This is a genomic window from Micromonospora pallida, assembly GCF_900090325.1.
Classification (GTDB): Bacteria; Actinomycetota; Actinomycetes; order Mycobacteriales; family Micromonosporaceae; genus Micromonospora; species Micromonospora pallida.
Genome location: NZ_FMHW01000002.1, coordinates 3224751 through 3281578, shown reverse-complemented (window position 1 = coordinate 3281578; position 56828 = coordinate 3224751). Strand labels below are relative to the sequence as shown.

Sequence of the window (56828 nt, the reverse complement as noted above, 5' to 3'; positions counted from 1 at the left end):
TGTAGGTGGGCGCGCTGCCAGATGTCCGTCCAGAACCCCACGTCGACGAGTCGCACGTCGTCCTCGGTGAGGTTGACCTGACCGAACCGGGTCAGGCCGGCCAGTCGCAGGGTTGATGTCAACTCTTGTGCTCCGATCGTCATGGGGTCAGCCGATCCGCGTCGGCGCCTGGACGGCGTTCAGCGCCTTCCGGCGCCGACGGATGGCGTGCAGCAGCGGCTCGGTGTAGCCGTTCGGTTGTTCGGCGCCGTCGAGGATCAGGTGCCGGGCAGCCTGATAGGCAAGGCCCGGACCGGTGGGGGTGACCAGGGTTTCGTAGCGCGGGTCCGCGGAGTTCTGCCCGTCGACGACGGACGCCAGCCGGCCCAGGCTCTCGTCGACGTCCGCAGGCGTGATCACGCCGTGCGCGAGCCAGTTCGCGAGTAGCTGACTCGAGATGCGCAGGGTGGCGCGGTCCTCCATCAGGGCGGTGCCGTGGATGTCGGGAACCTTCGAGCACCCGATTCCCTGGTCGATCCACCGGACCACGTAGCCCAGGATCGACTGGACGTTGTTGTCGAGTTCGCCGGCGACGACGTCGCGCGACAGCGGCGCGACGGCCAGCGGGATGGTGAGCACGTCGTCGACCGGCTGGGGCTCACGTCGCGTGAGTTCGTCGCCGACGGCGAACGCGTCCACTGCGTGGTAGTGGAGCGCGTGCAGGGTGGCGGCGGTGGGCGAGGGCACCCATGCCGTCGTGGCTCCGGCACGCACATGGGCGATCTTCTGTTCGAGCATGTCGCGCATGAGGTCGGGCATGGCCCACATGCCCTTGCCGATCTGACCGTGGCGCAGCATCCCCGCGCTGAGCCCCGCGTCGACGTTCGCGCGCTCGTACGCCTGGAGGAAGGGTTGCTCGCGCATCGACCCCTTGGGCACCATCACACCCGCGTGCAGCGAGGTGTGGATCTCGTCGCCGGTCCGGTCGAGAAAGCCCGTGTTGATGAACACGAGGCGCTCGCGCGCAGCCTCGACGCAGGCCCGGAGGTTCACTGTCGTGCGCCGTTCCTCATCCATGAGGCCCAACTTGAGGGTGTTCGGCGGGAGGTCGAGGATCTGCTCCACGCGGCTGAACAGCTCGACCGCGAACGCCACCTCGGCCGGGCCGTGCATCTTGGGTTTCACGATGTAGATCGATCCGGCGCGGGAGTTGGCACCCGCCCGCGCGCCGCGCAGGTCGGCGAGTGCGCCCAGCGCGGTCATCACCGCGTCCAGCATTCCTTCGAAGACATCGGTCCCGTCGCGATCACGTACGGCGTCCGTCGTCATGAGGTGACCCACGTTGCGCACCAGGAGGAGCGACCGTCCCGGCAGGACGAGCGGGGAACCGTCGGGTGCGACGTAGCTGCGGTCGGCGTCCATCGTCCGCAGGAAGGTCTCGCCGTTCTTCGTGACCTCCTCGCTCAGGGTGCCCCGCATCAGTTCGAGCCAGTTGCGGTAACCGAGCACCTTGTCGGCGGCGTCGACGGCCGCCACCGAGTCCTCGAGGTCCATGATCGTCGTGACCGCGGATTCCAGGACGATGTCCGCGATGCCCGCTGCGTCCGTCCGGCCGACGACGTGGCCGCGGTCGATGACGATCTCGACGTGCAGACCGTGATGCACGAGCAGGATGCTGTCGGGAGCATCGGGGGAGCCGGTGTGACCGACGAACGCGGCCGGGTCGACGAGGGACGTCTCGCCGCCCGGGACGAGTCGCACCGACAGCGCGCCGTCGGCGACGTGATACGCCGTCGCGGCCTGGTGCGACCCGTCGGCGAGCGGGGCGATGTCGTCCAGTAGCCGGCGGCCGCGTCGCACCACCTCCGCACCCCGCGCCGGGTTGTACTCCGTGCCGCGACGGGTCTCGCCATCGTCCGGGATCACGTCCGTGCCGTAGAGCGCGTCGTAAAGCGACCCCCAGCGCGCGTTGGCCGCGTTGACGGCGAACCTGGCATTGAGGAGCGGAACGACCAGCTGGGGCCCGGCCGTCCTCGCGATCTCGTCATCCACCCGCTCGGTGGCGATCGAGACCGAGCCGGGCTCGGGGAGGAGATAGCCGATCTCCTCCAGGAAGCGCCGGTAGTGCGCGGGGTCGGGCTGACCGGGGTTGGCGCGGTGGTACGCGTCGATCTGCGTCTGGAGCTGGTCGCGTACCGCGAGCAGTTCACGGTTGGCGGGGGTGAGGTCGTGGACGAGGTCGGCCACGCCCTGCCAGAAGCGGTCGGCGTCGAGGCCGGTGTCCGCGAGTGCCTCGTCCTCGACGAAGGACGCGAGCGCGGCGGAGACGTCGAGGGCGGCGCGGTTCACCCGCTCGCCGCTCATCGCGCCGGCTCCGCGTCGGCGCCGATCTCCGCCAGCACGGTCGCCGCGATCCGGGCGTCCTCGTCGGGTCGCCCTCCGGCGACTCCGAGACCGCCTACGTGGACGCCGTCGAAGACCACCGGCACACCGCCCTTGATGCTGGTGAGCAGGCCCCCGCTGCCGTGTTCGAGCGCGACCGCCAGGTCCGGCGCCATCGCCGCCGTGGGTCTGCGGGTGGACGCTGCGGTCATCGCCTTGCGCCTACTGGTCTCGACGCTGTGCGGCGTGGCACCGTCGGCCCGCCCGAACGCCACCAGCGCCATCGACGGGTCGACGACGGTCACGACCGCGCGCACGCCCACCCGTTCCGCCGCGTCGATCGCGGCGGACACGGTCCGTGCCGCCGTTTCATACGTGATGGTGGCCACCAGGGTGTGCGTGCTCATGAGGTCTCCTTCGGGTGCCGAGACGGTGCCGGGGTTGCGAGTGCCGTCGGGCTGCGCTGGCCATGACGCGCGCGACCAGTCGCCCAGCCCGCCGGGCAGCTCGTCCGCTACACGGAAATACTCTTCCATAATTCGGAAGGAAGTGGAAGGGTGGCCATGGCTCATCTGCCAGGCAACGTATATTGTCTGGCAATCGCGCCGTGGTCGCGGTGGATCGCGCCGTCCGACCCCCTCGACGAAGAACGGATGTCCATGCTCAACAGACCGGAGGCCCGGCCGGCCGGCGGAAGCCGAACCCTCGCCGTCAACTGCTCGATCCTCATGAAGGAACTGCCGATCCCGGAGCGGCTGCGACTCGTCCGCGAGGCGGGATTCCCGGCGGTGGAGTTCTGGTGGCCGTTCCCCACCGCGGACCCGGCGGCGACGGAGGTGGACGCGTTCGCGAGCGAGATCGAACGCGCCGGTCTGGCGCTCGTCGGGTTGAACCTCTTCGCCGGCGACATGGCCGGGGGCGACCGCGGCATCCTGTCCTGGCCGGGACGCGAGGACGAGCTGCTCGCGAGTGCCCAGGTGGCGCGCGCGATCGCCGAACGCCTGGGCACCCGGCGGTTCAACGTGCTGTACGGCAACCGACAGGACGGCACGAGGCCGGACCGGCAGGACGCGATCGCCGAACGGACGCTGCGACGGATCGCGCCGATCTTCGACGCCGTCGGCGGAGTGCTCATGATCGAGCCGGTCAGCGGCGCACCCGCGTACCCGATCAAGACCGCGGAGGATGCGGCCCGCGTCGTCGCCCGGGTCGCGGCCGACGGCGGGCCACGCAATCTCGGCATCCTGCTCGACCTCTACCACCTGGCGACCAACGGCGACGACGTGGCTGCCGCGATCGCCACCTTCGGCGCGGACGCCGCCCACGTACAGATCGCCGACGCGCCGGGACGCGGGGCGCCGGGCACGGGCGACCTTCCGCTCGCCGAGTGGGTGCGGCTACTCCGGCAGCTCGGCTACGACGGCTGGGTCGCCCTGGAGTACGCGGACCCCTCGGCCGACCCCTTCGCCCACGTCGACGTCCACTCATGGAAGGAGCTGGCGTGACCAGCATCGGATTCATCGGGCTGGGGGTGATGGGGGCGCCGATGGCGGCGAACCTCGTCACCGCCGGCTTCGACGTCATCGGCTACAACCGCTCATCCGGGAAGGTGCGGCAGTTGGTGGAGCGGGGCGGGCGCGCAGCGGCGACCGTCGCCGAAGCGGTACGCGGTGTGGACATCGTGGTGACCATGCTGCCCGACAGTCCCGACGTCGAGGCGGTCGTGCTCGGCGACGGCGGTGTTCTGGCGAACGCCGCGCCGGGCACCCTGCTCATCGACGCGAGCACGATCCGCCCGGAGGTCAGTCGCACCATCGCCGACGCGGCTCGGGCACGCGGACTGCGTGCGCTGGACGCGCCGGTCAGCGGCGGGGAAGCCGGCGCCATCGAGGGCACCCTCTCGGTCATGGTCGGCGGGGACGCGGCGGACTTCGCGGCCGCGCAACCGGTGCTCAACGCCGTCGGCTCGACCGTCGTGCACGTGGGACCCGCCGGTGCCGGACAGACGGTCAAGGCGGCGAACCAGCTCATCGTGGCCGGGAACATCGAACTGCTGGCCGAGGCGCTCGTCTTCCTCTCCGCCCACGGCGTCGACCTGGAGTCCGCCGTCGAGGTGCTCGGCGGGGGACTTGCCGGAAGCACCGTCATCCAGCGCAAGGCGCCCGGCATGCTGAACCGGCGCTTCGCTCCGGGTTTCCGCGTCGACCTGCACCACAAGGACCTGGGCATCGTGCTGGACGCCGCCCGCGCCGCCGGCGTCGCCGTCCCACTCGCCTCGCACGTGGCCGACCTGGTCACGTCGTTGCGGGCGCAGGGCGGGGGTCCGCTCGACCACTCCGCGCTGCTGTTGCAGGTCGAACGGCTCTCCGGCCGTACGAACGAACTCGACGAGGAAGGCGAGGGCGCGTGACGGCCATCGACGACGGCGGACTGCGCGAGCTGGTGGGGCGACTGACTCTGGAAGAGAAGGTGGCGCTGCTCACCGGGCGGGACTTCTGGAGTACGGTGCCCGTCACCTCGATCGGCCTGCGGTCGATCGTCTTCTCGGACGGCCCCTCCGGAGTGCGGGGACCCGTGTGGGACGAGCGGTCCCCCTCCGTCAGCCTCCCCTCCGCGAGTGCCCTCTCCGCGTCGTGGGACCGCATGGTCGCCGCCGAGTACGGCCATGCGTCGGCGTCAGAAGCACGCCGCAAGGGCGTCGACGTCGTCCTGGGGCCGACGATCAACCTGCATCGCTCGCCACTGGCCGGGCGTCACTTCGAGGCGTTCAGCGAGGACCCGCTGTTGACCGCGGAACTGGCCGCCGCATACGTCGACGGGGTGCAGCGCTTCGGTGTGGCCGCCACACCGAAGCACTACATCGCGAACGACTTCGAGACCGAGCGGTTCACCGCCAGCGCCGAGGTCGACGAGCGGACGCTGCGCGAGGTCTATCTGCGTGCCTTCGAGACGGCGGTCGTGCAGGCACACGCGTGGGCCGTCATGAGCTCGTACAACTCCGTCAACGGCGTGACCGCGTCCGAGCACGAGCTGCTCGAGACCCCGCTGAACAGCGAGTGGGGCTTCGACGGAGTCGTCGTGAGCGACTGGACGGGGGTGCGTTCGATCGCGGCGGCCCGCGCGTCGCAGGATCTCGCGATGCCCGGACCCGAAGGCCCCTGGGGTGACCCGCTCGTGGAAGCGGTACGCGCCGGCGAGGTCGACGAGTCGGCGATCGACCGGAAGGTGGTACGGATCCTCCGCCTCGCCGCGCGGGTCGGGGCACTCGGCGACGCGCAGGCGCTGCCGGTGGCGCCGGTCGACAGCATCCGTTTCGCCCGGGATTCGGAGATCGCCGGAACGGTCCTCGTCGCCAACGACGGGATCCTCCCGCTCGACCCGGCGCCGGCACGAATCGCCGTCATCGGCTACAACGCCAGGGTGGCCCGGTTCCAGGGCGGCGGGAGCGCGACCGTCCTGCCGGAATGCGTCGTCAGTCCGCTGGCCGGAGTGCGCGCCGCCTTCCCCGGGTCCCGGGTGGACTACGCCCTCGGCGCGGTCGTGCAGGACGGCCTGACCGACATCCCGCTGGAGGAGACGCGCAATCCGCGTACCGGCGAGCAGGGTGTGCGCCTGCGACTCCTCGGAGCCGACGGCGAGGTCCTCGTCGACGAGGACCGCTTCGCGTCGTCGTGGGTGTGGTTCGGCGGGGACGCGCCGATCAGCCGTGGGCGAACGCTCGAGGTCGTCACGGAGTGGACGCCCGCCGACTCCGGCGAGGTCGAGATCGGCTTCACCGGCGTCGGACGCGGACGACTCGTACGAGACGGGCAGACCCTGCTGGACCAGGTGGCCCAGGCCGACGGTGAGGACCTCGGCGCTTCGCTGCTGTCGCCGTCCACCTGCACCGTCCGCACATCAGTGGAGGCAGGGCGAACCTACGCGCTCGAGTTCCGGCTCGACTACGAGCCGGCCGACGGCGCGCTCGGGGGCGTGCTCAGCGCCGGCTTCGGCCTCGGCCCCGATCTGTCCGATCCGGACGAACTCCTGGCCGAGGCGGAGATCCTGGCCGCCGAGTCCGACGTGGTCGTGCTCGTCGTCGGAACCAACAGCAGGGTCGAGTCGGAGGGGCGCGACCGCGCCGATCTCGACCTGCCGGGTCGCCAGGACGAACTGGCCCGGCGGGTGCTCGCGGCGAACCCGCGCACGGTGGTGGTCGTCAACTCGGGCTCGCCCGTGCTGTTGCCCTGGGCGGACGCCGCCGCCGCGGTGCTGCTCACCTGGTTCGGCGGGCAGGAGTACGGGCACGCGCTCGGCGACATCCTGAGCGGGGCCGCCGAGCCCGGTGGTCGCCTCCCCACCACCTGGCCACGCGAGTTCGAGGATCTGCCGGTCCGGAACGTCACCCCGCACGAGGGACGCCTGCGCTACGACGAGGGGATCCACGTCGGTTATCGCGCCTGGCTGCGCTCCGGTCGTACCCCGCGCTTCTGGTTCGGCGAGGGACGCGGATACACGACGTTCGAGACGACGACGCCGACGGTGCGGCCGGAGGCCGACGAGCACCTCCTTACGACGACGGTGACGAACACCGGCGCGCGGCGGGGCAAGCACGTCGTCCAGGTCTACGCCTCCCGTCCCGACTCCGCGATCGACCGTCCGGTCCGGTGGTTGGCCGGCTTCGCGCCGGTCTGGCTCGACCCCGGCGAGCGCGCCGAGGTCCACATCCGTATTCCGAAGCGCACATTCGCCCACTGGGACCGGGGATGGGTGTACGAGCCCGGTGAGTTCGCGCTGGCGATCGGCGCCTCCGCCGGAGACGTGGGCGAGTCGGTGCGGCTCGTGGTCGGGCAGGACCCGTCGTGACCGACCGGCTCATCGTCGTCGGGCAGATCACGTTGCCGGCACCGGCGGCGGACCGGATCCGTACGGCGGCACCCGGGTTCCGCCTCGTCGTCGCCCCGGAACCCGACGAGACGCTCATCGCCACGGCCGAGGTGTACGCGGGGCACCTCGAACCGGACGACATCGCCCGCGCGGGCAGGCTGCGCTGGAACCATCTCTGGACCGCGGGCGCCGACGCCGACCTGTCGGAGGAGATGCGCGCAGCCGATGCCGTGGTGCTGACGTCGTCGGCGGGCAACGGAGCGATTCCGCTGGCCGAGCACGCCCTTCTGCTGATGCTCATGCTGGACCGGGACGTACCGCGGTGGCTGGCCGCGCAGCGGGCGCGGACGTGGGATCGATACCCACATCGCGAACTCGCGGGACAGACCGTGGGCATTGTCGGGATGGGAGCAGCCGGCCGTGACCTCGCCGAGAAGTGCCACGCGTTCCACATGCGGGTGGTCGGGCTGCGTGGCAGGCCCACGATTCCCGCGGCCGGGGTGGAGAGGATGTACGGTCCGGAGCAGATCACGCAGTTCGCCGCCGAGTGCGATTACCTCGTCGTCGCCGCGCCGCTGACGCCCACGACGCGCGGGATGATCGACCAACGGGTGTTCGCGGCGATGCGTCCGACAGCGACGATCATCAACATCTCACGAGGCGAGATCGTCGACGACGAGGCCATGCTCGCGGCAGTCCGGGAACACCGCATCGCCGGCGCGGGTCTGGACGCGCACCGCGTCGAGCCCCTTCCCGCCGACTCGCCGTGGTGGACCGAGCCGGGCGTCATCGTCACCCCGCACAACGGTGCCACCACGCCGCAGACCGTGGCGCGCGCCGTCGACGTCTTCGTGGACAACGTCGAGCGCTACGCCCAGCGCCGTCCACTCGTGAACGTGGTCGACAAGCAGTCAGGGTACGCGTTCGGATGACAGCCTCGGACGTTCGAGAAACATCGAAACCCACGCGTGTGGTGTTCGCCCCCGACAGTTTCAAGGGGACCATCCGCGCGGCAGCGGCCGCGCAGGCCATGGCCGACGGGTGGGCGGCAGTCCGTCCACACGACGAGCTGGTCTGCCTGCCGATGGCCGACGGAGGCGAAGGCACCCTCGATGCTTTCGCCTCGGCCGTTCCCGGCGCGCGCCGCATGCCCGTCACCGTGACCGGCCCGACCGGCACGCCCGTCGACACCTGCTGGCTACTCCTGCCTGCCGACCACGGACCGGCGGCGACCGCGGTCGTGGAACTGGCCAACACGTCGGGGATCGAGCTCGTCGCGGACGCCACGGCACTACGCCCCCTCGACGCGAGCACGATCGGCTTCGGGCAGGCCATCCGCGACGCACTCGAGTACGGAGCGACCCGGCTCGTGCTCGCCGTGGGCAGCAGCGCCTCCAGCGACGGCGGCGCGGGCCTGCTGCACGCTCTCGGCGCCCGGGTGGTCGACGCCGACGGCTCTCCGGTCGGCCCTGGCGCCCGGGGCCTGGAGAACGTGGCGCACGTCGATCTCGGCGGCCTCGTCCCGCTTCCCCGAGACGGCGCGCTCGTACTCACCGACGTCGTCTCACCGCTGCTCGGCCCCGATGGGGCGGCCGCAGTGTTCGCGCCGCAGAAGGGGGCGAACGCCGACGAGGTCATGCGCATCGAGTGGGCGTTGGCGCGATGGTCGCGCGCCGTCGGCTTCGATCCCCGCACGCCCGGTGCGGGCGCTGCCGGGGGAGCAGGGTTCGGTCTGATGGCGTGGGGGGCACAGGCGGCTCCCGGCGCCGTCACGATCGCCGACCTTGTCGCCCTTCGTGCGTCGATCGAGGGCGCCGCCCTCGTGGTGACCGGCGAGGGCAGCTGGGACGGGCAGTCGCCGCACGGAAAGGCGCCGTCGGTCGTCATCGCGCAGGCACGCGAGGCGGGTGTACCGGTCGCGCTCGTCGCCGGCCGGATACTGGCCCGCCCGGTGGGCGTGGTCGCCGCGATCTCGCTCGCGAAGACCGCCGGTAGCCCCGACCGCGCGATGGCCGACGCCGCCCGGTGGCTGCGTGAGGCTGGCGCGCGGCTGGCCCGGGAGTCAGTCGAAGGCGTGACGTAACCGTCTCCCCTTCCGGGTACTATTTTCCGTATCATGGACAAATACCCGGAGGGTGTGGTGGACGTCACGCACAGTGGTGGCGTGCAGTCCGTTGCCCGCGCGTTCGGACTGCTCGAGGCCCTCGGCGAGCGAGGCGGTCAGGCGTCACTGACCGAGCTCGCCGACAGTCTTGGCCTCGCGCTCCCGACCATTCACCGCCTTCTGCGCACGCTCGTCTCGCTCGGATACGTCCGTCAGCTTCCGTCCCGCCGCTATGCGCTTGGTCCGGGACTCATCCCGCTCGGCGACCAGGCGACCCGGCTCCTGGCCGCATGGGCCCGTCCCGCGCTCGAGGAGCTGGAGCACGCCGCCCAGGAAACCGCGAACCTCGCGATCCTCGACGGAGACAAGGTCGTCTACGTCGCGCAAGTGCCGTCTCGTCACCAGATGCGGATGTTCACCGAGGTCGGGCGCCGCGTACACCCGCATTCGACCGGTGTGGGCAAGGCGCTCCTGGCGCAGATTCCGGACGCCGACGTCCTGGCCATGGTGCGGCGCGTGGGCATGCCTCATTTCACCAACAGCACGCACACCACGGAATCAGACCTCCTCGCCGACCTTGCAACGATCCGGGAACGCGGTTACTCGATCGACGAGGGGGAGCAGGAAGTGGGGGTCCGCTGCTTCGCGGTTGCCGTCCCCAGGGCACTGACGCCGATGGCGGTGTCGGTATCGGGCCCGAACACGCGTGTCACGCACGCGGCGGCGGAGTGGATGGTCCCCGCCCTGCTCCACGCAGCCGAGCAGCTCGCGAGCTCGCTCGTTACGCAGTCCGACTAGCCCGATGCATGCCGTGTCCGGCAGTGACTCTGAAACTCGATGGCCATGTCTGCCCGGCCGGTGCGATGATCGACATCTGGGTCGCTAGCTCAACTGGCAGAGCATTCGACTGAGTAGCGCGTTCGCTTTCCGCCTGTGCGGTCATGGAGGCGCTTCCTTCTCCTTGCCTAATCGGAAGGTTCGGGGTTCGAGTCCCCGGCGACCCACTGTGCTGCGGCTGCAGGCTGGCAACTGCCGGAGTCGACCGGAACGGGGGACCACGTGCTCGAGAAGCTGATTATCCAGAAGACGCTGCGCGTGCCGGCCAGCCATGGCGCGGCTGGCGATGGCACGGTGGTGGCCCGGCAACTGGATGCGGCGTTGCTCGATGTCGGGTTCTCGGCGTCGCGGGCTCTGCTGGAGCACATCGGCGCCCTGGCCCCCGCGCCGGCGATGGATCTCGCCGCTACAGTCGTGTCGGCGGTGCGTGAGCTGGTAGGCGATCATGTCCAGCACAACGCCTATTTCATCGGCTTCCCGGACGGCGTGCCGGACACCATCGAGTTCTGGACGGATCGGCTTCGGGCGGCCGTGCTCACCGGCGGGGGCACGGCCACCGACGCGCAGCTGCGGGACGCCGTCGCCTCGGGTGGGGTGAACCTGCTCGACCTGCCGGCTTACGGGGTCTACCAGCACACCTATGCCGAGCTGTTGGCCGTGCACGACGCGCTGATCGCCGCAGCCGGGGACCGGGTGACGTTGCTGCGTCTCGGCGACGCGGCCGACGTGGAGGCGGCGCGGCTGTATCTGGCTCTGGCCGGTAGCTCGACGCCGCATGGTGAGGCGGACCTTGCGCTCCTCAGTGAACTCGCGGTCGCCTGTGTGGACGCTGCGCAGCCGGCCGAGGTTCCGGTGCGGGAAAACCGTGCCGTGCTCAACGGGGTTCGGCTTGTCCTGGGCCGGCCGTTGGTCGGCGTGGACACGACGACCGACGTGCTGCGCCTTGCCTGCCATGTCTCCGGCGGGGACGCCTCGCTTGAGACACCCACGCGATTCCGTGCCTTCCGGCGCCCGGAGCGGCGGATGCTGCTGGCCGCGTTGAACGAGGTCGTCGGGGCAAGCCCGGACAAGCTCGGTGACGTCGTGCGCTACGCGGAGCGGTGGAAGCGACTCGGGGAGCGGCTGCACCCGCACGAGTACGGCCAGTGGCCGCACGCGCAGAAGGTGTTCACGGTCGCGCGCGGCGAGCGACGGGTACCCAACCTCGCCGGCCGCGCGGAGACGGCGATCCGCGCCGGAGCCATCGGCCCGGCCGCTTCGGTGTTGTCGGCCGCGCCGGGCCTGCTCCTGCGATCCGCGGACCGGCTGCTGCGGATGGCATCGCCGTCGGAACGGACCGCTGTGGTCGAAGCGGTGACCGATGCGCTCGGCTCGGCGTCGGGCCGGGTGCTCCTCTCGCTGCGGGAGCATGTCGACAACCGACTGACTCCGGCGTCCGCCCGGATGTACGTGAACCGCTCGCGGCGCGCGTGGGTCGGGCCGGACCAGCGGCCACCGCTGCCCGCCGGGTTGGTGGCCGAGCTGTCGTCGCTGCTCGACGCCGAGATCAGCGCCCGCCTGCCGGCGCCGGAACGGCCGCTGGTGGTGGACCCGGAGGTGCTCGACGTCGCACTGCCGTTGTCCGGCAAGGCGGCCGAGGGCGGATTCGCGGTGCTGCCGAGGGGGTCGCGGGCGGCGGTCTCCGGTGAGCTGCTGCGCTTCTTCACCTACTGGCGTCAGACCAGTCGTCGTACCGACTACGACCTGTCGGTGCTGCTGCTCGACGACGAGTTCCACAGTGCTGGCCAGGTGTCCTGGACGAACTATCACCACGACGGTGTGGTGCACTCCGGCGACGTCACCGACGCGACGAACGGTGCGACCGAGTTCATCGACGTGCCCCTGACAGTTGGTGGGCAGTATGTGGTTCCGCAGGTCTACATCTATGCGGGCGAGTCGTTCGACGAGGTCGCCGAGTCGATGTTTGGGTACCAGACCCGCACACGGGACCAGCGCGGTGCGCCGTTCGACGCGCGGACCGTGCGGGCGCGTTCGCACCTGCGTGGCCAGGGCCAGGTCGCGCTGCCGATGGTGTTCGCCAGGGGCGAGCGTGGCTGGCAGGCCGTGTGGCTGCACCTGTACCTGCGGGGCAGGCCGTCCTTCAACAAGGTCGAGGACAACACGTTCACCACGGCCGACCGGGTACGAGCGCTGATGGAGCGGCGGTACCTCACCGTCTCCTACCTCGTTGACCGGTGGCGCGCACGGGCCGAGGTGATGACGTGGAACGGCCGGTTGCCGGACGAGCCGGTCACGTTCATTGGCATCGAGGCGCCCGAGGACCTGCCGGAGGGATCGGAGACGTATACACTGGATCGGCTCAGCGAACTGATCCCTGAGTAAGCGGCGACAGCCGAGGCCATGCAGGCGCTTCCTACTATTCCGTTCGATTCGGGAACTCCGCGCAAGCGGAGACCTGGCATTCAGCGCCCGCGCTCTCCTCGGCACTCGCCCGCGAACCACAGGAATCTCTCGGCCACATCCCGATTTGCCCGTCGAAGCAGCGCCACGCTGCTTCGACGACACACGGCTCGTGCAGATGTCTGAGCCGGTCGGGGCGAGGTGCTACGCCCGGTCTCGGGTGAAGGTCACCAGCTCGCGCCTCAGGTCGACCGTGTCGACCTTCCATCCGGCGTTCAGCCAGGCGTGCTTGGAGCTGTCGAGAGCCGGTAACCGGAGAGTTCTACCTGCGGCAACCGTCGGTCAGGTCTGCGGCGACCCCCGTCGCGGAACCTGGCTGCCGTGACGCATACCTTGAACGCCCTGGTGACGGTGGGTGCCGTCCTCGCCCTCGACGAACACTTCGAACTCGCCCGAGTGCCCGACGGGCGGCCGGCTCCCCACCACAACGCCGTCTAATCGGCGCTCAAATTCACGATCACGCCCTGGTCCGCGCACGCCGACTGCAACCCCGACAGGTGCGTCTTCATCGGCTCCGCGAACGCGACAGCGGCCATCTCGTTGCCGTCCCCCAAGTTTTGGATCTGCCACGCCAGGTCGACGATGGCGGTGCCGTGCTCCTCCAGCTTCTCGTAGTGGGATTCCTCGAAGATTGCCCGCGCTTCCCGGTACTCAGCCTCGGTCATCTTGTCGTCGCCGTTGGTCTTTTCGCGGCCGTCCATCTGCTTGCCGTCGCGCATGGCTTTGCAGGCGGCGACGCCGGTGTCTTCGCGGATGAACCCTTCCCAGGCGGCGTAGCCGATGGTGCCGGTGAAAAGGACGGCCAAGGCGGTGATGCCGGCGATGATGAGGGGTTTCCGGATGGTCGCCTGCGGCGCGGTGACGGTGAACTCCGTGGGCTGCGGCGGGGTGCCCCAGGACTGGTGGTTCGGGTCGTGGTTGGGCTGGGGCGGCAGGTGGGTCAAAGGGGTCTCCCTGGCTGGGCTGGTGACCGGTCGATGATGGTGTGGTCTGGGCCGGTTGGGCGTGGCGTGTCGGGTTGGCGACTGCAGTTGTGTCCGGTCGGCTGGTAGCTGCCGGTACCGGTGATCCCGTAGATCGCCCCTCGGTCGTGGGCCGGTGGGTCAGTCGGCCTCCGGCAGGCGTTCGGATGTCGGAGACGTCGGGGGCTTGGACGGGTTTGATCGCCTATCGCTGACTCACGACGCGTCGCCGGCCGCCAGTCCCGCATCGAACGCGGCCAGGAAGTCCAGCAACTGACGCCGCGCGGGGTCGTCGTGCGTGTAGTGGTTCAGGAATGTCGACGTGACGCGGTGTGAGCGGTCCTCGACCACCTCGATCAGCTCGGCGAGTTGAAGCCGAGCCTCGGCCACCGCGACCGACCCCACCTGACGGCACCACGTTTCGATAAGGGCGGGATCGGTGGAGACGGCGTCGATCCCGCAGCACGGGCGGACACACTCGACCTCGCAAAAGATGATGCCCTTGCTCAGCGGCGGTGGTATCTCGACCGACACGTCCACCATTGCCGCTCCTTCCGCTGAGCCCGCCCCGACGGGGCCGGTAGCCGATGCTAGTGCTGTGTCCACTAACGTTCACCGGGTTTCCGGTGGGTTGTTGTGGATCCTCGCTGGTTGGGCGAGCGACTTCCCACCACCGCAGCCGTCGCGGACCGTGGCGATGCCAGTGCGTCGGACGTCCCTCGTATGGTGGTGGGGTGGCTGAGCGATCTCTGACGTTGATGGCGGTGCACGCGCACCCGGACGACGAGGCGACCAGTACTGGCGGGGTCCTCGCCCGGTACGCGGCGGAGGGGATCACGACGGTGCTCGTGACCTGCACGGACGGGCGGTGCGGCGACGGGCCCGGGGGAGTGAAGCCGGGCGACCCGGGGCACGACCCGCAGGCCGTGGTAGCGATGCGCCAGGCCGAGTTGGCGGCCAGTTGCGAGGCGTTGAAGGTCACGCACCTGGAGACGCTCGGCTATGCCGACTCCGGAATGATGGGTTGGGCGGCCAACGACGCGCCCGACGCGTTCTGGAACACGCCGGTGGCGGAGGCGGCCGACCGGCTGAGCGAGTTGATCCGGCGTTATCGACCCGATGTTGTCGTCACCTATGACGAGAACGGCTTCTACGGCCATCCGGACCATATTCAGGCGCACCGCATCACGATGGCTGCGGTCGAGCGGACGGACATACCCGCGAAGGTGTACTGGACCACCGTGCCGCGTAGTGCGTTTCAGGAGTTCGGTCGCGTGATGAAGGAGATTGGCGTCGAGTTTCCCGAGCCGGACGGGGCGTCGGATGAGATGCCGCAGCTCGGCCTGCCCGACGACGAGATCACTACCTGGGTGGATACGAGGGGCTACGGCGCGCAGAAGTTCGAATCGCTGGCCGCGCATGCCAGTCAGGCCGAGAACATCTTCTTCCTGCAGATTGGCCAGGAACGGTTCACCGAGCTGATGGGCGTGGAAACCTTCGTCCGGGTCCGCGACACCACCGATGCGCCGACGCCCGAGGACGACCTGTTCGCCGGACTGCGCTGACCGAGCATGCCCGGCCCGTCTTGCGGATCCCGGCCAGTCCAGCGCACTGCGACAGCAGTGCCAAGCATCGGAAGCATCGGCCCCGGGGCGACGTCGCCCCGGGGCCGATCGGGTGTGTGTCAGGTCAGAGCGCCGGGTCCATGTAGAGCAGGACGGGGGGCGGCCAGGGACACGGGCACGGCCAGGGGGGCAACGGGCAGGTGCACCAGCTCACCAGGTAGTTGCGCACCTGTATCGGAGTCCAGGCCGGGTTGGCCTGCAGGACGCGGGCGGCGGCGCCGGCCACGTGCGGAGAGGCCATCGAGGTGCCGCTGATGGTGTTGGTCGCGGTGTCGCTGGTGCTCCACGCTGAGGTGATGCTGGTGCCCGGAGCGTAGATGTCGACGCAGTTGCCCCAGTTGGAGTAGGGGGCTCGGATGTCGTTGCTGTCGGTGGCGCCGACGGTGATCGCGTTGGGGGTCGAGGCCGGCGAGAAGCCGCAGGCGTCGGCGTTGGAGTTGCCGGCTGCCACCGCGTAGGTCACGCCGTCGGCGATCGAGTTGGTCACCGCGGCGTTCAACGAGGTGTTCAGGCCACCGCCGAGGCTCATGTTGGCCACGGCCGGGCCGGAGACGTGGTTGTTGGTCACCCAGTTGACGCCGTTGATGATGCCGGCGAAGGTGCCGCTGCCGGCGCAGTTGAGGACCCGGACGGCGACCAGCCGGACGCTCTTGGCCACACCGTAGCGGGCGCCACCGACGGTGCCGGCGACGTGGGTGCCATGGCCGTTGCAGTCGTCGGCGGGCAGGGCGCCGTCGACCGCGTCGAAGCCGTGGACGGCCCGTCCGCCGAAGTCGGTGTGGGTGGTCCGGATGCCGGTGTCGATGATGTACGCGACGACGCCGGAGCCGGTGGTGGTGTAGCTGTAGGAGTTGTTCAGCGGGAGGGGGTGCTGGTCGATCCGGTCCAGGCCCCAGGACGGGGTCGGGGTCTGGGTGACCGAGGCCTGCACGGTGCCGTCCTGCTCGACGTAGGCAACCGCCGGGTCGGCCGCAAGCCGCTTGGCGGTCTTCTCGGTGGCGTGTACGGAGAAGCCGTTGAGGGCGTCGCCCCAGACGTCGCGGACGGTGGCGCGGTAGCGTTCGGCCAGGGTTTTGGCCTTGCTGGCGACGGCGGCCTTGGCCTGGCCTGCGGCACCGCCCACCGCGCTGTCCTTGAGGACGACGATGTAGCTGTTGGGGACGGCGGTGGTGCCGCCGGCGTTGAGGATCTTGCCGGTGGTCGGGGCGGCGGCGGCCGGCGTGCCGATCATGGTGGTGACCATCGCCGAGGCGGCGAGGACCCCCAGAGCGGCCAGTCGGCCCCGGCGTGTACGGGGGAGCGACATCTCCCGATTCCTCCTTACTGCGGCCGTCCTCAGCCGGAGAGGTGCCACGGTTGGGGGCGGTCCTGAATGGTTATCTGAAATGCTATCCAATAATTTCAGTATACGAATATAACAACGCATCCATAATATTGATGTTTATTAAGATGTGTGTGATCTTTCATGCCGTCGTGTGTCGTGATCAGCGGTGGGCTGGGCGTTTGATCTTGTGCGGTGAGTTGATGTCGGCGCGGCACGCTACACGATGCGGTAGGGCGCTTTTGTGGATCGAGTGGCCGTTCTTCTATGCAGCCACCAAGTCGCCATGGTCGATTCCACAGGAGACGGGTGGATGGTTGCCCAACTGTGCTGGCCTCCAGCATTGGTGTTGGGCACGGACGTGCTGTTGCTGCCCATCGGAAAGCGTTTCGATCCTGAAGCCGTAACGATCGCCGGTCCGAACTCCCGCGCATCTGGGCGGGATTGCGCGGAATGATGCTGTCTCGTACGGCACGAGGGGTTTTGGTAATCAATGGCAAGCCCCGAAGGGAATGCTCGACAAGAGGCTGTTGTGGGCTCAAAACCCTTTTATTCTGATGGCCTGTGAGGTCAGACGCCGGCGAGGGTGAGTATCCGATCCATTTCGGCCACGGGCAGGGCCGTCGCGACGGCTGCCGCGTGTGCCACCCATTCGCCCGGGTCCGCGAGCAAGGGCCATGGCCAACGCTGTTCCGGTCGCTGATTTCCTGGTGTTGCCCCCACGCCTCGATCGCACCGCCGAGATGCTTGCCGAGTCGGCCCGGCGGCGAGGCATGGCAGTGGAGCATCTGTCCAGCCCGGTCGTACCGGCCCGGCTGCAGCATTCCGCGGGTGGGCACCTCTACGGCGGACCGACTTTCGCTGCTGCCGTCGCCCCGGACCTCGACCTGGTGCCGCTCGAACCGGCTGACGACTGGCTGCCGCAACTGCCGTACGAGTACACCCACCGCGACATCGCCCTCACCACTCTCGGCGAGGCGCGCTGGTCCCGTACGCCGATGTTCGTCAAGCCGCCCAGGGACAAGACCCTGCCGGCCGGCGTCTACGTCGACGGCTCCCGCCTGCCCGGTGACGAGCGCTACCCCGCCGACACTCCGGTGCTGGTCAGTGAGATCGTGACGTTCCTGGTGGAGTACCGGTTGTTCGTCCTCGACGGCATGGTGCATGCCGCCAGCCGCTACGCCGTCAACGGCCGGCTCGACCCGGCTCCCCTCGATGCCTGCGCACATCGCGCCGCCGTGCTCGACTTCGCCGCCGGCCTTCTCGACGCCTGCGCCGACAGCCTGCCCAGCGCGGTCGTCGTCGACGTCGGCCTCGCCAGCAACGCCGACCGCGGCGACGAACACTGGGCCGTCGTGGAGGCGAACATGGCCTGGTTCAGCACAAGCTACGCCGCCAACCCAGACCAGGTCCTCGACGTGGTGCTCCGCGCAGCCGGACCACGCCACCGCCTGACCCTTCGCGACCAGGCGTTCACAAGACCTCCCACCCCTTTCCCCGGGACTGGAAGATCGGGATCGTCGCCGATGTCATGACCGCAGTGATGAACCCTGCCGCGCTGTCGGCCGACCCCGCTGCGTTGTCGCTAGCCATTCCGCCGCTGCTGGTCGCGCTCTTCCACATTGATGGTGCGACCATCGCAGTCCTCCGGATTGCCCCGGTCGTGGATCACTGGGAAGGCCCCCGCGGCCCACGTGATCCACTCGTCGATGTCCTCGGGTGAGTGACCGATTGCCTTGATCAGAGCCTCAACGGCTCGGAGCTTGTCCGCGTCCAGGTGCTCTCGTAGTTCGCCGATCGTCACCTCTTGGTACGACATCGATAACTGCCACCAGAACTTCATCAGGTGGCGGCACTCTTCCTGCAACCGGTCATCGGCGAGTCGATCGTGAATCACGCGCTGCACCCGCCTTCGTTGGGCATCGTCTCGGAAGCCAAGCCGGAGGTTGCGGAGATCCATACGGCGCACTGTAGCTACAAGCAGCAGGTTCCTCTTGGCAAGGCGCCGGTCGCCTCCTACGGCGACCCGCCGGCCGCAGTCGACTGGCGGTTCGACGTCGAGAGGCTGTTGTCGCTGGTGGTGGCGGCCCAGGAGGCGAGAAGCGTGAGCGCCTGCGCGGTCGGCGAGTCGGGTTCGGCGGCGTAGATGGTCATCGTGAGGTCCGGCTCGGCGCGCAGTTCCATGCTTTCGTACGCGAGGGCGAGGCCGCCCACGATGTGGTGGTGGAAGTGTTTGACGCCGGTGCCGTGGATGCGTACATTGTGCGCGGCCCAGCGGCGGCGGAACTCGTCGCTGCGGGTGGACAGCTCGCCGACCAGGTCGTGCAGACCTTTGTCGTGGGGGTCGATGCCTGCCGCGGTGCGCAGGTTGGCCACGGTCATGTCGGCGAACAGACCCCAGTCCGGGTAGAAGCGGCGGGCGGCGCTGTCGAGGAACGTGAACCGGGCGAAGTTCGGTACGCCGGTGGGGTCGGCGTAGACGTCGCTGTGCATGGCGCGGCCGAGCAGGTTGGCGGCGAGCAGGTCGGAGCGGTTGTTGACCACGATCGCGGGGGTGGCGATGGCGTCCAGCGACCACTGCAGGCTCGGTCGCACGGCACGCTGCTTCGCGCGCCGGCTGGGCCGCAGCAGCGCACTGCTGCCGTTGGCTTCCTGCGCGAGGCGCATCAGGTGGGCGCGTTCGGCGTCGTCGAGTCGCAGGGCGCGGGCGATCGCCTCGAGCACGCCGGCGGAGACTCCGGCCAGCGAGCCGCGCTCGAGCTTGGCGTAGTACTCGACGCTCATCCCGGCCAGCGCGGCGACCTCGCTGCGGCGCAGCCCGGGTACGCGCCGCTGACCGGTGGCCGGCAGCCCGGCCTGCTCCGGGGTTATCCTGGCGCGGCGCGAGGTGAGAAACTCGTGCACTTCGACTCGGTTGTTCACCTGCTCAACGCTACGACGCGTCGCGCTGAACTGGGATGTACCGCGGGTACACCCATCGCCGGTGACCTCCACGCGCCGCGTCAGAGCACCATGCCCGCTTCCGGGTGTACTGGCAGTACACGTCTCCACAGGGTCTGGCTGTGCCGCCGCGCCTGTGGTGACCTGGGATGGCAAGGTCACCATCAGGTCATCGGAGGACATCATTCTCACCGTCAACGCCATCGCCGCGACCTCGGCCACCGAACCGCTCGTGCGTAGCACGATCGAGCGGCGTGACGTCGGGCCGCGCGATGTTCTGATCGAGATCCGCTACGCCGGTATCTGCCACTCGGACATTCACACCGTTCGGGGGGAGTGGGGCGCCGTGCCGTACCCGCTGACGGTCGGGCACGAGATCGTCGGCCGGGTCGCGGAGGTGGGCGCAGCGGTCACCAGGCACGCCGTCGGCGACCGGGTCGGTGTGGGGTGCATGGTCAACTCGTGCCGCGAGTGCGAGAACTGCCGCGCCGGGCAGGAGCAGTACTGCCTGAACGGCAACACCCAGACGTACGCGGGCGTCGACCGCGACGGCACCGTCACCCAGGGTGGCTACTCGACGCACATCGTGGTCGACGAGGACTTCGTGCTGCGCGTGCCGGAAAGCATCCCGTACGAGGCGGCCGCGCCGCTGCTCTGCGCGGGCGTCACCACGTACTCGCCGCTGGCGCACTGGAACGCCGGTCCCGGCAGGAAGGTCGCGGTGGTCGGCATGGGCGGCCTGGGACACCTGGCCGTCAAGATCGCCGTGGCGATGGGCGCCGAGGTCACGGTCCTGTCGCAGACCCTCGGCAAGAAGGACGACGGGCTGCGCTTCGGCGCCGAGCACTACTACGCCACCAAGGATCTGGCGACGTTCGAGGTGCTCAGGAACCGTTTCGACCTGATCGTCAACACGGTCAGCGTGCCGATCGACATGGCCGCGTACCTGGGCCTGCTGCGCCTGGACGGCACGCTGGTGAGCGTGGGCGCGCCGCCGGAGCCGCTGCCGGTGCCCGTGTTCGCGCTGTTCGGCAACCGCAGGTCGTTCGCCGGTTCGGGGATCGGCAGCATCGCCGAGACGCAGGAGATGCTGGACTTCTGCGCCGAACGGGGCATTGCGCCCGAGGTCGAGGTCATCGGCGCGGACGGGGTCAACGAGGCGTACGAGCGGGTGCTCGGCTCCGACGTGCGGTACCGGTTCGTCATCGACGTCGACACCCTGCGCTGATTCGGCTCCGGAAGGAACCGGCAGGGCCGCGAAGGCCCTGTCAGCCCATGGGGCCGACCGTTGCGTAGGTCGGCTCCATGGGCTGACTATCCCTGTGGAAGATCACGTTCTCGCACGCAGGGAACGTGTCGACATCACCGGCTGGCGACCAGCGGGGCGGCCCCGTCAGCGAAGGAAGATGGTCCCTCCCCATCCTGGGCCATGCGCTGCCGTCGTCGGGAACATCAATCCGCTCACGAAACGACCGGAATTGATGTTCGTGAAGAGCCGACCCTCGCCGTTGATCGAGATCAGGTCGGCGCGGCCGTCCCCGCTCAGATCGGTCGGGTAGGGCAGCATGTTCGCGTGCCAACCCTGGCCCACGGAGGTTCGGGGGCCAAAGCCGACCAGCCCGTTCGTCACGCCCTGGTTACGGAAGGCGGCAAGGGTCCCGTCCGCCAGCACGCCGAGCACATCCGCTGGTCCGTCACCATCGAGATCGACGACGTGCATGGCCAGGTGACCGCTCCAGCCCGCACCGACCCGTTGACCGGCGGCGAACGTACCCTCGCTGAAACTGCCGGTGTTCAGGAAGTGCCACAGCGATCCATCGGACTTGACGGACATCAGGTCGGCTTTTCCGTCACCCGTGAGATCACCGAAGAAGGGAAGCTCGGCGGTGCTCCACCCCTGGCCGACCTGGACGGCCGGACCCCAGGTGACCGCACCGTTGCTCATGCCGGTGTTGCGGAATGCCCTGAGCGTGCCGCCCGGGAACACGCCCAGCAGGTCGGCGCGCCCGTCGTCGTCCAGGTCGGCCAGGTACGCCGCCAGCGTCCCCTGCCAGCCGCTACCGACCTGAACGCCGGTGGCGAACATCCCACCCGTGAAGGACCCGGTGTTCCTGAACTGCACCAGGGCCCCGGTGCTGGTCACGCTGAGCAGATCCGCGCGCCGGTCACCGTCGAGGTCACCGATGACGGGCAGCTGCGAGGTCGACCACCCCTGCCCGACCGTCTGGGTAGCGCCCAGTTCCGGCCAGTTCAGCGTGGTGCGCAGGTTCTCGTACGCGTTCAGCGTGCCGTTTCCCGTCACGGCCAGGACATCGGCGCGTCCGTCTCCGCTCAGATCCACCCGGTCGACGCCCAGTCGCAGCGCGAAGGTCACCAGAGGGTGGAGCACGCCGTGCGCCACCGACTCGGGGTGCGAGGCGATGGTGGGAAGCAGGTGACGAATCTCCTGGCGAAGGGTGTTCGCCACGGTGGTCTGTCCGGCGCGCTCGGCGGTCAGGAGGTCCACGGCGCGGGTCGCCGCGTCCACGAGGCGTACCGTCTGCTGCAACCATGGTTGCGCCTGGGTGGTCAGGCTGGTCTGCGTGGCCTGCAGGTCGGTGCTGGCCGTCCGGAGGGCAGAGAGCCTCTGTTTCAGTGCGGCGGCGGCGCTGTCCACCCCGGTTCCGGTGCGGAGGGCGTTGCGGAAGCTGCTGATGGCGTCCGCCAGCGCCACCGAGTCGGTGCGGTCGATGACGGACGAACGGTTGATCTCCGCGAAGGTTCGGAGCTGGCTGGCCTTCGACCCACCGAGGACGTCGATGGCGCGGGACCAGGAGTCCTCTGGCTGGTACTGTCCCGGATTCCAGGCGAAGTCGGCGGCGGTGAGCAGGGGCAACTGAGAGGGGCCCTGCTGGGTCATCTCGTTGAACAGGATCCCTGGCGCAGCCGAGAGCGCTGCCTCGCGCCCGACCAGCGGGCCCATCTGGAGTCGGTCCCAGACCTGGTCGTTGACCGGGAAGTTGTCCCAGATCGCGAGGCGGTGCCGGGGGAACGCCACCTGCGCGTCGTCGAGATTCTTCTTGGTGATACGCGGCGACAGCACCTCGGGTCCGGTCCAGTACACGCCAACCGCGGTGCTGAGCCGGGTGTCGAACTCGGTGCGGTAACTGCTGACGGCCGTCCCGGCGTACTCGCTGCTGACCGTGTACAGCTGGCCCATGCCGGCGTGGGCGTTGATGAACTGCGCCTGGACGAAGTTCGTGACGTCGGCCTGTGCCCGTGCCCACGCCGTGACCCCGGTTCCGTATGTCTGGCTGTCGTTGACGCAGGAGAACGGCCGCGTCGGGAAGACGTCGTCCCAGGCGATGACGAAGTGCCGGACTCCGATCTGGTACATCTGGTTGAGCCGGGAGAGCAGGGTGCCGCGCTCCGTGGCGGAGGAGTGGCAGATACCGCTGGCCTGGTCCAGCGGCATCTCGGGGGAGATCCGGTAGACGAACGCGACGTGCAGGCTGTTGGCCTTGGAGACGACTTCTCGCAGGTCGCCAAGCTCCGTGGCCGAGTAGGAGGTCCGCCAGTTGTCGCTGCCGCTGCCGCCCGTGCGCGGGTCAGCCGCAGGCCCGTAGAAGAAGCGGTTCATCTTGTTGCGGGCGAGAACCTCCACCTGTTCCAGCCGGTCGGCTTTCGTCCACCGGGCCACCCCTGGTGGCGGGGGGTTGGCCGAGTCCATCCCACCGCGGAACGAGAAGGCCGGCCAGTCCCTGATCGTGACCCGCGCGATCGCCGCACCGGAGGAATCCGAGGTCAGGAGCTGCCGCAGGGTCTGTGCGGCGTAGAAGGTGCCCACCTTCTGGCCGCCGGAGAGCACGACCCGCTGCCGGCCGCCGGAGTCCGTCCCGGTAGCCAGCAGATAGCCCTGATCCGGCAGGCCGCTCGGGGTGGCGACACCGATCGCGTTCAGGGCCGCCGCGCTCGCGGGAGTCTCCTGCGCTCCCCCGACGTAGACGGTTGTCCCGGCGCCCGGATCGGTGCTGGTGAGGGTGACGCGTGTGTCGCGCGAGGTGAAGGCGGCGACCACGGCGTCGACGGCCGGCTGGTCCGCGGCCGTGCCACGGACGATCGTCACCGCGGCCGGCAGGTCGAGCGGAGTCCCGGTGACGGACAACTCCTGTGGCCGCGGATTGAGGGGCGGGGTGGCGGGAGCGCCACTGGCCGTGGACGGTGAGCCCAACAGCCCGACCGTGCCGACAAGCGAGGCGAGCGCGCAGCCGGCCAGTGTGCGTGGGAAGCGCCAGCGTCGCCGAAGGTAGCCGTTTCGCATGGACGTACTCCTGAGGACTTGAGGGTCATGACGGGAGCCGTGGCACGCGGTGGGCTCGCGACGGCTTACGGGAATACTGGGCTAGACCGGCTATCCCCGTCAATGGCTCCTACTGAGCCGGCAGTCATGCGGTTGGGGATCGATGGACTTGCCAGCCGCTCGAGGTGCGGGTTGCGGCGGGGCTCCGCGGAGTCCACGGTCTGGAAGGCGCCCCCGCCTTCCGTAGGCGAACTTCAATATCGACTACCATCGTGGCGATGACCCTCTCCGCCGGCCATGCTCATGTCGGCGCCACCTCACCAGAAGGGATCACCATGGCGAGTAGAAGACGATGGCCGACCCGTAGCGCGGCCGTTCTGGTCAGTGCGATCACGCTGGTGACCGGCCTGCTGCCGGCACCCCCCGCCGTCGCGGCGAACGCGGTCTTCCAGGCGGCGACGCTGAACATCCTCAACTCACTCACCCGAGCCGATTTCGTCTCCGACCTGGAACTGATCACCTCGAAGGCGGACCTGGTCGGCCTCAACGAGGTGGGGGAGCGGAAGGCCTACCTGCAGGACTGGGCCGCGGCGAACGGCTGGTGGCTTTACGCACCCGAGCCGACGAGCGCCGCGCAGGAAGCCCTGCTGGCCAAGAAGAGCATGTTCGACGTGGTCGACAAGGGATCCGTCTTTGTGTGCGACACCAACGGGCCGGGGGAGGTGCCGCCCGCCCGCTACAACAATTGGGTCCAGTACCGACACAAGGCGAGCGGTCGGAACGTCATCCACATCAACGCGCACCTCAACGCCAGCATCGAGAGCAACGGCCGGCCGGAGGATCTGCCGCGTACCCGGTGCGCCGAGGAGCAGATTCAGCACATCAAGAACCTGGCCGTCGACAAGAACGACGAGGGCCAGGTCATCGTCAGCGGCGACCTCAACATCGACTTCAGCGCCGACCGGGCGTACGGGTACGAGAAGTTCCCGTGGAAGGTCTTCGAGGCCAACTCCCTGCCGAACCTGCGCTCCGTCTTCAACCTCTACGGGGAGAAGGGCACCGGGACGCACACGTCGGGACGGCACATCGACTACATCTACTTCTGGAAGCGCGTGCCGGAGCACCAGGTCATGTGGATGACCGACTACAGCATCGTCGGCGGCACGAAGTCCGACCACAACGGCGTCGTGGCGACGTTCGCCATCCAGATGTAGGTCCTAAGCCGGACTCGGAAGTTGGCGGCGTCGTCAGAGGAACACGCCGACCCTGGGCGTGGCGCCGTCCCAGCGCAGGATCGCGGCGTAGAGCGCCCGGCGGGCACCGGCTGGGAGCGAGCCGTCGGCCTGCTGCCGGCACGAGTTGGTGCCGCCAGCTCACGGCTGGCGTTGCCGATCCAACGGGTGCCGTCGTCGTTGACCCGGAGCATCCGGATCGTCGACGGGGTCTGCTGGGTCTTGTACAGGACGAACCGGCGGCCTTCGGCGTCCTGGAACGGCGCCGGATCGATGACGCCTGCGGCGGCGACCGGCCGGCCGGGCACCGCGTCGTCGGCACCGCGTGAGTCGGCGGGGCAGATCAGCGGCGCGTCGCCGAGCGGCTCGTACCGCCCGCGCACGTCGTCGGCGTCGGCGACGCCGATGCACCGCTGCCCGTTCTTGCCCTTCGCCGGCAGCGAGTAGTACAGCACCCAGCCCGCCGGGGTGCGGACCGCGTCGGGTGCCGCGGGAGGCGGCGAGAGGATCGGGCGGCAGCCGCGGACGTTGGTGGCGGGGCAACGACCGTGGTCAGTAGAGCAGGTAGGGCCGGCGCTGCCGGTCGAAAGCGGCCAGCTCGTCGGCCCAGGCGCCCACCACGTCGTCCACGTCGGCGCCCGCGTCGATCATGGTGCGCAGCCGGGGCGACCCGGTGAGCTTGTCGATCCAGTACGGCCGAACCGTGTCCCACGTGTCCTGCCGCCAGGCGAACGCCGGATATTTCCGCGCCTCCACCAGCATGGCCACGCCCGTGCGGATCGGATCGTAGGCGTGGCGGTCCACGATCTTCACCTCGACGCCGGCGCAGAGCTTGTTGAGCAGCGCCGGCTTCTGCCCGGCTGCGGTGGGCGAGAAGTACGCCTCCCGGAACCGCACTCCGGGCAGGTCACGGGCGTTGAGACGGTCACCCCAGTGGTAGTCGAAGTCGGTGGCGAGCCCGCCGATCAGCTCGAACGGACGGCAGGTGCCGCGACCTTCGGTGATCGACGCGACGCCCTCGAAGAGGCAGGTGCCCGGGTAGACGAGCGCCGTGTCCGTGGTGGGCATGTTGGGGCTCGGCATCACCCACGGCAGATCGGTGTCGGCCGCCAGCACGTCCCGCTTCCAGTGCCGGCACTGCACCACGTGCAGGTCGACCTGCTGTCCGATCTCGCCGGGCAGGAACTCGGCGTTGAAGAGGCGGGCCAGTTCGCCGACGGTCATGCCATGCTGCTGCACGATCTCCTTCAGCCCGACCCCGGAGGTGTAGCCGGCGGTCATCATCGGGCCGTACGCCCGGCCGCCGATCGGGTTGGGCCGGTCGAGCACGACGTACCGCTTGCCGACCCGGGCTGCGGCGAGCATCGAGGTGTACATCGTCCAGATGTAGGTGTAGAAGCGGGCGCCGACGTCCTGGATGTCGAACACCACCGTGTCCGTCCCGGACTGGGTGAACATGGTCTCCCACTTGGCCTGCGAGGCGCCGTACGCGTCGTAGACGGTGATGCCGGTCCGGGCGTCGATGCCGGTGCCCTCGCTGCCGCCGGCCTGCGCCGAGCCCCGGAATCCGTGCTCGGGGCCGAACGCCGCGACCACGTCGACCTGACCGGAGCCGTGCATAAGGTCGACCAGATGGCGGTAGGAGGAGTCGACGCCGGTCGGGTTGGAGATGACCCCCACCCGCTGCCCGCGCAGTTCCCGGAAGCCGGAGCGGACCAGTACGTCCAGGCCGGTCTCGACCCGGCGGATCCCGGGGTCGGCGCTGCCGGGTGCGCCAGCCAGGGCTCCGGCAAGGGCGCCCCCGGTGACCGTGCCGGCTCCGGTGAGGAAGGTTCTGCGCTGCATCGGGTGCCTCCCAGCCACTCAATTCATCGAAACCTAACTACATCCGGCAGGCCGGTCAAGGAAGGCCGTGTTGCGGAGGAGGGCGGGACGGTGCGGTGAGGGCTCACCTGGTCCTCCGACTCCCCCGGAGACGGACAGGTGTGCCGGGTGCCCGGTTGGGTACCCGTCCGGCCGACCCGGAGGAGGCCGCGGTGACGGACGAAGCGCCCGACTACTTCCAGCCCGAGGGCGGGCTGGTGCTCACCCATCTGTTGATCGTGCGGGACGTGGACCGTTCGCGGGAGTTCTACCGCAACGTGCTGGGAGCGACGGTGGTGCGCGAGCGGCAACCGGCCATTCTCCGACTGCACAACAGCTATATCGTGATCAACGACGAGGGCGGCCCGACCGACGACAAACCGACCGTCCAGGCGCAGGCGCCGGCGGACCCGAACGTGCTCAGCGGCGCGCTCAACATCCGGGTCGCCGACGTACGTGCCGTCTACGAGCTGTGGCGTTCCCGTGGCGGACAGTTCCTGACCGAACCGAAGGACCACGGGGTGGAGATCCGCTGCTACCTCCGTGATCCGGACGGCTACCTCATCGAGCTCGGTCAGGGCACCGGAATCCTCGCCGAGATGGGACGACCGGCCCTCACCCAGCGGTGACCCCGCACCCGTCGACTGTCACTAGACCGCGCGGGCCACGCAGATCCTCGCGTCGAGACGGTGCCCGGCCTCGTAGAGCATGTACGAGACGCCGCCGTCGGTGCCGAACGTCGGCGCCGCTACCCGGCCGTTGTCCGACGCGATCGGCCGGTGGAACACCCCGAGGTGGACCTCGCGGTCGAAGTTGTTGCCGACCTCGGTCAGGTACATGTTGCCGCTGTTGCCGTGATACGCGAGATACGCGGTGCCGTTGCGCTTCAGCAGGTGCGGCGCGGAGATGTCGGTGAGCCCGTCGCCCGATGGTGACACCAGCGGGTTCGGGTCGAACTGCCAGCCGCTCCAGCCGTTCGGCGACCAGCCCCAGAAGATCTTCCGGCTGCCCCAGCTGCTGCTGCCTGTGGTGTTGCCCATGAACACCATGACGTAGCGGTTTCCCTTGCCCGCCACTGCGTGTTCGAAGACCCGCGCGTACGAGGTCTCGGTGGTGTTGGGTACCAGGTTCGTCGACAGGATCGGCGTCTCGTTGGTGAAGTGGATGCCGTCGGTCGAGCGGGCGACCCGGGTCGTGTAGTTCTCGCCGTGGAAATACAGGTAGAACTGCCGGGTCGGCGCGTCCCACACCACGTGTGGCGACGACACGTGGCTCACGGTCGTGGTCGGCAGGTGGCGGTCGATGATGGGGTTGTTGGCGTACTCGGTGTAGGGGCCTTCGAGTCGGTTGGCGTAGGCGAGGCAGATTCCGCCGGGCGCGTCGTGCGGCGCGTAGTAGAGGTAGTAGCGGCCGAGATAGCCGCTGATCTTGTCGTAGACCCCGCGCACGCACGGGAAGATGAATTCGCCGGTCGGGTTGTACCGCAACGGTGTGGCGAACGCGTCCCGTACGTATCGATAGGTGGGAAAGCCGGCCGGTGCGGCGAGCGCCGGCGTGGGCGTCGCGGCAAGGCCGGCGGCGGTGGTCGCGACACCGGCGGCCGCCGCACCACGCAGCAGCGTGCGTCGGGACACAGAGCCTTCAGGGGTACGCGTCATGGCGTTCGCTCCGTTCGTGGGGGCGGGCCGACGGGGCAGGGGAGTGGACCGTCCGTGCCGAGCCGGCGGCGCTACCCAATCTCTCTGATCGACCGTATGGCGTGGGCGCTCGTCGATGAGTCTGCGCGCGGCGTCTCGGCGGCGTCAAGACGCTAATACGAATTAGCAACGCGCTGGACGCGGCGTCGATGACGCCGGTCAGCACCTCGACCGACTGCCGGGTCGTCTCTTCGGGGCCTGTTCTCGACGTCGATGGCGTGTTCTCATACCGGAACGACGATGGCGGTGATCTTCTCGGCGGCGGCCCTCGGTCGTCCCGCTCGGTGAACCCTCCGTCTCTCCCTCACGAAAGGGCGACTATGCGTAGAAAATCCACGTTCCAACTGGCGGTCCTGGCCGCCACCGCTTCGACGTTCCTGGCCGCCGGCGGCGCCTCCGGAGCGGTGAACACGGCAGCGCCCGTGACCGCGTCCCCGGGTGTCGAGGCCTGTGAGCCGGGTACCGAGGAGCACAGCGCGGCGCGGGTGCGCGAGGGCGCCACCGCGCACGAGCCGGAGCTGTACTCGAAGAACGAGGCGAACGCCTACGGCGTGATCAAGGACTCGCCACGCCTGGCCAACGGCAGCGTCACCGTGCCCACGGTCTTCCACATGGTCTCCGACCACCCCCTGACCGCCGCCGAGACGGCGCGGTGGAACACCCTGATCGCGGCGCAGATGACGGTGCTCAACGATTCGTTCGCCGGCCGCACGGCGGCGGACGCCGCCGACACGCCGTTCCGGTTCTCGCTCGTCGACACGACGTGGACGGTGAACAGCGACTGGTACACGGTCGTGCCGGGCAAGAACGAGCGGGACATGAAGAAGGCGCTGTACACCGGCGACTCCCGCACCCTGAACGTGTACGCGGCCAACATCGGCGGCGGGCTCCTCGGCTGGGCGTACTTCCCGAAGGGCTACAACAACGGCCGGGACTACATCGACGGCGTGGTGATGCTCGACGAGTCGATGCCGGGCGGAACGGCGGGCAAGTACGCCCTGGGCGACACGCTGACCCACGAAGTCGGGCACTGGCTGATGCTGGAGCACACCTTCGCGCACGGGTGCGCCGCTTCCGGTGACTTTGTCGCCGACACCCCGCGGGAGGCGGTGCCGCAGTTCAACTGCCCGGAGGGCGCGGACACCTGCTCCGCACCCGGTCTGGACCCGATCCACAACTTCATGGACTACACGCAGGACTCCTGCATGAACATGTTCACCCCGGGCCAGGCGGACCGGATGAGCGACGCCTGGGTGGCCTTCCGGGCCGGTGGCGGCAAGTAACGAAGCGCTGGTAGCACGTGTCCGGGTTGGCGGGCCGCAGTCAGTGGCCTGCCAACCCGTTCGTGTCGAGAGACCGGCGCGCCGTACTGCCCGGGGCCGAGCTCGACGAACCGAGAATCCCACCACCCTCCCGGCCGCATCTCGGTGGGCGGGCTTTTTGTGCTGTTTAGTGGCTTATGGTGAGAGGAGCATTCCCGTCGCCCGGCCGAGAGGTGACCGATGACCGAGAGGACGTTGCCGGTACGCGACGTCGACAACTGCTGAGATGGACTGGGCCGGATGGGCGTTGTTCGGGTTGGTCGCCACCATGGTGCTCACCGCAGTGATGATCGCCGCCCAACTGGCCGGCTTCACCCGCCTCGACCTTCCCCTGGTGCTCGGGACCCTCGTCACCGAGGATCCCGACCGGGCCCGGGTCCTCGGATTCGTCATCCACCTCGGCGCCGGTCAGGGCTTCGCCCTCGGGTACGCGATCGCGTTCGCGCTGTTGCACCGCGCGACCTGGTGGATCGGCGCGCTGTTCGGGATGCTGCACGTCGGGATCGCGCTGACGGTGCTCCTGCCGCTGCTTCCGGGTGTCCACCCGCGGATGGCCTCGGAGCGGGCGGGCCCCGCCAGCACGGCCGTGCTGGAGCCGCCCGGCCTGTTCGGCCTGAACTACGGCCTCCAGACTCCCGCGGTCACGGTCGTCGTCCACATCATGTACGGGGTCGTCCTCGGATCGCTCCTCAACCATGACTGACGGGCCGGATGTGACATGCCGTCGGCGTCCGGCGCCGATCAGCGAGTACGGGCTGTTGGGTGACACTCGCACCGCCGCCCTCGTCGCCGCTGACGGCGGAATCGACTGGCTCTGTGTGCCCCGCTTCGACGGCGAGCCCCTGTTCGGTCGGCTGGTCGGCGGTCCGGAGGCGGGAACGTACCGGGTGGGCCCGGCCCGGCCGGCGATGGTGGTCGAACGACGTTACCGGCAGCACACCGCCACCCTGACGACGACGTGGGCGGTGGGCAGCGGTCGGCTCACCCTCACCGAGGCGATGGTGGCCGAGATCAGCGGCCGCCTGCTACCCACGACCCTGATCGTGCGGCGCCTGTCGGCCGAGGCGGCGGCGGTCGACGCCGTCGTCGAGTTCGACCCCCGCCTCGGCGCACGGCACCGCCGTCCCCGGGTCGACCATCGGGGCCACGCCCTGCTGTGCGAGTGGGGGGCGCTCGCGGTCTCGCTGGGCGGCGCACCCGGCCTTCCCATCGAACCGGGTCGGGCCATCCCGATCACGGTCAGGCCGGGGGATCCGGTCATCCTCGTGCTGGCGGTGGCTCACCGCGAACCGGTGATCCACGTCGAGCCGGCAGCAGCCTGGGAACTCCTGATCGAGGACGAGCATCGATGGCGTACCTGGACCGCCGAGATCGACAGCTCGCTGCCCTTCCGGGAGGATGTCGTACGAAGCCTGCTGACCATGCGCCTGTTGACCTACTCGCCCTCACAGGCACCGGTCGCCGCGCCCACGACGTCACTGCCCGAGGACCCCGGCGGGATACGGAACTGGGACTACCGCTACGTCTGGCCCCGGGACGCCAGCATCGGCGTCAGCGCCTTCCTCAGCGTCGGCAAACCCGACGAGGCCCACGGGTTCCTCGCCTGGCTGTTGCACGCCAGCCGGCTACAGCGGCCACGCCTGCCGGCACTGCTCACCCTGCACGGCCGTCCCGTACCGGCGGAACGGGTAGTGCCTGGCTGGCCCGGCTATCTCGGCAGCGTCCCGGTGCGGGTCGGCAACGGTGCCGCCGGCCAACACCAGCTCGACGGCTACGGCTGGGTGATCGACGCCGCCTGGGCATTCGCGCAGGCAGGACAGCGCCTCTCCACGGAGACGTGGCGGGCGGTGCGCGGCTTCGCCGACCTGGTCGCCCGTCGTTGGCCGGAGCCCGACGCCGGCATCTGGGAGATTCGCGCCCCCGCCCCACACGTACATTCCAAGCTCATGGGCTGGCTCGCCCTGGACCGAGCCCTATGCATCGCCGAGACCCACCCGCTGTCGGACCGCCAACGTCGACGCTGGCAGCACGCACGAGACGCCGTCGCCGCCGAGGTCCGATCGCGCGGCTTCGACCCGGCGGCGGGCAACTACGTCCGCAGCTACGACTCGACCGAACTGGACGCGGCCCTGCTCGTCCTGCCGCTGCTGGGCATGGACGACGTCGGATCGCCCCGAGTGCAGGGCACCATCGACGCCATTCGGGCCAGGCTCTCCGCCGGTGGTTCGCTGCTCTACCGCTACCCGCCGGGCCGGGACGGCTTTCCTGGTACGGAGGGCGCGTTCCTGCCCTGCTCGTTCTGGCTCGTCCAGGCCCTCGCCCGCGTCGGACGCCGCCGCGAAGCGGTCGAGCTGTTCCAGGCGGTGGTCGACCACGCCAGCCCGCTCGGCCTCTACGCCGAAGAACTGGACCCCACGACCGGTGCCCACCTCGGCAACTACCCCCAGACGCTGACTCACGCCGCGCTCGTTCAGGCCGCGCTCGCCATCCGGGACGCCCCCGCGACCGGCCCTGAATCCGCCTGAGCGGCCGTACTGCTCTGGGAAAGCACAAGCGGAGTCACGAGCCTTGCTGTTGACCGCAGGTCAGGCCGGGCAGACGTCTCGGCATCACGGCGGAGGCCCATGCCGGACCGGCCGGCGCCGGCTGGAAAGACCAAGCCAGCGTCGACCCGACCGTTGGTAACGGCTCCTACCTGCCCGACACGTCAGGGGCCTGGTTGCGAGCCGGGTAGCCAAGGACCCGCACGAGATTGCCGGTCGCCGCGGCGAAAGCCTCGTAGATCTCGTCGTCGAAGTGATTACGCCAGTCGCCGGCCTTGCCCTTCCGGTAGTGGGAGACCTGTCCCGGGCTCTCTTGACCCTTCCGCATCCTCGAGAAGCTGTAGCGGGAGAGGAGAGCCTCCAACTCGGCGGGCGGTAGGGTGATCCCGCAGTGTCGCATCAGCTGGTCCACTTCATCCAGCTGCCGTTCGCCGGTGAGGTCTTCATACCGGAACAGGCGGAAGGTCTCGGATTTCGGCGCAACCGCCCACGACCGAAGCTGCTTGAAGAGGTATCGCTCGGACAGGCGATTGATGACGAACAGCAGTCCTTCCTTCATCGGCATTTCCTGAAGAGCCTTCCGCGCCTGCGGGATGTCGCCCATCGGTGCGTGTGAGTTTCGGAGCGAGAAGTAGCTCGAAATGACGATGTCGCGCGGGTCCCGAATCACGAAGAAGGCGCGGTAGGTGCCAGGTTTGGAGATGTTCTCGAAGCGCGGATAGGAATGGAAAAGGGCCAGGGCCGCACGGCCGCGCGGGACGATTGGCAGGGCGGAGGGCTGCCGCTTGTAGAAGCGCGGGTCGTAGGGCAGCAGTCCGGAATGCTGGTAGACGACGGGATCGCTGAACAGGGCCTTGATCCACTGGCTGCCTGTCTTGTGTACCGTGCAGTGGAAAATATTGTCGAACTCGCACCGGGCGACCACTGGAACGGTGAGCCGCACCCTGGCGTTGTGGGCTTCGAGTTGCGCTCGTCGCGCCCAGACGCGCATGGAATTGGGTGTGTGGTGCTTGGCGAGCTTGACGGTGCGATTGATCATCGTCCAAACCTTGTTCGTGCGTGTGGAGCAGGGGAGAACTCTGGTTCTTGTCGACGTGGGACGCGTCGGCTAGAATCTCGAGGTTTCGCCTTCTCTGTCTCGTGTGTCTGGATGTCGCTAGGAATATCCCCGACGATCCTATTAATGTCAATCCCTGCGGTGGGCAACTGGCTGTAGTGGCTGAATAGTCAGGGTTGGAAGCTGCCCTGGAGTTCCTGGACCGGGCGTGACAGCAGGCAGAACTCGTTGCCCTCGGGATCAGCAAGCACGACCCAGCTCACGTCGGAGGGCTGCCCCACGTCGACGCGTCGTGCGCCGAGGGTGAGTAACCGGTCAAGCTCCTCGGCGGTGGACACACCGTCGGCACGCAGGTCGACATGCAACCGGTTCTTGGTCACCTTGCCCTCCGGCACAGCCGCCACGTCGATCATCGGCCAGGAACGGTCGGCGGCTGCGATGGTGATCACCTCAGCGTCTTCATCGACAACCTGCCAGCCGAGAACGGAGCACCAGAAGTCGGCGATCAGTTGTGGTCGGACGGCGTCGATGGCGATGACGGCAAGACGGCTCGGCATGCCGTCATTCTCACCCGGGCGACGCGTCAGCCCCATCTCGGCGGACGCGAGCGCCCATGCCGGTCTCCGTCACCGCCCACCGGTGCGCGGTCACGCTCCGGCTGTCACAGGTCCGTGCCAGGATCGTCGCCGTGACTGGATGGAGCTACAACGATCGCCCCGAGGGTGTCAGGTTCCTGGCCGAGCGGATCGCGGAGCCAGGCCGTGGGGAGATCGAGGACGAGATCTGGAACTGGGTCGTGCAGGGCGAGGAGGACGCCGGCGAGTTCGTGGACTGCTTTGACGTGGACGAGCAGCGTCATGGCGCCAACGACGAGGAGCTCAGGGCGGCGTACGAGAAGGCGTTGGCCGCCCGGCGGGAGCAGCAGCGGGAGTGGGGTGCGGTGCGGAGCAACCTCACCCGTGCCTTCGTCGAACTCACCGGACTCGGCGTGGTGGCCAGGGAGAACTTCACCTGCTGTGGCACCTGCGCGGCCGCTGAGATCCACGAGGAGCGGGACGACTCCCGGCATTGGCACGGGTATCTCTGGTACCACCAGCAGGACACGGAGTCGCTGATCGCGAGCGAGGACGGCGAGGTCTACCTCGGCTACGGCGTCTATCCGCCGCCGGACTTCGACGAGGACGCCTATGCCGCCCTACCGGAGGCCGAACAGCAGGCCCGCTACCAGGCCGACCTGGAACGGCTACTGGACGAGATCGCTTTTCCGGTGCTCCGCAAGTACGGCATGCGGGTGGAGTGGAACCGCAAGCAGTCCCGCCGGATCCGGGTCACCGGCGCCCAGTGGTATGCGCCGTTGAGCTGACTGCCGCAGGACTTCCACACCGCCGGAGGAGGCACCCGTGAAGCCCGAGATCCCCGAGCCGGCGTGGCTCTCCCCGGAAGTCGCCTACGTCGGTGATCTGGCCGCCGCATTGCAACGGGTCGCCGTCGAGATCGGCGTGGACGTTGGAGACGTGACCACCAACGAGCACAGCCCCCTGTCGCACGCGAGGGTGGCCAGCGCGGTGCCGGAGCGCGAGGCGCTGGGTGTCTCCGTCGACCAGGTCAACCGGTGCTTCTCCCTAGGCGGGTGGGGGCAGGGCATCCAGTTGCTCACCGGCAGCACCGACGACCTGGCCGAGGTGGTGCGGCTGGCCCACGTGTGGCGTACAGGCGTGCCGCTGGTCGAGATCCGACGCCGGGCACCCTTCGTCACAGTCAGCGAACGGGCGCTGGCCCACGAGCGCGGCCCGGAGCACGTGGTGGCGTACCAGTGGCGTCAGCTTTTCGCCGACGTCGAGGAGCAAGCGGACTGGCCCGAGTTCGGCGAGCTGGTCCGGGCAGCGTACGGCGAGCCGCGGCTGCGCCAGTTGTACGTCTACACCAGCCACTGGTCGATCCAGTTCTCCACCTGCACCGGGTTCCCCTTCGCGCACGGCGGAGTGCCGCACTTGCAGGCGGCGCACGACCGGTCGCCCTACCGGGTCGTCTCACCGTGCGATGTCCTGGTCGGGGAGACGACCACGCCGCAGGAGGCGGTCGCGCTCGCAGTACGGCGCCTGTCCGACCACACCGGCCCGGCGGTCTCCGGTACTGCCGAGGCGGCACCGACCGACCCGTGGTGGGAGGAGGCCGCGCGTCGGTGTGGACGGGACGCCTGCGGCGACGTGCCCCGGTTTCTCCTCCGAGAGGTCACCGTCGCCCACTGGGAGGCCGTGTTCAACTGGGTCGGTGGCGGGCGGCGGCCGTGGCGGTACGCCGAAGGCGGCGCCGAGCCTCCCCTGCCCACTGCGGCGGCGGTGTTCGCTCGACCCGCCGACGCCCCGCCCGCGACCCTTCAGATGTCCTTGGGTGCTCCGGCGTCCATCCTGACCTTTTATCCGACCTTGGCCAACGAACTCTGCTTCGACCTCGACCTGAGCATGTTGGCCGACGGAGACGGCCGGCTGACGACGCTGCTCGAACTCGTCGACGAAATCTGGCGGAAGACGCAGCTCACCGGCCCCTTCCTGATGGCCCCGCAAACCGACCCGGCCCGCCCGATACTCGCGGTGCACGCGCTGAGCGGTGTCCGTCTACGCCTGCTGGACTGATCCGCCCGGCACCGGCCTGACCGGAGGCCGTCGCTCGCGGGTGAGTGTCTCGGGCTGCTCGGTCACGAGAACCGGTCAGGTGAAGGCCCTCGCCGCGACATCCTCCTCTGCCGCCGACAATGCGCGATGCTCGTGGATTCACGCGCGTTCGTACGTGAGGTCGAAATCCTTCCGCCAGGACGTGCCCCCGTCCTCGGACGCCTCCCAACGGCCGAGAATCCGGTCCTTCTCGACGTCGGCGACGAAGCGCTGGTGGAAGTCCGGGTCCGCACGGTGCATCGTCCAGTGTCCGCCGTCGAAGGTCATCGCGAACTCGCGGCAGACGCCACGGTTGTCCTGGGAAAGCGCGACGAACCGGTCGTTCGCATCGCTGCGGCCGAGGACGAAGCTCATCTCGGAACCCTCGTGCCCGCCGCCACCGAACTCCATGCGCACGACCAGGAGCGACTCTCCGAGCCACTCGATGGCGGCGGTGCCCGGCACCGTGGTGCCGGGCGGTTCGAGGAAGAAAGCGTCCGAAATCGTCGTCGTCCAGTTCCCGACGAGCCCGTCGAGCTTCGCCATCTCGGTGTTGCGCATCGTTTCCTCCGATCGGTCCGACGCCATTCGACGCGTGCGCGAGCATGGCCAGCGTACGGATCGGGGGAGCGACGAGTCATCGCGCCGGACCTCGGACACGCAGCGGTACGGGACCCACCTTGTCAGTCGACGACGGGTGGCGCCGTCCTCGCCGCAGCTGCCAGAGCTGCCGCTGCGCTGGCGTACGGGTTGTAGGTGTACGTCCGAGACAGGCTGCCCGGGATGGTGAAGTACTCGACGGCCAGCTTCGCCGGATCGCTGGCGATCTGGCCTCGGCCGGGCAGGTCGTCGCGGTCGTCCCAGCCCCACGGCGCGTTGGCCGAGTTGATCGAGCAGTCGAGCGTACCCACGCCACAGTCGCCGGAGTCGTCACCGGCGAAGGTACCGAGGTTTGCGAACAGGCTGGTGTTGGCCCGCTGCGCCCACAGGCCGCCACTCGCGAAGATGTCGACGAGCTTGTACCGCACGTCGCGGTCGTTGCCGCTGCTCGGCGTCTCCGCCACGGTCGACGGGTAGTAGACGATGCCGTCGCCGTTGATGTTGTACTGCGGGTACGCCTTCAGGCCGTGCCCCTTCGCCTCCTGCGCGGTCACCGGATGCAGGAACGTGTCGTGCGGCGATGCCTGGAGTTGCAGGGTGCCGTCGATGCTTTCCCGACCGCTCGTCCAGGTGCTTCCGGCCGGGGTGTACGAGAAGAAGTCTGAATGCGCCACGGTGACCGCGGAGCGCAGCACCCCGTACGTGGAGCCGTCCCGTTGGATCGCGAGCAGCACGCCCTCGCCGTCGTTCTCGTGTTCGGTCTCGAAGAACGCGCTGTCCGTCCAGTCCCGGGGGTGGAAGAACAGGTACGTGACGTACCAGTGCGTGCTCGTCTCCACCACGGAGTAGTAGGCGTGTGCGGCGAACGAGACGCCCGTCTGGCCGGCGCGGTCCCAGTTGTTGCGTCCGTTGAGATCGCCGTCGAAGTCGATCTTCGTGATGTAGTCGGACTTGCCGCCGAGCGCGTGGCTGCCGGTGACGTCGACGTCCTGGTAGTGGATCGGTGCCCAGCGCAGCGCCAGTTCGGCCCGGGTGACCGCCGCGTTCGCCGGTGCGGGTACCGCGAGCCCCACTGTCACGAGCGCCGCAGCCGCCACGGTTGCCACCAGGGATCTGCCAGCGAGCCTGCACTTGTCGAACATGTGTGCTCCCACGTCAGAGGTGCCGATCAATAGACATTAATCTATCTCGCCTACGACCCTGGCGTGTGCTCGGTCGACGAAGAGGGGGTGCCGCCGTGTCGTCACGGTCATAGATATATGCCAGTATCGATATTGCGCTTGGTTGCGCACCCGTGACTTCTGGTGATCGGAGCGTCGTGACGCAGCTTTCCTTCTGGGGCCCGGAGGACGCCCCGACGCCGAAGCTCACCGCACCCGGGTCGGTCCCCCTGCGGCTGCTGATCACCGTCAAGGCGGCACCGGAACCGTCCGCTCGCTACGGCGAAACCGTCTGCGTTGGTGCGTTGAGCGTCGACCCTCGCCGGCGGGGCTGGATCCGGCTCTACCCCATCACCGTCGAGGATCACCTGAAGGCCGAGTCAGCCCGGCGCGGCTACCTGGATCCGTACGTCGAGGACTCCCTGTGTGAACTCATCGTCCGTGCGCGCGACAGCGCGGACGCGAGGTCCATCGCCCTGATCCGGGTCGCGGACATCGCGGCGCTGAAAATTCATCGCCATCCCGGCTGGTCACCCGAGCAGCACAAGAAGATCAGCGCCTACCTCAACCAACGGGACATCCTCGGCGACCACCAGCGTGGCCCGCTGCAAGCGCCCCGCTTCACCGGCTTCTACCATTACCGCTGCGCCGATCGCCGCTGCCGTGGCCACGTGCAACGCCTGCGGGACTCGGAGTTCGTCGCCCGGCAGCGCCACCTGGGCAGGCTCTCCGACGCCGAGGCCGTCGAGCAGCTCACGACCACGTTCCTCACCCGGCTGTGCTCGGCCGATCGGGACGTTGCCTTCTACGTCGGTAACCAGGCCCGCCGGCCGCAGACGTTCAGCGTCGGTGGCGTCTACGCGCCGAGACATCCCCGGACCCGGAACCGGCTGGACCCCCAGCGATGAGGTTCAACAGCACATCGGCATGGCAGTCGTCGTCCAGTCGGCACCAGCACGCCAGGGTGCGCCCGGTCAGCTCCCGGCGCGCCCGCTCGACCAGTTCCGGCTGCTGATCCAGCCACTGTCGGTAACGCCGCAGGGCCTCTTCCCGGCCGTACTGGCGGACGCCAAAGGGATTCGCCCATGGGGAACGCCGCAACCCGAAGCCCTGACGGCCCACATACACCGCCCCCGGGGGCACCACCGGATGGTAGAGATCACCCGACACCCGCACGCGCGACCCGCTCAGCGCCATTCCCGACCGACGGCCTTCGGTGTTCGGCTCCTCCTGCACAGTCCCTTACCGTACTGGCCTGGCTCTGAATGCTCCGCCAAACGCTCCGTCGGCAACGCCCGGCCGACTCGGCCGGGCGTTGCCTGTCGCGCTGTCGTACCGCCGTCCACAAGATCATCGTTGTTCACCTGCCGGCTTGGTTCACGGCCGTGGATGGCCGAGCGGGCGCGGTTCTATCCTGGCGCGGTGCCGTACGCCGACCTCACCTTCGCGCAGTGGAACGACATGCCCGACGGCGCTGCCCGCCGGACGGCTCACGAGATCGCCGATCGACACGGCCTGGCCGTAGTGGGCCTGGAAGAAACGGGGTACGCGGGGCGGTCGCACCGGATGGCACTGTTCGACCGCGACGGGATGCGGTTCGCTCTCGTACCCGGCGGACGGCCGACGCTCGGCTACGATGCGGCCCGATTCCAGCCGGCCCCGGACCAGGTCGCCAGCTACGCCGAGAGCGCCAGTGAGTACGGTCTTCCACCGCTGTCCGAGTACGTGGACGCGATGACATCGTCGGTACGCGTGGCCGAGATCCCCGCGATGCTGGTGGCGGTGGAGGCGTTCGATCCCTGCGAGATCGTTCTCGCCCCGGACGATCCTCGGGTACTCGAACTCGTCGCGTCGGCCGGGAGTCGGCTCGGTGGGGTGAGCATGTTCCGATCTGCTGGTGGGCTGGAGGTGGAGTTCGACCGGTCCGGGCGGGTGGTGCGGGCCCGAGTGACCCGGGAGGTCTCCTACGACGAGGCTATGGCCGGACTCGCGAGCATCGGCTTACGGACGACCACTCCGGATGAGTGGGAGTGGGCGTGTGGAGCCGGCGCGGCAACCCTGTTCCGCTGGGGCGAGGACAACGCCAACGATGGCTATCCGTTCGACTACAAGACCGGTCCGCACCGGCAGAAGAACCTGTGGGGCTTGGCGATCGGGCAGGATCCCTACCGGCACGAGGCGACGAGCGATCGAACCATCGTGTGCGGAGGTGACGGCGGCGGCGCCACATGTGGCGGCAGTGGCTTCTTCCTGGGCTGGCTTACCCTGGCGACCGCCTACCGCGACACCGATTTCGGCCAGTGGCTCGCCTCCGAAGACGGGTACGCCGACGAGATCCTGACCCGGCCCGTCATAGAGCTGAACTGAGGAGCATCAGGGTGAACGACCGGACGCGGGAACTCCTCGACGCCGCCGTACGGAAACAGCTTGATGACCACGGACGAGTCCTGCCGCCGTGGCGGGCGTACCCACAGATCGAGCGATTCAGCATCGGTTGGCGTATGGGTGACGGCGAGTGGCATCTGATGGTGTGGTGGCACTGGTGGGAGTCCGCGCCGATGAACGAGGCTGAGAGAATCGCCTACTTCCAGGCCGATGAGCCGCCGCGCGAGTGGCTGGACTGGGTCGCGCACCAGATCTGGCCGGATGTGGACTTCGGCGAGACGGCGTACGCCCGCCTCGTCGAGTACGGGATCGGTTCTGTGCGGTGACTGATCGTCCGCTGCTGTTTCTCGACGTGGACGGGACGCTTCTTCCCTTCGGCGGGGCCGCGGGGCCGATGGGCGATGACGGCAACCCTCTGCTGGCCGGTCTCGACGTCGGACACGGCCGCCGACTCGCGGCGTTGCCCTGCGATCTCGTCTGGGCCACGACCTGGCTGGCCGAGGCGAACGAGGTGCTCGCGCCACGGCTCGGCCTACCTCAGCTCCCGGTCGTCGACTGGCCAGACGACGACGAGGACGACGGCGGCCGGCTGCACTGGAAGACGCGCCGCCTCGTCGAGTGGGCCGCAGGACGCCCGTTCGCCTGGGTGGACGACGAGATCACCCAGGCCGATCGAGCATGGGTAGCGGCGAACCACCGCGCTCACGCGCTCCTGCACCGGGTTGATCCACGCCGCGGCCTCACCGACGCGGACTACCGAACCGTCGGCCAATGGCTCACCCGGGAAGCCCCGGCGCACGTCTCCGGCGCCGCCGCTGGCCTGGACGCGGGCGCAGTACCTGTGGTTCTCCCGGACCTCGGCGGCCGGCCGGCTGGTCGAGCAGCCCGCCGCAGTCGCCGCCCGTAGCTCGGCCACGGTCCCACCTGAGTACGTCCGGGCGATACGGTCGGTGGATGGAACGCGGCGAGCTGTGGTGGGCCCGGTTCCCCGACGAGCGACCCGTCGTGCTGCTGTCGGGTGGTGCGGGGCCGGAGTTCCGGGCCGTGCAGGTCGTCGCCCCGACCACGCCGGCCGAGAAGCAGGGGTTCGTGCTCATGTCCGGTGAGCAGGCGGTCGACGCCGACGAGCGGCGCCGCGTTGTCGAGGCGGCCGGGCCGGACGCGCGGGCGATCGGCATCGAGGTCTTCTTCGGAACGCAGGAGGGACTCGCCCAGGACGGTGTCGTACGGGTGGCGCTTCCCATGGACGGGAAGATCTTCTGCACCTGGGCGCTGTCCCTCGGCGGGGAGTCCCTGGTCGAGCGGATCGGTGTGCTCTCCCCAGCGAAGCAGCGTGAGCTCGACGTCGCGATGGAGCTGTCCGGCACCGAGTGACCGACGGCCCGGTCGCCGGGCCAATCCGCGACGACGTCCACGAAGGCTGTGGCAGGCCGCGTACCGGATTCAGCTGATTCGCGGTACCCGGGGGAGCGGACGGCAAAAGACAAAGGCAGGAAGAACTCTCCCTGCCACTCTTAACGTATAGCGCACTGGGGGGCTTGCGGCAAGACCCGGGTCGTGGCGCAGAATCGTCCGCCGAGCCCACAACCTGCGGAAATGGGGCACGACATGCGCGCCCCGGAGGTATCACAATGATCGAGCAGTACGTGTTGGATCTTCACGATGTTGACGAGACGCAGGTCGCGGTCGTTGGCGGCAAGGGCGCGCACCTGGGCGGGCTGTCGCGGATCGACGGCGTCCGCGTGCCGGCTGGCTTCTGCGTGACGACGGACGCCTTCCGGCGAATCATGGCGGAAGCGCCGTCGATCGACGATCGGCTCGATGCGCTGTCGCGCCTGAACCTCGCCGACCGGGAGGCGATCCGCACGCTCAGCGCCGGGATCCGCCGGACCATCGAAGAAATCGCCATCCCGGACGATCTCGCGGCGGCGATCACCCGCGCGCTCGCCCAGCTCGGCGAGCAGGCCGCCTACGCCGTTCGGTCCAGCGCGACGGCAGAGGACCTGCCCACGGCCTCCTTCGCCGGCCAGCAGGACACGTACCTGAACGTCGTGGGGTCGGCGGCGATCCTCCAGCACGTCAGCCGCTGCTGGGCGTCGCTGTTCACCGAGCGGGCCGTGACCTACCGCAAGCGCAACGGCATCGACCACCGTACGGTCGACATGGCCGTGGTCGTACAGCAGATGGTCTTCCCGCATGCGGCCGGCATCCTGTTCACGGCCGACCCCGTCACGGGCAACCGGAAGGTCGCCACCGTGGACGCCAGCTTCGGCCTCGGCGAGGCCCTGGTCTCCGGCCTGGTGAACCCGGACGTCTACCGGGTGCGAGACGGCGGGATCGTCGCCAAGGCGGTCGCCGCCAAGCAGCGTGCCGTGCATGCGCTGCCGACGGGCGGGACGCAGGAAGTGGTCATCGACCCGCAGCGACAGGAGCAGCCAGCGCTGACGGATACGCAGGTCGTACGACTCGTGCAGCTCGGCCGACGGATCGAGGCGCACTTCGGCCGCCCACAGGACATCGAATGGTGCCTGGTCGACGAGGACTTCCAGATCGTCCAGAGCCGGCCGATCACCACGCTGTTCCCCATCCCTGCGGCCCCCGACGCGGAGAACCACGTCTACCTCTCCGTCGGCCACCAGCAGATGATGACCGACCCCATGAAGCCCCTGGGGTTCTCCATGTGGCAGCTGACGGCCATGGCGCCGATGCACGAGGCCGGCGGGAGGTTGTTCGTCGACGTCACCCGGCACCTGGCCACGCCCACCGGCCGCGCCGGCTTTTTGGAGATGGCCGGGAAATCCGATCCGCTGACCAGGGACGCCCTGGAGACCGTCATCGAGCGCGACTTTGTCCCGTCACTCCCGGACGCGGGTCCCGGCGGGACGCCGGCCGGTGGCGCGCCTGCCCCGATCGAGACCGATCCGGCCATCGTCACCGAGCTGATCGAGCGCAGCCAAGCGTCCATCACCGCCCTGCGACGCGACATCCGGACGAAGACCGGACCGGCGCTGTTCGACTTCCTGCTGGAGGCGTTCCAGGATCACAAGCGGGTCCTCGGCGATCCGCTGAGCATGCAGGCGATCATGGCGGGGATGGAGGCCACCTGGTGGCTCAACGACCAGCTACAGGAGTGGCTGGGCGAGAAGAACGCGGCCGACACGCTCACCCTGTCCGCCCCCGACAACGTCACCTCCGAAATGGGACTGGCGCTGCTCGACGTCGCCGACGTCATCCGACCGCACCCGGAGGTGGTGGCGTTCCTGCGAGGCGTCGAGGACGAGGACTTCCTGGACGAACTGCCGAAGCTCCCGGGTGGAACCGAGGCACGCGACGCCATCGAGGCCTACCTAGAGCGATACGGCATGCGCTGCGTCGGCGAGATCGACATCACGAGGCCACGCTGGAGCGAACGCCCCACCACCCTCGTGCCCCTGATCCTCGACAACGTCCGGAACTTCGAGCCGGGCGCCGCCGAGCGGCGCTTCGAGCAGGGACGGCAGAAGGCGCAGGAGAAGGAACAGGACGTGCTCGCACGCCTGCGAGCCCTGCCGGACGGGGAGCAGCAGGCCGACGAGACCAAGCGGATGATCGACCGGGTCCGCACCTTCATCGGGTACCGGGAGTACCCGAAGTACGGCATCATCAGCCGCTACTTCGTCTACAAGCAGGCCCTGATGGAAGAGGCCGAGCGCCTCGTGCAGGCCAACGTGCTCCGGGAGAAGGAGGACGTCTTCTACCTCACCTTCCAGGAGTTCCACGACGCCGTGCGCTCGGGCAGGGTGGACGACCAGCTCATCCAGCGGCGCAAGGAGGCGTTCCGGTCGTATCAGGGGCTCACGCCACCCCGGGTCTTGACGTCCGACGGCGAGGCCCTCACCGGGGCGTACCGGCGCGACGACGTGCCGGCCGATGCCCTGATCGGCCTCCCGGTCTCCGCCGGGACCGTCGAGGGGAGGGCCCGGGTCATCCTCGACCTGGCGGAGGCCGACCTCGAGGCGGGCGACATCCTGATCACGGCCTATACCGATCCCAGTTGGTCGCCCCTGTTCGTCGCGATCGCGGGTCTGGTGACGGAGGTGGGCGGCCAGATGACCCACGGCGCGGTGATCGCCCGGGAGTACGGCCTGCCGGCCGTCGTCGGAGTGGTGGATGCCACCCGGCTCATCCGGGACGGGCAGCGGATCCGCGTGCACGGGACCGACGGGTACGTCGAGATCCTGCCCTGACCGACCACACCGTGAATGCGCGGGCGCTCCTATGGATGCCAGTCGGGTGAGGACGGTCGGCGGGCCCAGGTGAGGAAGCGGGTGGCCAGGGTCGGCGCGGCCGTCGGGGGTAGCTGACCTGCGGCCTCCAGCATCAGCGCGGCCAGGTACATCAGCAGGTTCGTCCGGTGACCCCGGTACTCGGTGAGCAGGGCGAGGCGGGCCGGCGAGCAGGGCCACGGGGCACCGCACACCCGGCACCGCCACGAGGGCCGGGCGGCGACGTGCTCCCGGGAAACGCGACGATACGGGCTCCGGCGGAGACGAATGCCATGGTCAGGCACGCTCACCGTCGACCTCCTCTTCCTCAACAGCGCGACGGTCGCCGCTGGATGGGCCGCCCCCGCCTTCCCACAGGGCGGCTCCGCCTCGCCACGAGGACGGCTCACCTCCCACGGGGGCGGCCCGGCAGGTGCGGTCGCCGGGTCACGCCTCCACCGACCACGCCGCCTCTGCCCAACACCCTCCCTGCTTGTAGTCAGACAGCTACAGCCCGTTAGGGTGTGGCGTCCAGACATTCGTGACGTCCGACAGGAGCCGAATGAACGACGCGTTGCGCGCTGCCCTGAACGCCACGGGCCACACCACCGAAACTCTCGCCGAGCGAGTCGGCGTCGACCCGAAGACGACCATGCGCTGGCTGGTCGAGGACCGCATCCCACACGCCCGGCACCGGTTCGCCGCCGCCGAGACACTCGGCAAGGATGTCTCGGACATTTGGCCGGACACTTACCGACGGAAGATTCCTGTCTGGTTCCGCCCCTGGCAGGAGATCGAACGGGAGGCGGTGGCGCTGCGGTCGTACGAATCGGTGGTGTTGCCGGGCCTGCTCCAGACCGAGACGTACGCGCGGGCCGTGCTCACCCACGGCGGCCTGATCCCCCGGGGTGAGGTCGAGCGGCACCTGGCCACCCGGATGGCCCGGCAGGGCATCCTCACCCAGGACAATCCGCCCCGGTTCACCGCCGTGCTCGACGAGGCGATCCTGCGCCGACCGGTCGGCGGCCGGCGGACCATGCACGAGCAACTGCGCGCCCTGGTCGCCGTCGCCGAGCACCCGCACATCAGGATCCACGTGGTGCCGTCCACAGTGGGGGCCTACGCTGGGCTGAACGGTCCGTTCGTGCTGGCCACCAGCGAGGACCACCGCACTGCGGCCTACCTGGACAACCAGGTGCGGGGTCAGGTGGTCAGCGAGCCGGACGACATCGCGGCGATACTGGCGGCCTGGGAGAACGTTCGGGGCGAGGCGCTATCCCACTGGCAGTCAGTCGACCTCATCACGGAAGTGGCGGAGACATGGACCTGACCGGCGCGATCTGGCGGAAGAGCAGCCGCAGCAGCGGCAACGGCGGGAACTGCGTGGAGGTGGCCGACAACCTCACCGACGTTGTCGGCGTACGCGACAGCAAGGACCCGCACGGCCCGGCGCTGACCTTCACCCCCACCGCCTGGCGGGCCTTCGTCACCCGGTTCACCCGCCACGACTGACCCCGCATGCCACGAGCCGGCGTCCGTTGCGGACGCCGGCTCGTTCACCGTTCCAGATGAGATGACGACGGGCCGCCAGCTCAGGTCAGGTCACACCTTTGCCCCTCCGAGTCGGAACCCAACTCCGCGTTGAACCCGCAGGCCAACGACGAACAGGCGCACAATTACCACCTGGTCAGCCACAACCCCGAAGTCATCTATTTCGGCGACGAGACAAGACATAGCCGACCACTGTTGCTGACACGCCAATCAGGATGATCGGGAGTGAATCAAGTAACGCGATGCCGAGAAACATCACCAATGCGCCTCCCACTGACAGCGCATAGCTCTGGGGATGTGTACGGTATCCGGGTGGTCGCCAGCGACGCCACACCGGCCCGATTTCTCTATCCTCAGTCACGTCGATACCCCCTCCGCCCCTTCTGGCCGGCGCGACGCCGGTCCCTACGAATCAGAAGGACGAACACCGTCGCGCTGGCCACCGATATCGTCGCCATGATGGCCCCGTCCACCCAATCTTTAGCAGGGTCGGCAAATATGACCACCGCGAACACGCCAGTCATAATCGAGATGATTAGCGGTATTCCCCGGTCAACCAGTCGATGATGCCGACGTTCACTTTCGATCATCGCCGCACGGTCAGCTTCGCTCCGGTGGGCCATGCCCAGCCCGAGACTCGACGAGTATCCCATCAAAATAATTGCCGCAAGGAAGGCGAGAGTAAAGAGAGCAACAATGACCCCCTTCGGCACCGCAGCGATATCCATCCGTCAACAGCCCCAACCACTATAAGCGCTAGCAAACGGATTACGTTTGGATTCGATTGACCATTCCGTCACGACGCCCGCAGCTCGCCCTCGGTCGATGGGACCATCATGACGCGGACCGAGGTTCTGCGCGATCTGCTGCACAACGGCCGGGACTGCGACACGCCCCGGCTGGACGCGATCGCCGCCGGGCTCGGCCTGCCCGTGGCCGACGTGCTCGTGGTCGCGGACCGTCCGGTGCCAGGTCATCTACTGCCGCCACGCCGCGACAAGAACACTGACGGCGCGGTTCGACTCAGGCATCCTCGGCAGGCCAGAACTGGTCGTCTTCCTCGTCCGGAGATGCGGGAGCGTACTGCTGGGGCTTGCCCTCCCGGATCATCCAAACCCGGAAGAACGACTGCTCCTGGTCCATGACGAACAGCTGTACGGCGTTCGGAGTACGCCATTGAATCGAGCCGAAATGCTCGACAACGGCATCAAGATCGGCATGGTTGAGTGCTCCCGCGTACACGTCACACTCCGGGTACTTGCGCCCACCCCACTGGGTGTCCGAACCGGTGATTAGCGTCAGTTGGCCACAACCGCCCGGCGTCATACCTGGCTCACGGCGGGGACACTCCCTGTCGAGCCACCCGCCGAACGCCTCGGCGTTCCGGCAGTCCTCGGGGCTCACCGACAGCATCACGTTGGTCACCCAGCTCATCGCGTCTCCGAATCCACGCCCGAACCGTACAGCCATCCCTCAGTCAAGCCAGGTCTCACTGCCGTGCTTCCGGCCGCGTCCGCACCTGGGAATCAGCCCTTGACCGAGCCGCCGACGATGCCCCGGACGAAGTAGCGCTGGAGGAGGAAGAACACCGCCAGCGGCAGGGCCATCGACACGAACGCCGCCGCGCCGAGCAGGTACCAGCCGCCGCCGAGGGAGTTGACCAGGTTCGCGATCGCCGCCGTCATCGGCAGGTTGTCCGGGTTGGCGAGCCCGATGTAGATCAGCGCGACGAGCAGGTCGTTCCACACGAACAGGAACTGGAAGATCGCCAGCGCGGCGAAGGCCGGCACGCTCATCGGCACCGCGAGCCGGAAGAAGGCCGTGACGTGGGAGGCGCCGTCCAGGGAGGCCGACTCGAAGACGGCGCGCGGCAGGGAACCCATGAAGTTGCGCAGCAGGTAGACCGCGAACGGCAGGCCGTACCCGGTATGGGCCAGCCAGACGGACAGGAACTGCCCGGTGAGCCCCCACTCCGCGAACAGCTTGAGCACCGGGATGAGGGTCGTCTGGAGCGGTACGACGAGCAGCCCGACGATCACCACGAAGAGCACGTCACGGCCGGGGAACTTCATCCAACTGAACGCGTACGCGGCGAAGGCCGCCACGAAGAGCGGGATGACGGTCGCCGGGATCGCGATGAAGAGGCTGTTGACGAACGCCTCGCCGATCCCGCTCTGCTGGAAGACGTCCCGGTAGTTGTCCATCGTGAAGTGGTACGGCGGCGCGAACGCCGTCCACCAGCCGGAGGTGGACAGCTCCTCCTGTGGACGGAACGAGCTGACCAGCAGCCCGACGGTCGGCACCGCCCAGAGGACCATCAGGGTGACGACCGCCAGGTGCAGCAGGAGGTGGCGGCGGGGACGGGCCGGCCGGCGGTCGCCCGCCTTGGTGGTACGGGCAGCCTTGGGCGTTGCGACCGTGGTCATCGGATGGACTCCTGGGCCCGGAACTTACGGATGTTGAACGCCATGATCGGCACGATCGCCAGCAGCAGGACCACGGCGACCGCGCTGGCCCGGCCGAAGTCCCCGACCGTGAACATCTGCTTGATCATCAGGTTGGCGACGACCTCGGTGTCGTAGTTTCCGCTGGTCAGCGTGTAGACGATGTCGAACGTCTTCAGCGAGGTGATGATCATGGTGGTGGCGACCACCGCCAGGGTCGGCCCCAGCAGCGGCAGCGTCACCCGCCGGAAGACCTGCCACTCGTTCGCGCCGTCGACCCGCGCCGCCTCGAGCAGTTCGGCGTCGATTCCCTTGAGCGCGGCCGAGATGATGACCATCGCGAACCCGGTCCACATCCACACCATGACCGCGATCAGCGCGAACGTGCTGAGCCGGAACCCGGGCGACTGGAGCCACCCGAACGGCCCGAGCCCGAGCGTGCCGACGAGCGCGTTGAGCGTGCCCGTCTGCGCCGCGCCCGGCGGCTTGTAGTCGTACATGAACTTCCAGATCACGCCGGCCGCGACCATGCTGATCGCCAGCGGCAGGAAGATGATGCTCTTCGCCAGGGCCTCGTACCGGACCCGGTCGACCAGCACGGCGACCAGCAGCCCGATCCCGACCGTGAACGCGGTGAAGAAGACCAGCCACAGGATGTTGTTGAGCAGGGAGCCGAGGGCGTCGGAGCTGGTGAAGAACCAGCGGTAGTTGTCCAGGCCGACGAACTCCTGGTCCAGCTCGTTCTTGCCGTACAGGCTACGGACGATCGTACGGATCGTCGGATAGACGAGGAAGAAGCCGAGGAACCCGAGCGCGGGCGCCAGCCAGAGCCACGGCCGGACCCGCCGCTGCCAGCGGTCCGAGGTCGCGTCGAGCAGCCGATCGGCCAGCCAGACGTACGCGATCAGCACCGCCGGGACACCCACCACCACCTGGACCGCGGTGATCAGGCGTGAATCCACTCGTACCTCCAGGTCGGAACCGCCGGACGGGGGACGGGTGGGGACGGCCGGACCGCCCCCACCCGTGCCGGGTCAGGACTCGTACGCGTCCTTCTGTGCGTTGTCCAGGTCGGTGAGCACCTGGTCGATGTTCTTGCTGCCGTTGGTCAACGCCACCATCGCCTTGAAGAACGCGTCGTTCATCGCGGTCGGCATGCTGTCCGAGGCGTCGAACACGAAGGTCTTGGCGTTGGCCAGGATGTCGGCGGACCGCTTGCTGACGTCGTCCGGGTAGCTGGCGGCGTTCTTGTTCGCCGACAGCGCCCCGCCGGCCTTCACCCAGATCTCCTGCGCCTCCGCCGTCACCAGGTACCTCATCAGCGACTTCGCGGCCGGGGTGTCCTTGAACATGCCGAACAGGTCGCCCGCGCCCTCGACCGCGCCCGCGTACTGCGGGTCGATGTCGGGGAACGGCAGGAAGTTGTAGTCCGTGCCCGCCTGGTGCGACTTGAACTGGCTGAACCCGGTGATGAAGCTCGCCTGGTGCAGGAACTGGCAGCCGGCCGGGCTGGCGAACAGCGGGTCACCCGCGTCACCGAAGTTGGTGGCCACAGCCGTCTTGCCGCCGCCGTAGCTGTTGGCGACCACCTCGTCGGCGTACATCTGGAAGGCCCTGCGGATGGCTGGGTCGGACCACTTGACCTTGCCCTCGTACCACCGGACGTAGACCTCCGGGCCCGCGGTGCGGAGCACCAGGTCCTCGATCCAGTCGGTGCCCGGCCAGCCGGACGCCGCGGCGGACTCCAGGCCCAGGCACCAGGTCGACTGCGCCTTGCCCTGGTTGGCCTTCGCCTGGGTCGTCAGATCCGCCCACGTCTTCGGCGGGTTCGCGCCGTAGTCGTGCACCTTCGGGTTGTACCAGATCAGCCCCTTGATGGCGGCCTTGATGAAGACACCGTGGACCTTGCCCTCGGCCTTGCCCAGCTCGACCAGCGCCGGCGCGGTGTCAGCCCGGTAGGTGTCCATGTCCAGCACGTCGTCGAGCGGCAGCAGCCGGCCCGCCTTGGCGTACTCGGCCATCTGGCCGGGGCCGGGCAGCCCGGCGAGGTCGGGCAGGACGCCGGAGGCCACGCCCGTGGTCAGGACCGTGTTGATGTCCCGGGTGCCGGTGTACTTGACCTTGGCGCCGGTCTGCTTCTCCCAGGGTTCGACCATCTTCAGGAAGGCGGCCTGCTCGTCGCCGCCCCACGTGCCGATCACGTTGACGGTCTTGCCCTTGAGGTCGGTGTCGTCCGAGGACGAGCCGTCCCCGGTGGAACAGCCGGTCGCCGCGAGGGCGAGGACGGCCACCGGGACCATCCGTCGCAGCCAAAGGTTCATGCGTACTCCTTCTCCTCGCTCGGTGCCTCGACTCCACGGTCCGCCGTACGCTCGGAGGACCTTGCCGCCCACGTCACGCATCTGGGTACGCCCGGTCACCGCGTGTTCCGTCACGGTCCAGCGTGCCGGCGTCTCCGCAGGCAGCCATGGGCACGGACGGCGGCGACGCCGCTCGCGGTGATCGTCAACCCTGAATGCCCGGCAGATTCAATCCAAGGTCATCTGGGTGCGCAAGGGAAACCCGAGCTCCATAGGGGACTGATGCCGGTTTGAGATCATGCCAAGCCCACACAAGGTGACAAACCAGGACGACCCGCAGGGCGGAATGCCGGCGGGGTTGAGGCACGACCGAGACTGCGGAAGCATCGGGCCGATCCGGGAGGAGCCCATGCCACAGCACGCCGACGACAATCTCGACCGACTGATGTCGCAGACGCTCGACGCTCTGCGTACCGCGCGCCTGCCGTGGTGGGAGTTCCTCCGCCGCCACACGCTGGACTGAGCGCCGTGCGTCCACGTGACGGGTGGCTACAACCGGTCACCTCGGTGACGTACCGCCGGGCCAGGACGGGCGGCGGGAGCCAGAGCGTCCACCTGCCGGTCGACCGGATCACGGTCGACCGGCTGCCCGCCGGCTGCCGTGCGGTGCTGGTGGCCGGCGACCTGCAGGGCATCGCCAGCCCACCCTCCGGCGGTGACCCGGTGCTGCTCGGGGTGGCCTTGGCCGACCATCTGACCGTGTGGGCGGAGGCCGGTCTGCTGCCGCCGCCGTCGGAGGTCGGCGTGCTGCTGGCGGGTGACCTCTATTCGGCACCGGACGCGGACCGCCGGGGCGCCTCCGGCGACGTCACCGATGTCTGGCTCGCCTTCGCCGTGGCCGAGTGCGCCTTCGTCGTCGGGGTGGCAGGCAACCACGACGAGGTGGACGCCGCCGAGGTGGCCGCCATGAGGCCCGGGATCCGGCTGCTGGACGGCGATCGGTTCGCCGCCGGCGGTGTGCTGTTCGGCGGTGTCGGTGGGGTGACCGGCGCGCCGGACCGTCCCGGGCGGCGTGGCGAGAGGGATTTCCTCGCCGAGATCGCCAAGCTGACCGGGACGCCGCCGGTGGACGTCCTCGTGCTGCACGAGGGTCCGTCCGGTGACGAGCCCGAACAGCTGGGGAACACTGCGGTCCGGCGCCTGCTGGAACGGCGCCCACCGGCGCTGACGGTCTGCGGCCACGTGCACTGGGACCACCCCGTGTCCCGGCTCGGAGCCGGTCGGACGGTGAACGTCGACGGACGCGTGCTGCTTCTCGTCGAGGACTCCTGAACCAGGTCCGGACCGGGCGGGGCGGAGCAGCGGGCACCGGTGCCCTCGGTGGTACCGGTACCCGCGACCGCCCGGCTGATCACTCCTCGGGTGGACCCCACAGGCTGGCGCGGCCGGTCACCGGGTCGCGCCACAGCTCGCTGCCGTCGTCGGCCACGAGGGGCCGGGGAAGGGCGAGATGTACTCCAGCCGTACCCCGTCGAGATCCTTCTTGTCGGTGAACCACAGGTGCACCCGGCCGTCCTCGGTCAGGGACTTGCCGTCCTCGCCGATGCCCTGTGCGGCAAGCTCCGCGATCCGGCCCGGCACGTCCTCGGTGCCGGGGAACCCGAAGTGGTGCACGCCGGCCTGCGCCGCGGAATGCGTGCCGTCACCGGTGAACTCCATCAGCTCGATCCGCGGGGGACCCTCCTGCGAGAAGGAGATCCGGGCGTCGTGGAAGTGCGGCTGCGGGTCACTGCTGTCGCAGTACCGCTGGGTGCGGTACCGGGCGATGGGGCTGAACGTGTAACCGGTCGCCGCCGTCCACCGCTCGATAGCTTCCTCGAGGTTGGGCACGAGAATTCCGATGTGCTCGATGAGCGGTGCGGCCATCGTGGAGTTCCTTTCCTGGTGGTGCACGGTCATACGCTGGTCAGGCAGTGGCGGATGGTGGGCAGCAGCGTGAGGAAGGCCGCGCCCGCACCGGCCATGGACGGGAACACGTTGGTGGTGAACCCGACCGCGACCCCGAACTCGTCGTCGGCGAAGGCCGCGGAGCCGCCGGCCGCCTCGTGCCCGTACGAGCGCGGTCCGAGGAACGGCAGTTGCGGAAACGCCAGCTGCACGCCGGAGCCGAAGTGGGTGTCGACCCCCAGCACCATGTCGGTTCCCCGGGACCGGCTGTCGCGCATCCGGTCCCGGCTGGCCGCGCTGATCAGCCGTACCCCGTCGACCGTGTCCAGAGTGGCGTACAGCAGCTTGGCCAGGTCTCTGGCACCCGCGACCCCGCTGGTCGACGGCCAGTCCGACCGGGCGACCTCGACCCGGTTGAACAGGTCCATCGTCTGGGCCAGTTGACCCGTACTGCCGGCGGGGATCGCGCTCTGGGCGAGGAACCGGGCCCGCCCGGGCGTGAGCATCGTGGGCTCGTGCCGGATGCGCTCCACCCGGCCGAGCTGCTCGGCCGGGGTGCCGATCCAGAGGTCCAGGCCCAGCTTCGGGGCGACACGCTCGGCGACGAACTCGCCCACGCTGCGGCCGACGGCCCGGCGGAACGCGCCGTTGAGCAGGGTGCCGAACGTGAAGGCGTGGTATCCGTGCCGGGTGCCGGGCTCCCAGTACGGTTCCTGCCGCTCGACGGCCTGCTCGTCCCGGCCCGCGAGCAGGTCCTCCAGGGTGAGTTTCTGGTCCACCGCGGCCAGGCCGGAACGGTGGGACAGCACCATGCGGCCGGTGACGGCGGCGGTCGCCGGACGGCGGAACGCCGGCCAGTAGTCCGCCAGTGGAGCGTCGAGGTCGATCAGGCCGTCGTCGTGGGCCATCGCGGCGGCGACGGCGGTGATCGCCTTGCTGATCGAGAACACCAGTTGCAGCGAGTCCGTCCGGTAGTCGCCGCCGACCAGGTCGACCACGGGCCGACCGTCCCGGTAGACGGCCAGGGCCGCGCCGCCCTGCCCCTGGGCGGCGACGACCCGGGCGAAGACGTCCGCCAGCGGTTCGAACGGCGGCCGGACGAACCCGGAGACGGGTACGACGGACGGCGCCGGTTGCGCGTACTGATTCATGCCTATCGGTAGATCGGGGCGAGGTGGGTGCGGAAGTACTCCAGGCCCTGCCGCAGCTCCCCGACTGGGTCGGGGGAGTTGTCGATCTCCTCGATCGCCCAGCCGCGCCACTCGTTGTCGCGCAGGATCTCCATCCACCGGGTCCAGTCGACCTTGCCGGACCCGAGCACCCGGAAGTAGGTCAGCATGGTGGCGTGGCGCTGCTTCTGGTCGCCCCGGAGCACGTGACCGGATAGGGGCTGCGCGCAGTCCTTCCAGTGCATGACGGGGATCCGGTCCAGGTGGCGGCGCAGCACCTCGACCGGGTCACCGCCGTCGAGACTGATGTGTCCGGCGTCCGGGCAGAGCAGCACCGTCTCCGGATCCGTCAGCTCCAGCACGGTCGCGATGTCCTCGTTACGGGAGCAGACCGAGTACGCGTCGGTGTGGATGGCGATCCGTACGCCGTGCCGGCCGACGATCGCACCGAGCCGGTTGACCTGCTCGGCGAAGCGCTCGTGCAGTTCCCGCGACACGGGCGCGGTGAAGTCCTCGGCGGTGGCGGTGTCGTCCGGGCTCTCGTTCTTGAAACGCGACCGGGCGATGTTGCCCATCGTGATGATGTCCGCGCCGAGTTCGGCGACGAACGCGGCGTGCTCGTCCATGTACCGGTCGGCGTGCGCCTCGCGGTCCGGATCGTCCAGGGCGTCGCCGATCAACTGCCGGCCGGGCGCGTAGCTGGAGCTCAGCACGAGACCCCGCTCGGCCAGCGCCCGCTTGACGCCGGCGGTGTCGCCGTACGCCTTCAGCGCGGTGGTCCAGCCGCCCGGCTCCGGTGCCAGCTCGACGCCCTCGAGCCCGGCGTCGCGGACGCCGTCGAGCATCCGGTCGAAGTAGTGCCGGGGGTCGCGGCCGACCGCCGCGATCCAGTCCGGGTACGGCAGTTCCTCGCCGAGCCCCCACCAGGCGGTGTCGAAGAAGGTGATGATGTCCGTGCCGAACCGGATGTTGGTCGTCTCGCCCATCACCGTTCCTCCCTCGTACGCGCGGGGACGTCCACCCACCGACCGGACTCGGCGGAGGTGTGGACGGCCTCCACGATCTGCTGGATACGGGCCGCGTCGGCGAAGTCGGGGCGGGCCCGCTCGCCCTTCACGATCGCCCTGATGAACTCCTGGAACTGGATCGCCGACACCTCGACGTAGCCGGTGCCGAGCCCGGCCAGCCGCCACCACCCGTTGGGGTGCTGGTTGTTGGTGTGGACCGTCCGGAAGCCCTGGTGGTCGGCGGCCTCGTCGACGTAGGACACCCGGAACTCCTCCCGGTTGTTCCAGTTGAACTCGACCGCGCCCTTGCTGGCGTCCAGCTCGAAGTGGAACCGGTTCTTGCGTCCGGAGGCGAAGGAGTTGACGGAGAAGCTGCCGATGGCTCCGTTGGCGAACTCGGCCAGCCAGACCGCTCCGTCGTCGATGAGGTCCTCGCCGAGCCGTTCCTGCTCGGTGGCCCAGCCGCCGTCACCGGGGGCCTTCGCCCGGACCCGGGCGGTCACCTGGGTGATGTCGCCGAAGAGCCACTCCGCCGCGTCGACGATGTGTGAGCCGATGTCGCCGACGGTGCCGGACCCACCGGTGCTCTTCTTCGCCCGCCAGCGGTTCGGGTCGGCGTTGAAGCTGCTCTCCTGGAGGTACGACGCGCGGAACTGTAGCGGCGCGCCGAGCCGTCCGCTGTCGAGCAACTGCTTGGTGAAGGAGATGGCCGGAGTGTGCCGGTAGTTGAAGCCGACCTGGGTCACCACGCCGGCCGCCCGCGCCTGCTGCGCCATCCGCAGCGCCTCGGCGGAGTGGTTGGTGATCGGCTTCTCACAGAACACGTGCTTGCCGGCTTCGATGGCCGCGAGCGCGATGGGCTCGTGCAGGTCCGGTGGGGTGCAGATGTCGACGATGTCGATGTCCGGCCGAGCGATCACCGCCCGCCAGTCGGTCTCGCTCGAATTCCAACCGAGCTGGGCGGCTCCGGTCGCCGCCAGCTCCGGCGTGGCGTCGACGAGCACCTCCCGGTGGAGGGTCACGCCCAGTTCCGCCGCGATGGGTGCCAGGGCGTACGCGAGACTGTGCGCCCTTCCCATGAAGCCGCCCCCGATGAGCGCGACTTTCAGCTCCGTCACCGTTCCATCTCCGCTCGTTCGTACTGTGATCCGCCGGGGTGCCGCCCGCCGTGCCGGCCGGGACGCCCGCTCAGCGGGCCGGTTCTGGCGGGGGTCAGCGACCGCCTCGCCTGGTCGTAGCCTCACGTATTCCGCCCCGCCGGTCTTGCGTCTGACGGACCGGTCGTTGCACGTGGCCGTCCACCGGCCGAAACGCCCTCGACCGGACAGCGCCCTCCGGCCGAGATGCCGTCGGCCAGCGCCGCTGTCCGGTCGAACGCCGTCACGCGGCGGCGCCGACCGGTCAGCCGGCCGGGTCGGTCGCCCGGTCGGGGTGCCGCGCGGCCTCGTCGAGAATCGACTTCAGGGCGGCCGGGTCGTGCGCGAAGCGACCGAGGAAGAGCCCGGACACCGCGCCGCCGAGGTGGGTCAACAGGCCGGGGCCCGCGCTGCCGCCGTAGATGACGCGGCTGCCCGCATACTCCGGCAGGGTGTGCAGGTGCTTCTGCAACACCGTGCAGACGGACCGGATGTGGTCGGTCGGGGCCGGCTGCGCCGCGCCGATCGCCCACACGGGCTCGTAGGCGACGATGATCCTGGGGCTCCGGCCCGGCCCGGCGTTGTCCGCGCTCCGGGCCAGCGACAGCAACCGGTCGAGCTGTTCGACGCAGGCGGCGGCGGCCTGCTCAGGCGAGGTGCGGGTGGACTCCCCGACGCAGATGACCGGGCAGAGCCCGGCGTCCAGCGCGGCCCGCGTCTTCGCCGCTACGACCTCGTCGGTCTCGCCGAAGAGGCGCCTACGCT

53 protein-coding genes, 1 tRNA gene and 1 pseudogene (2 of these 55 cut by a window edge) are annotated in these 56828 nt (G+C 69.1%); 27 read left to right on the top strand and 28 right to left on the bottom strand.

The window, feature by feature from the left end:
• The 3 genes in view from GA0074692_RS13130 to GA0074692_RS13120 are tightly spaced (at most 25 nt apart) and all read right to left on the bottom strand, a layout consistent with a single transcriptional unit that may run on beyond the window.
• On the bottom strand, positions 1–122 hold the 5' portion of the coding sequence (locus GA0074692_RS13130) for an alpha-amylase family protein (protein WP_091644164.1). It extends 2056 nt beyond the left edge of the window; 122 of the gene's 2178 nt are visible here — the first part of the coding sequence; it begins with the start codon at positions 120–122; its stop codon lies off the left edge, out of view.
• A 25-nt stretch (positions 123–147) separates the two neighbouring features.
• Positions 148–2343: a malate synthase G gene (locus GA0074692_RS13125; protein WP_091644161.1), complete on the bottom strand. Its 2196-nt coding sequence runs from the start codon at positions 2341–2343 to the stop codon at positions 148–150.
• Positions 2340–2768, bottom strand: a complete 429-nt coding sequence (locus tag GA0074692_RS13120) for a GlcG/HbpS family heme-binding protein (protein WP_176738439.1) — start codon at positions 2766–2768, stop codon at positions 2340–2342. Before GA0074692_RS13120 ends, GA0074692_RS13125 begins: the two co-directional genes overlap by 4 nt.
• A gap of 252 nt (positions 2769–3020) precedes the next feature.
• On the opposite strand from GA0074692_RS13120, the gene GA0074692_RS13115 reads away from it, so the two are divergent.
• From GA0074692_RS13115 to GA0074692_RS13085, 8 genes are all read left to right on the top strand, one after another.
• On the top strand, positions 3021–3866 hold the full coding sequence (locus GA0074692_RS13115) for a hydroxypyruvate isomerase family protein (protein ID WP_091653376.1): 846 nt from the start codon (positions 3021–3023) through the stop codon (positions 3864–3866).
• Complete coding sequence (locus GA0074692_RS13110) at positions 3863–4771, top strand: 2-hydroxy-3-oxopropionate reductase (protein ID WP_091644153.1); 909 nt, start codon at positions 3863–3865, stop codon at positions 4769–4771. Before GA0074692_RS13115 ends, GA0074692_RS13110 begins: the two co-directional genes overlap by 4 nt.
• Positions 4768–7206 carry a beta-glucosidase family protein gene (locus GA0074692_RS13105; protein ID WP_091644151.1) on the top strand — a complete coding sequence of 813 codons (2439 nt, stop codon included), beginning with the start codon at positions 4768–4770 and terminating at the stop codon, positions 7204–7206. The genes GA0074692_RS13110 and GA0074692_RS13105 overlap by 4 nt, the downstream gene beginning before the upstream one ends.
• Positions 7203–8159: a D-2-hydroxyacid dehydrogenase gene (locus tag GA0074692_RS13100; protein ID WP_091644147.1), complete on the top strand. Its 957-nt coding sequence runs from the start codon at positions 7203–7205 to the stop codon at positions 8157–8159. The genes GA0074692_RS13105 and GA0074692_RS13100 overlap by 4 nt, the downstream gene beginning before the upstream one ends.
• Positions 8156–9310 carry a glycerate kinase gene (locus GA0074692_RS13095; RefSeq protein ID WP_091644144.1) on the top strand — a complete coding sequence of 385 codons (1155 nt, stop codon included), beginning with the start codon at positions 8156–8158 and terminating at the stop codon, positions 9308–9310. Before GA0074692_RS13100 ends, GA0074692_RS13095 begins: the two co-directional genes overlap by 4 nt.
• Before the next feature lie 33 nt (positions 9311–9343).
• A complete protein-coding gene (locus tag GA0074692_RS13090; protein WP_091644141.1) occupies positions 9344–10129 on the top strand; it encodes an IclR family transcriptional regulator in 786 nt (261 codons plus the stop codon).
• Between the two features lie 78 nt (positions 10130–10207).
• Positions 10208–10335: transfer RNA gene (locus GA0074692_RS34705), tRNA-OTHER, on the top strand.
• Positions 10336–10390: 55 nt separating this feature from the next.
• The gene (locus GA0074692_RS13085) at positions 10391–12550 is read left to right on the top strand and encodes a TerD family protein (RefSeq protein ID WP_091644138.1); all 2160 of its coding nucleotides are present in this window, start codon (positions 10391–10393) and stop codon (positions 12548–12550) included.
• A gap of 512 nt (positions 12551–13062) precedes the next feature.
• On the opposite strand, the gene GA0074692_RS13080 is transcribed toward GA0074692_RS13085, so the two are convergent.
• Entirely contained in the window at positions 13063–13572 is a 510-nt protein-coding gene (locus GA0074692_RS13080) for a hypothetical protein (RefSeq protein WP_091644135.1), read from the bottom strand.
• A gap of 234 nt (positions 13573–13806) precedes the next feature.
• On the bottom strand, positions 13807–14133 hold the full coding sequence (locus GA0074692_RS13075) for a DUF6331 family protein (protein ID WP_091644132.1): 327 nt from the start codon (positions 14131–14133) through the stop codon (positions 13807–13809).
• Positions 14134–14324: 191 nt separating this feature from the next.
• Here GA0074692_RS13075 and GA0074692_RS13070 point away from each other — a divergent pair, with 191 nt between their 5' ends.
• On the top strand, positions 14325–15155 hold the full coding sequence (locus GA0074692_RS13070) for a PIG-L family deacetylase (protein WP_091644129.1): 831 nt from the start codon (positions 14325–14327) through the stop codon (positions 15153–15155).
• 124 nt (positions 15156–15279) lie between these two features.
• Here the strand turns inward: GA0074692_RS13070 and GA0074692_RS13065 are convergent, their stop codons facing one another.
• On the bottom strand, positions 15280–16521 hold the full coding sequence (locus tag GA0074692_RS13065; protein WP_091644125.1) for a S8 family peptidase: 1242 nt from the start codon (positions 16519–16521) through the stop codon (positions 15280–15282).
• Between the two features lie 692 nt (positions 16522–17213).
• On the opposite strand from GA0074692_RS13065, the gene GA0074692_RS13060 reads away from it, so the two are divergent.
• Positions 17214–18071 (top strand): ATP-grasp domain-containing protein, encoded by an 858-nt coding sequence (locus GA0074692_RS13060; protein ID WP_091644120.1) that lies wholly within the window; start codon positions 17214–17216, stop codon positions 18069–18071.
• A gap of 50 nt (positions 18072–18121) precedes the next feature.
• Here the strand turns inward: GA0074692_RS13060 and GA0074692_RS13055 are convergent, their stop codons facing one another.
• Both GA0074692_RS13055 and GA0074692_RS13050 read right to left on the bottom strand, forming a co-directional pair.
• Positions 18122–18496, bottom strand: a complete 375-nt coding sequence (locus GA0074692_RS13055; RefSeq protein ID WP_141725266.1) for a hypothetical protein — start codon at positions 18494–18496, stop codon at positions 18122–18124.
• A 56-nt stretch (positions 18497–18552) separates the two neighbouring features.
• A complete protein-coding gene (locus GA0074692_RS13050; RefSeq protein WP_091644114.1) occupies positions 18553–19458 on the bottom strand; it encodes a helix-turn-helix transcriptional regulator in 906 nt (301 codons plus the stop codon).
• A gap of 202 nt (positions 19459–19660) precedes the next feature.
• Between GA0074692_RS13050 and GA0074692_RS13045 the strand changes: the two genes are divergently transcribed.
• The gene (locus GA0074692_RS13045) at positions 19661–20704 is read left to right on the top strand and encodes an NAD(P)-dependent alcohol dehydrogenase (protein ID WP_091653373.1); all 1044 of its coding nucleotides are present in this window, start codon (positions 19661–19663) and stop codon (positions 20702–20704) included.
• Between the two features lie 165 nt (positions 20705–20869).
• Here the strand turns inward: GA0074692_RS13045 and GA0074692_RS13040 are convergent, their stop codons facing one another.
• Complete coding sequence (locus tag GA0074692_RS13040) at positions 20870–23776, bottom strand: beta-N-acetylglucosaminidase domain-containing protein (RefSeq protein WP_091644112.1); 2907 nt, start codon at positions 23774–23776, stop codon at positions 20870–20872.
• 257 nt (positions 23777–24033) lie between these two features.
• On the opposite strand from GA0074692_RS13040, the gene GA0074692_RS13035 reads away from it, so the two are divergent.
• Positions 24034–24969, top strand: coding sequence for an endonuclease/exonuclease/phosphatase family protein (locus GA0074692_RS13035; protein ID WP_141725265.1), 936 nt, complete (start codon positions 24034–24036; stop codon positions 24967–24969).
• Here the strand turns inward: GA0074692_RS13035 and GA0074692_RS13030 are convergent.
• The gene (locus GA0074692_RS13030) at positions 24900–25442 is read right to left on the bottom strand and encodes a glycoside hydrolase family protein (protein WP_176738438.1); all 543 of its coding nucleotides are present in this window, start codon (positions 25440–25442) and stop codon (positions 24900–24902) included. The genes GA0074692_RS13035 and GA0074692_RS13030 overlap by 70 nt on opposite strands.
• A 97-nt stretch (positions 25443–25539) precedes the next feature.
• Complete coding sequence (locus tag GA0074692_RS13025) at positions 25540–26832, bottom strand: exo-beta-N-acetylmuramidase NamZ family protein (protein ID WP_091644101.1); 1293 nt, start codon at positions 26830–26832, stop codon at positions 25540–25542.
• Between the two features lie 191 nt (positions 26833–27023).
• Here GA0074692_RS13025 and GA0074692_RS13020 point away from each other — a divergent pair, with 191 nt between their 5' ends.
• Complete coding sequence (locus tag GA0074692_RS13020) at positions 27024–27479, top strand: VOC family protein (protein WP_091653370.1); 456 nt, start codon at positions 27024–27026, stop codon at positions 27477–27479.
• A gap of 21 nt (positions 27480–27500) precedes the next feature.
• Here GA0074692_RS13020 and GA0074692_RS13015 read toward each other — a convergent pair whose 3' ends face one another.
• Positions 27501–28508, bottom strand: coding sequence for a glycoside hydrolase family protein (locus GA0074692_RS13015; RefSeq protein ID WP_091644097.1), 1008 nt, complete (start codon positions 28506–28508; stop codon positions 27501–27503).
• A 359-nt stretch (positions 28509–28867) separates the two neighbouring features.
• Between GA0074692_RS13015 and GA0074692_RS13010 the strand changes: the two genes are divergently transcribed.
• The 3 genes from GA0074692_RS13010 to GA0074692_RS13000 all read left to right on the top strand — a co-directional run bounded on the left by GA0074692_RS13010 (position 28868) and on the right by GA0074692_RS13000 (position 32394).
• Positions 28868–29830: a zinc metalloprotease gene (locus tag GA0074692_RS13010; protein ID WP_091644093.1), complete on the top strand. Its 963-nt coding sequence runs from the start codon at positions 28868–28870 to the stop codon at positions 29828–29830.
• Between the two features lie 265 nt (positions 29831–30095).
• Positions 30096–30572, top strand: coding sequence for a hypothetical protein (locus GA0074692_RS13005; RefSeq protein ID WP_091644089.1), 477 nt, complete (start codon positions 30096–30098; stop codon positions 30570–30572).
• Positions 30565–32394, top strand: a complete 1830-nt coding sequence (locus tag GA0074692_RS13000; protein ID WP_091644084.1) for a glycoside hydrolase family 15 protein — start codon at positions 30565–30567, stop codon at positions 32392–32394. Before GA0074692_RS13005 ends, GA0074692_RS13000 begins: the two co-directional genes overlap by 8 nt.
• Before the next feature lie 166 nt (positions 32395–32560).
• Here the strand turns inward: GA0074692_RS13000 and GA0074692_RS12995 are convergent, their stop codons facing one another.
• Positions 32561–33451: a sulfotransferase domain-containing protein gene (locus GA0074692_RS12995; RefSeq protein WP_091644081.1), complete on the bottom strand. Its 891-nt coding sequence runs from the start codon at positions 33449–33451 to the stop codon at positions 32561–32563.
• A gap of 188 nt (positions 33452–33639) precedes the next feature.
• Complete coding sequence (locus GA0074692_RS12990) at positions 33640–34062, bottom strand: VOC family protein (protein ID WP_245730290.1); 423 nt, start codon at positions 34060–34062, stop codon at positions 33640–33642.
• 95 nt (positions 34063–34157) lie between these two features.
• Between GA0074692_RS12990 and GA0074692_RS12985 the strand changes: the two genes are divergently transcribed.
• Complete coding sequence (locus tag GA0074692_RS12985; RefSeq protein ID WP_141725264.1) at positions 34158–34832, top strand: DUF6891 domain-containing protein; 675 nt, start codon at positions 34158–34160, stop codon at positions 34830–34832.
• A 37-nt stretch (positions 34833–34869) separates the two neighbouring features.
• Positions 34870–36102 carry a DUF6193 family natural product biosynthesis protein gene (locus tag GA0074692_RS12980; protein WP_091644070.1) on the top strand — a complete coding sequence of 411 codons (1233 nt, stop codon included), beginning with the start codon at positions 34870–34872 and terminating at the stop codon, positions 36100–36102.
• A gap of 138 nt (positions 36103–36240) precedes the next feature.
• Here GA0074692_RS12980 and GA0074692_RS12975 read toward each other — a convergent pair whose 3' ends face one another.
• Both GA0074692_RS12975 and GA0074692_RS12970 read right to left on the bottom strand, forming a co-directional pair.
• Positions 36241–36681 carry a hypothetical protein gene (locus GA0074692_RS12975; RefSeq protein WP_091644067.1) on the bottom strand — a complete coding sequence of 147 codons (441 nt, stop codon included), beginning with the start codon at positions 36679–36681 and terminating at the stop codon, positions 36241–36243.
• Positions 36682–36803: 122 nt separating this feature from the next.
• Positions 36804–37826: a hypothetical protein gene (locus GA0074692_RS12970; RefSeq protein WP_245730289.1), complete on the bottom strand. Its 1023-nt coding sequence runs from the start codon at positions 37824–37826 to the stop codon at positions 36804–36806.
• 212 nt (positions 37827–38038) lie between these two features.
• On the opposite strand from GA0074692_RS12970, the gene GA0074692_RS12965 reads away from it, so the two are divergent.
• Positions 38039–38788: a hypothetical protein gene (locus tag GA0074692_RS12965; RefSeq protein ID WP_091644060.1), complete on the top strand. Its 750-nt coding sequence runs from the start codon at positions 38039–38041 to the stop codon at positions 38786–38788.
• On the opposite strand, the gene GA0074692_RS12960 is transcribed toward GA0074692_RS12965, so the two are convergent.
• On the bottom strand, positions 38721–39077 hold the full coding sequence (locus tag GA0074692_RS12960) for a DUF4326 domain-containing protein (protein ID WP_091644056.1): 357 nt from the start codon (positions 39075–39077) through the stop codon (positions 38721–38723). The genes GA0074692_RS12965 and GA0074692_RS12960 overlap by 68 nt on opposite strands.
• Positions 39078–39302: 225 nt before the next feature.
• Here GA0074692_RS12960 and GA0074692_RS12955 point away from each other — a divergent pair, with 225 nt between their 5' ends.
• The 5 genes and pseudogenes from GA0074692_RS12955 to rph all read left to right on the top strand — a co-directional run bounded on the left by GA0074692_RS12955 (position 39303) and on the right by rph (position 44491).
• Positions 39303–40247 carry a hypothetical protein gene (locus GA0074692_RS12955; protein WP_091653368.1) on the top strand — a complete coding sequence of 315 codons (945 nt, stop codon included), beginning with the start codon at positions 39303–39305 and terminating at the stop codon, positions 40245–40247.
• A gap of 11 nt (positions 40248–40258) precedes the next feature.
• Positions 40259–40591 (top strand): hypothetical protein, encoded by a 333-nt coding sequence (locus GA0074692_RS34700; RefSeq protein ID WP_176738437.1) that lies wholly within the window; start codon positions 40259–40261, stop codon positions 40589–40591.
• Positions 40588–41049, top strand: a pseudogene (locus tag GA0074692_RS34695) (HAD domain-containing protein); the annotation flags it as partial. The gene GA0074692_RS34700 and the pseudogene GA0074692_RS34695, both read left to right, overlap by 4 nt.
• A gap of 170 nt (positions 41050–41219) precedes the next feature.
• Positions 41220–41639 carry a hypothetical protein gene (locus GA0074692_RS12945; RefSeq protein WP_091644052.1) on the top strand — a complete coding sequence of 140 codons (420 nt, stop codon included), beginning with the start codon at positions 41220–41222 and terminating at the stop codon, positions 41637–41639.
• A 257-nt stretch (positions 41640–41896) separates the two neighbouring features.
• A complete protein-coding gene (rph, locus tag GA0074692_RS12940) occupies positions 41897–44491 on the top strand; it encodes a rifamycin-inactivating phosphotransferase (protein WP_091644047.1) in 2595 nt (864 codons plus the stop codon).
• A 29-nt stretch (positions 44492–44520) separates the two neighbouring features.
• Here the strand turns inward: rph and GA0074692_RS12935 are convergent, their stop codons facing one another.
• Positions 44521–44820 carry a flavin reductase gene (locus GA0074692_RS12935; RefSeq protein ID WP_342672836.1) on the bottom strand — a complete coding sequence of 100 codons (300 nt, stop codon included), beginning with the start codon at positions 44818–44820 and terminating at the stop codon, positions 44521–44523.
• Positions 44821–45071: 251 nt separating this feature from the next.
• Here GA0074692_RS12935 and GA0074692_RS12930 point away from each other — a divergent pair, with 251 nt between their 5' ends.
• Positions 45072–45839 (top strand): DUF5753 domain-containing protein, encoded by a 768-nt coding sequence (locus tag GA0074692_RS12930; RefSeq protein ID WP_091644044.1) that lies wholly within the window; start codon positions 45072–45074, stop codon positions 45837–45839.
• Positions 45830–46021 carry a DUF397 domain-containing protein gene (locus GA0074692_RS12925; protein WP_091644040.1) on the top strand — a complete coding sequence of 64 codons (192 nt, stop codon included), beginning with the start codon at positions 45830–45832 and terminating at the stop codon, positions 46019–46021. Before GA0074692_RS12930 ends, GA0074692_RS12925 begins: the two co-directional genes overlap by 10 nt.
• A 392-nt stretch (positions 46022–46413) precedes the next feature.
• Here the strand turns inward: GA0074692_RS12925 and GA0074692_RS12920 are convergent, their stop codons facing one another.
• From GA0074692_RS12920 to GA0074692_RS12900, 5 genes are all read right to left on the bottom strand, one after another.
• Complete coding sequence (locus GA0074692_RS12920; protein ID WP_091644035.1) at positions 46414–46788, bottom strand: hypothetical protein; 375 nt, start codon at positions 46786–46788, stop codon at positions 46414–46416.
• A 295-nt stretch (positions 46789–47083) separates the two neighbouring features.
• The gene (locus GA0074692_RS12915; RefSeq protein ID WP_091644031.1) at positions 47084–47494 is read right to left on the bottom strand and encodes a squamosa promoter-binding protein 15; all 411 of its coding nucleotides are present in this window, start codon (positions 47492–47494) and stop codon (positions 47084–47086) included.
• A gap of 92 nt (positions 47495–47586) precedes the next feature.
• Positions 47587–48486, bottom strand: coding sequence for a carbohydrate ABC transporter permease (locus tag GA0074692_RS12910; protein ID WP_091644028.1), 900 nt, complete (start codon positions 48484–48486; stop codon positions 47587–47589).
• Positions 48483–49466 (bottom strand): carbohydrate ABC transporter permease, encoded by a 984-nt coding sequence (locus tag GA0074692_RS12905; RefSeq protein WP_218106647.1) that lies wholly within the window; start codon positions 49464–49466, stop codon positions 48483–48485. Before GA0074692_RS12905 ends, GA0074692_RS12910 begins: the two co-directional genes overlap by 4 nt.
• 72 nt (positions 49467–49538) lie before the next feature.
• Positions 49539–50825: an ABC transporter substrate-binding protein gene (locus GA0074692_RS12900; protein WP_176738436.1), complete on the bottom strand. Its 1287-nt coding sequence runs from the start codon at positions 50823–50825 to the stop codon at positions 49539–49541.
• Positions 50826–51332: 507 nt separating this feature from the next.
• On the opposite strand from GA0074692_RS12900, the gene GA0074692_RS12895 reads away from it, so the two are divergent.
• Positions 51333–52136, top strand: a complete 804-nt coding sequence (locus GA0074692_RS12895) for a metallophosphoesterase family protein (protein WP_091644022.1) — start codon at positions 51333–51335, stop codon at positions 52134–52136.
• A gap of 117 nt (positions 52137–52253) precedes the next feature.
• Here GA0074692_RS12895 and GA0074692_RS12890 read toward each other — a convergent pair whose 3' ends face one another.
• From GA0074692_RS12890 to GA0074692_RS12870, 5 genes are all read right to left on the bottom strand, one after another.
• Positions 52254–52730, bottom strand: coding sequence for a VOC family protein (locus GA0074692_RS12890; RefSeq protein ID WP_176738435.1), 477 nt, complete (start codon positions 52728–52730; stop codon positions 52254–52256).
• A 29-nt stretch (positions 52731–52759) separates the two neighbouring features.
• The gene (locus GA0074692_RS12885) at positions 52760–53902 is read right to left on the bottom strand and encodes a serine hydrolase domain-containing protein (RefSeq protein ID WP_091644015.1); all 1143 of its coding nucleotides are present in this window, start codon (positions 53900–53902) and stop codon (positions 52760–52762) included.
• 2 nt (positions 53903–53904) lie between these two features.
• Positions 53905–54906, bottom strand: coding sequence for a sugar phosphate isomerase/epimerase family protein (locus GA0074692_RS12880; RefSeq protein ID WP_091644010.1), 1002 nt, complete (start codon positions 54904–54906; stop codon positions 53905–53907).
• Complete coding sequence (locus GA0074692_RS12875; protein ID WP_091644006.1) at positions 54906–56045, bottom strand: Gfo/Idh/MocA family protein; 1140 nt, start codon at positions 56043–56045, stop codon at positions 54906–54908. Before GA0074692_RS12875 ends, GA0074692_RS12880 begins: the two co-directional genes overlap by 1 nt.
• Positions 56046–56328: 283 nt before the next feature.
• Positions 56329–56828, bottom strand: partial view of a triose-phosphate isomerase family protein gene (locus tag GA0074692_RS12870; protein ID WP_218106646.1) — the 3' portion only. 334 nt of this gene lie beyond the right edge of the window; only the last 500 of its 834 coding nucleotides appear in the window; the start codon falls outside the window, past its right edge; its stop codon occupies positions 56329–56331.

Coding starts and splice junctions, on each gene's coding strand:
- GA0074692_RS13125 (WP_091644161.1), bottom strand. CDS start 2,343: ATGAGCGGCGAGCGGGTGAACCGCGCCGCCCTCGACGTCTCCGCCGCG.
- GA0074692_RS13120 (WP_176738439.1), bottom strand. CDS start 2,768: ATGAGCACGCACACCCTGGTGGCCACCATCACGTATGAAACGGCGGCA.
- GA0074692_RS13115 (WP_091653376.1), top strand. CDS start 3,021: ATGCTCAACAGACCGGAGGCCCGGCCGGCCGGCGGAAGCCGAACCCTC.
- GA0074692_RS13095 (WP_091644144.1), top strand. CDS start 8,156: ATGACAGCCTCGGACGTTCGAGAAACATCGAAACCCACGCGTGTGGTG.
- GA0074692_RS13090 (WP_091644141.1), top strand. CDS start 9,344: ATGGACAAATACCCGGAGGGTGTGGTGGACGTCACGCACAGTGGTGGC.
- GA0074692_RS13075 (WP_091644132.1), bottom strand. CDS start 14,133: ATGGTGGACGTGTCGGTCGAGATACCACCGCCGCTGAGCAAGGGCATC.
- GA0074692_RS13065 (WP_091644125.1), bottom strand. CDS start 16,521: ATGTCGCTCCCCCGTACACGCCGGGGCCGACTGGCCGCTCTGGGGGTC.
- GA0074692_RS13060 (WP_091644120.1), top strand. CDS start 17,214: ATGGCCAACGCTGTTCCGGTCGCTGATTTCCTGGTGTTGCCCCCACGC.
- GA0074692_RS13055 (WP_141725266.1), bottom strand. CDS start 18,496: ATGGATCTCCGCAACCTCCGGCTTGGCTTCCGAGACGATGCCCAACGA.
- GA0074692_RS13040 (WP_091644112.1), bottom strand. CDS start 23,776: ATGCGAAACGGCTACCTTCGGCGACGCTGGCGCTTCCCACGCACACTG.
- GA0074692_RS13035 (WP_141725265.1), top strand. CDS start 24,034: ATGACCCTCTCCGCCGGCCATGCTCATGTCGGCGCCACCTCACCAGAA.
- GA0074692_RS13025 (WP_091644101.1), bottom strand. CDS start 26,832: ATGCAGCGCAGAACCTTCCTCACCGGAGCCGGCACGGTCACCGGGGGC.
- GA0074692_RS13015 (WP_091644097.1), bottom strand. CDS start 28,508: ATGACGCGTACCCCTGAAGGCTCTGTGTCCCGACGCACGCTGCTGCGT.
- GA0074692_RS13010 (WP_091644093.1), top strand. CDS start 28,868: ATGCGTAGAAAATCCACGTTCCAACTGGCGGTCCTGGCCGCCACCGCT.
- GA0074692_RS13005 (WP_091644089.1), top strand. CDS start 30,096: ATGGACTGGGCCGGATGGGCGTTGTTCGGGTTGGTCGCCACCATGGTG.
- GA0074692_RS13000 (WP_091644084.1), top strand. CDS start 30,565: ATGACTGACGGGCCGGATGTGACATGCCGTCGGCGTCCGGCGCCGATC.
- GA0074692_RS12995 (WP_091644081.1), bottom strand. CDS start 33,451: ATGATCAATCGCACCGTCAAGCTCGCCAAGCACCACACACCCAATTCC.
- GA0074692_RS12990 (WP_245730290.1), bottom strand. CDS start 34,062: ATGGGGCTGACGCGTCGCCCGGGTGAGAATGACGGCATGCCGAGCCGT.
- GA0074692_RS12975 (WP_091644067.1), bottom strand. CDS start 36,681: ATGCGCAACACCGAGATGGCGAAGCTCGACGGGCTCGTCGGGAACTGG.
- GA0074692_RS12960 (WP_091644056.1), bottom strand. CDS start 39,077: ATGGCGCTGAGCGGGTCGCGCGTGCGGGTGTCGGGTGATCTCTACCAT.
- GA0074692_RS12945 (WP_091644052.1), top strand. CDS start 41,220: ATGGAACGCGGCGAGCTGTGGTGGGCCCGGTTCCCCGACGAGCGACCC.
- rph (WP_091644047.1), top strand. CDS start 41,897: ATGATCGAGCAGTACGTGTTGGATCTTCACGATGTTGACGAGACGCAG.
- GA0074692_RS12930 (WP_091644044.1), top strand. CDS start 45,072: ATGAACGACGCGTTGCGCGCTGCCCTGAACGCCACGGGCCACACCACC.
- GA0074692_RS12925 (WP_091644040.1), top strand. CDS start 45,830: ATGGACCTGACCGGCGCGATCTGGCGGAAGAGCAGCCGCAGCAGCGGC.
- GA0074692_RS12920 (WP_091644035.1), bottom strand. CDS start 46,788: ATGGATATCGCTGCGGTGCCGAAGGGGGTCATTGTTGCTCTCTTTACT.
- GA0074692_RS12915 (WP_091644031.1), bottom strand. CDS start 47,494: ATGAGCTGGGTGACCAACGTGATGCTGTCGGTGAGCCCCGAGGACTGC.
- GA0074692_RS12910 (WP_091644028.1), bottom strand. CDS start 48,486: ATGACCACGGTCGCAACGCCCAAGGCTGCCCGTACCACCAAGGCGGGC.
- GA0074692_RS12900 (WP_176738436.1), bottom strand. CDS start 50,825: ATGAACCTTTGGCTGCGACGGATGGTCCCGGTGGCCGTCCTCGCCCTC.
- GA0074692_RS12890 (WP_176738435.1), bottom strand. CDS start 52,730: ATGGCCGCACCGCTCATCGAGCACATCGGAATTCTCGTGCCCAACCTC.
- GA0074692_RS12885 (WP_091644015.1), bottom strand. CDS start 53,902: ATGAATCAGTACGCGCAACCGGCGCCGTCCGTCGTACCCGTCTCCGGG.
- GA0074692_RS12880 (WP_091644010.1), bottom strand. CDS start 54,906: ATGGGCGAGACGACCAACATCCGGTTCGGCACGGACATCATCACCTTC.